The organism is Oscillatoria sp. CS-180, from assembly GCF_028330965.1.
Lineage (GTDB): Bacteria > Cyanobacteriota > Cyanobacteriia > Phormidesmidales > Phormidesmidaceae > Halomicronema.
In genome coordinates this window covers 1-57,671 of record NZ_JAQMUB010000069.1, presented here as the reverse complement: position 1 = coordinate 57,671, position 57,671 = coordinate 1, and the positions used below count along the sequence as shown (strand labels likewise).

Genomic DNA, 57,671 nt, shown 5'->3' with positions numbered 1-57,671 from the left:
GTGCATTGTCGTTTTGTCAACACGGTTGTTATTAGCCTCTACGCCGAATCAATCGAGCAATATCGCAAAGCAGTTGAGTTCTTTAGTCCACTTCCACAACCCACTTACGTCCTCTGGGAGAACGGTACACGCATTACTAACTTGCTCATCAAGCTACAAGAGTTGGGCCTTGATCTGATGCAGCATCGGGGTAAAGGGAGAGCAGTCTGGTTAGGGTTGGGTATTGCTTCGTTGGAAGCGAAGGCGATCGCTTTTCATGACGCCGACATTGTGACTTACGACAAAACCTATCCCCTCAAACTTCTATTTCCATTGTTAGAGCGGGAGTTTGGGATTGCCTTCAGCAAAGCTTATTACGCCCGACTCAGTAGCCATCCTTGCAAAATGCATGGGCGAGTCACTCGTTTATTTGTGACGCCCCTGCTTACATCGTTGATGGAATTGTTTGGATATCGCGATTACCTGCGATATCTCAATTCATACCGCTATCCTCTATCGGGAGAATTTGCATTGACGAGCGATCTAGCCCTTAATACTCGCATTCCAGCTGATTGGGGCCTAGAAGTCGGTCTATTAGCCGAAGTCTATCGAAATGTCGCTCGAAAAAGAATTGCTCAAGTTGATTTGGGTATTTTTGAGCACAAGCATCAAGCCATCGGAAACGGCTCTGATCAAGGTTTGCAAAAGATGTGTCGCGACATTTTCAAGTCAGTCTTGCGAACGCTCACCGAGACAGAACAAGTCATCATTTCGAAAGATCACATCCGCGCGTTAGGGGTCAAATTTCGTCGTGAGGCTCAAAACCTAACGCGACAATATTTTGTTGACGCCCGCTTTAATGGAATTGAGTACGATCGCCATCAAGAGGAAGCGACTTTAGAAAGCTTCGAGAAAATCATTCTCCAGGCTGGAGAGGACTATCTCAGTGATGCTTCTGGAACTCAGATCCCCGACTGGACTAGAGCACTAGCCGTAATGCCTCACCTAAGAGAGCAATTGCGCGATGCCACCATAGCGGATATGGCTGATGCCAGAGAGCACAACGAACAGAGTGAGTCCAGCAAAACACCTTCTCTAACAGTCGTTCCGCAATAGAACAAGTCTCCTGACTTGAGGGATGGTCAATTTAGTTAGTCTTTTGTTTTCTATCTTTTGCTTTCTAAGATGGGATACACTCTGGGCTGAAGATAGTGCTTTACGAAGGATTTCGACAGGTTATGGATCGTAAAATCATTCAAACAGAGCAGGCTCCAGCCCCAGTAGGTCCTTACAATCAGGCGATTGTTGCCAGTGGATCACTGATGTTTGTGGCTGGGCAAATCCCGCTTGATCCAAAGACAGGTGAGCTAGTGGGTGGAGATGACGTGGGTGCTCAAACAGAGCAGGCGATCGCTAATCTCACGGCTATCCTCGAAGCGGGGGAAGCCACGTTAAGTAACGTCGTCAAAACATCCGTCTTTCTCAAAGACATGAAGGATTTTGCCGCAATGAACGCTGTATACGCCAAGTTCTTTGGTGAAGAGAGCGCTCCAGCACGAGCCTGTGTCGAGGTCGCTCGCCTGCCCAAAGACGTACGGGTTGAAATTGAATGTATTGCAGTTGTCTAGGCAGTGTTGCCGTTGGGAACTTTCAAGCGTCTTCTCAAGGGATCTATCTGACGTTTGTTGTTCCTGATGTAGACGACTGCCATGCTAAAGCACAGGCTATGAACGTTAAGATCTTGCAGCCACCCACTGACGAATTTTATGGGCAGCGACGCATGCTTCTCGTCGATCCGAACGGTGTCTTGATCGACATCTCGGCTCTCATTGCGTCTTAAGATTCGGTGGATGACGACATCACAGACTTGGTGCATCAGCCGCAGCGTCTTCTTTCGCCTGACAGCTGGGGCAAAGACCGAAAAACTCTAGCGTATGGTAATAGATTCGAAACTTGTGATGACTCTGTAGCTCATCTTCTAAATCATGAACCGGGCATTCGGTAATCAAAATGCTATTACCACAGCGCAAACAAGTCAGGTGGTGACGATCTTCCTGAGGCAGGCTATAGAGAGACTCGCCACTCGGCAACGTACGTACTTGCACCAAACCATCCACTTTGAGTGCGTCGAGGGAACGATACACCGTTGCCAAACCAATGGTGTATTCATGGTTGCGTAACTGGATATAGAGGTCCTGGGCCGACGTCGGCTGCATCAGTCCCTTCATCACCTTGAGAATGCGTTCTTGGTTCCGAGTTCTACGTTCGCCCATAACAGATACAACTACTGCTTTTCCTAGCTTAGTGCAGAGCAGGATAGGGTAGGATGAGAGGGTTTTCAAAGCGCGATCGCCATGCCCACCTACCAAGCTCAAATATACGTCACGCTACGGCCTTCTGTGCTGGACCCGGCAGGTACAGCAGTCCGCTCTGGACTTCACCACATGGGGTTTGAAACGGTAGATCAAGTCCGCATTGGCAAATACATTGAGTTGACCGTCGCGGCTGATAGCAAGGATCAGGCACATCAGCAATTGGACCAAATGTGCGACCAGCTTCTAACCAATCCTGTCATTGAAAACTATCGATTTGATCTTCAGACCCAGACTTCAGCACAAGTGCCTGTTTAGAGTCATGCACTATCTTTGAGAACCACATTGGGAAAAAGAGACTCATGAATGTCAGCGTCATTGTGTTTCCAGGAGCCAACTGCGATCGCGACGCCGCCTACGTCACTCGCGATCTATTGAGTCAACCGACCCAGATGGTTTGGCATGAGGACAGCGATTTACAAAACCCTGATCTTGTAATTGTGCCAGGGGGATTCAGTTACGGTGATTATTTGCGCTGTGGCGCGATCGCTCGTTTTTCACCCGCACTGCAATCCACCCTTGATCACGCTAACCGAGGGGGTCTGGTTTTGGGCATCTGCAATGGCTTTCAAATTTTGACCGAAGCCGGATTATTACCCGGAGCATTGGTTCGCAATCGAGACCTGCATTTTGTGTGCGATCGCGTTCCTCTGCGGGTTGAACGCACTGATTTAGTGTGGACACACCACTACACCCCCGATCAGATTATCACCTTGCCAATTGCCCATGGTGAAGGCTGTTATTACGCCGACAGAGACACCTTGAAATCCTTAGACGATAATCAACAAATTGTCTTCCGCTACAGCAACACAGCGGGTGAGATAACTAACATTGATAATCCCAACGGTTCTCTCAACGGCATTGCCGGTCTCTGTAATCGACAGGGCAACGTGTTAGGCATGATGCCCCACCCCGAACGAGCGTCTGATCCTTTATTAGGAAACACAGATGGACTCGCACTCTTCAAAAGCGTTCTCACTCAGCAGCTACAGATGGCCTAAGGATCAGATTATCCCTTGGGCCATGGTGTCTTTATAGAACCTCATGATCTAACCCGTTCATCAAGAGCAGCCCGAAGCTGGATTCACCCTGCCATCGTCATTTAGCCGGACTGTGATACCAGGCCACTAGCACAAGGGGGACGAATCCTTATTTCCCCCAAGGTGATAGTATTTGATTAATTAAGAATTTATTAAACGACAGGAAAGGTTTGGAAAACAGCCCTCGTCGCTTTAAAGTCTTACCCCCTATTATGGGGACTGAGGTTACCCTTAAAGCCGAGCTTTGAGTAGCCCGAATTTTGCATGCTGTTCCAGAAAATACTAGTCTTACTCGGAGCCGTCATTCAAGATGAATTTGCGATCGCCCTCTCCAGCAGCCAGCCAGCTACCGCTCACTGCTGAGGCTCCTCGCCCTGATAAACCCGAAGAAGCCTGCGGCGTTTTTGGGATTTATGCGCCCGAAGAAGACGTGGCAACACTCTCGTATTTTGGTCTCTTTGCCCTCCAGCATCGCGGTCAAGAATCTGCCGGAATTGCTTCTTTCGATCAGGGCAAGCTTCATGTGTATAAGCACATGGGGTTAGTCTCACAAGTTTTTGATGATTCGATATTAAGTCAATTACCGGGCCAGTATGCAGTAGGTCATACTCGCTACTCCACCACAGGTTCCAGCCACTTAGCTAATGCCCAGCCAGCGATCGCCCCTACTCACCTAGGGCAAATTGCTTTGGCGCATAACGGCAATGTTGTCAATGCAGCTGAATTAAAGGCAGAGCTTAATGCTAGCGGCCATAACTTTCTCAGTACGGCTGATACCGAGCTGATTGCCTGTGCTATGGCCGAGGCCGTAGACGAAGGTCATGGTTGGATCAATGGAGCAATTTCGGCTTTCAAGCGCTGTGAAGGAGCCTTCAGCCTCGTCATTGGAACGCCTGCTGGCATTATCGGTGCCCGCGATCCTCACGGTATTCGCCCGCTAGTACTGGGTGTTATTGGCGATCTGCCAGATCAACCGGATGGTCCTGCCAATTATGTGCTTTCTTCTGAAACCTGTGGTCTTGACATCATCGGTGCTCACTACATCAGAGATATTCAGCCCGGCGAACTGGTTTGGATTACTGATTCTGGATTAACGTCCATTCAATGGGACAACCAAGCTGAGCGCAAGCTGTGTGTCTTTGAGATGATTTATTTCTCGCGGCCCGATAGTGTTGTCAACGAAGAGACTTTGTATAGCTATCGTCTACGGCTGGGGAAAGAATTAGCCCAAGAGGCACCAGCCGATGTGGATCTAATTATGGCCGTGCCGGACTCGGGCGTACCTGCGGCGATCGGATTTTCTCAGGCATCGCATATTCCTTATGCCGAGGGCTTGATTAAGAATCGCTATGTTGGGCGAACGTTCATTCAACCGACTCAGTCCATGCGGGAAGTCGGTATTCGCATGAAACTGAACCCCCTCAAAGATGTGTTGGAAGGTAAGCGAGTGCTGATTGTGGATGACTCGATTGTTCGAGGCACAACCAGCTACAAAATTGTGAAGGCGTTGCGTGAGGCAGGGGCAACAGAGGTTCACATGCGGATCTCCTCCCCTCCTGTGACACATCCTTGTTTTTTCGGCATTGATACAGACGATCAGGATCAGCTGATTGCTGCCAACATGTCGGTGGCGGAAATTTCTAAGAAAATCGGCGTTGACTCTTTGGCTTATCTCAGTTGGGAAGGCATGCTTAAGGCAACTGAACAAGACCCGAATTCTTTCTGTTCTGCCTGCTTTACGGGAGATTATCCTTTGGAAATTCCTGATCCGTACAAGCGATCAAAGCTGAAATTTGAGGATCCGAAGCCTACGGCAGCTCCGGTTTAAGCGTTTTTGGTGCCAAGGTGCATACTGTACCTTGGCAAAGCATGAGAGGTGCATTGCCGCCAATCATCTTGTTGATAAGCAATGCCGACCTTTCAACATGCCCTTTAACTCACGGGACAAAAGGGTGATAGGTGTTCAGGTTCGGCGGGGTATAGAGCACCGCCAAAGGTGTTGTTTGCTAATACGGTATCGGTAACGGCGATCGCCCCTTCAGCCGAGGCCAAATAAGCAATGGAATTGTCATACACTTGGCAGTCTTGCATCTGTATGCCAGCGCTTTCCCACACGTAGAACAGGTAGTGTGGAATGGCATAGTCCAAAAAGTCACTGGAATTGTCATGAACTAGACAGTTAGAGAAGGCAACCTGACTGCATTCATTTAGGTTAATCATTGACAAGCCAGCATTGTCGAACAGCTGACAGTTCTCAAATGCTAGGTTTTGCCCTTGATTGATGCATACCATGCCATAGGTGCAGTCACGAATAATGGTCTCCCGACAGGTGAGGTTAATCAATCTAGCGGCTTCAATACCATAAGTGCCGCTGCCATACAGAACGCAGCGATTGACCGCAACGTCTGTACAATCACTGAAACTCAGGACCGCTCCTTGGCAGTAACCTAAATCCTTCGTGTGAGCGAGTTCCAGGTTCTCTAAGGTGAGATTGCGACAGTTCTTAAATTTGAGGACATCTGCATAGCGAGGTCGCGTGAGGACTCGTGACAGCGTGTTGTCTTTGCCAACAATGGTCAGGTTGTCGACGCCGGAAATGACCAGTTCGTATCCGTCATAGGCTTCTTGAACAACGGCATAGGAATTCTGGCGTCCCAGGCTCAGTTCAGACAGCACTAAACTTCCAGGCGCAACTTCAAGCGTCCGATTCGGTCCAATCGCACCAACAAATTCGGCTGTTGTATTCACTTGAATCAAGGCTTCCGCCCGAACTTGCTGCTGGATTTTCAACGCCAAAGCAGTGCCTGCTGTGGTGACCAAACCCGCCTGTATAAACCATCTTCGCGATCGCGTCATTGTTCTTGAACTCCCTATTGCTTTCAGTAACCCCTGAATTAGCCCATCAAAATTAACACTTCGGCAAAAACAACCGCTTTAATCACTAAGAAAATGAAAGATGAAGTGAGACAAGTGAGCCACAGTGTGAGTCAGCATATCGTGTCATATCGCTTACGATTAGCATGGTGATTTAACGATGCCAATGTCTCCATTAACACTCTCGGCTACGACCCTTATTCCAGGCCCCACCACACAACACTTCATGTTTGGAGAACGGGCTTTACTGCTGATGTTTCGAGGAGGTGGGGGATTACTGGGTTCACTGTTAGGGTCTGACGAATCCGGCGTTGATGTACTGAACACCCGTCTACAAATGGCTTTCCCAGACTATTACTGGACAAGTCAGGTGTTTGACTCGTTTGAAGGCAACATCTTTGATTTCAACGAAATCGGTAGCACTCAAGGCAATGCTTTCATCGATCAATCGGGTAAATTCGGAGCCCTGGGACTCATCGGTTACAGCGCGGGCGGGTTGTCATCCATTCGTATTGCTAATGCTCAAGCGCCCCAAACCGTAGATTTGCTAGTGCAAATTGATTCCTATGATCCGCTGACGGGCAAGAGTCCAGAAGATGAGGTGCTGCCAGATAACGTTGAGAAAGGCATTAACTACTATCAAAACGCGAACAACTTCAATTTCTTTCGTCCAGACTTCGAGCTATTTGATTTGCAAGGTGCCAAAACTGTGGAGGGGTCCGAAAATATCAACGCTGAAGAGTTTTTAGATGATCCTTCAATCACCCACCTAAACATCGATGTGAATGCTGAACTGCAGACCGAAATTCTGTCCAACATTGAAGAATTTGTCCTGCAAGACCTGACTTTTGATGCCGCCAATCAATTGGTGCTCGAAGGCGGTGCTCAGTTCGTCAACAATATTCTATCTCTGTCATCGGGAACTGCTTCTGCACCTGGACGATCGCTCATTGCTCAACCGCTAACTGTCACACCTGACTTCTCATTCAACAGTCAATTTGAATTTCGCTTAGACCCGACAACAGCGATTCTGCCTGGCTTCTCCTTCGTGATTCACCCTGACGATGCGGAGCAGTCCGGTTCTCCCTTAGAAATTGCCTTGAGTCCGTCATCCTCTACAGATTCTTTGTTAGACGACAATACGATCGCAATCCTCACCCCCAACACAGCCCCAGCACTCGTCGATCAAGCGATCGCCCCCTTCGATTTGGACAGCAACCTCCCACTCACCGCCTGGGTAGATTATGACGGACTCACCGACCAGCTCTCGGTCTTTCTTAGCGATACCCTCATACAACCCAATAGTCCTGTATTAGCAACTGAGCTGGACCTGTTTGAACTGGTTGGGTCGGAGGCGCAGTTCGGCTTTCAGGCAACCGTGAGTGACGATGATCGACAAGCTGACATCCTCACCTGGCAGCTTCAGACCACCGAAAATGACCTCCCTGCTCCCAATGTGGTCCCAGACACCTATCTCAACTTAGGTCTGACTCAGCGGACGGCGAGTCAGTGGTTAGGATTTGATCTCCCCTTCTTCGCCTTCGAGGTAGGTGGACTTGACTTTTCAACCTTGTTTGATGAAGCCTTCTATTTACAATTCAACCCAGATGTTTTGACCAGTCTGACGACTGGCAATTTCCTTTCCGGCTACGATCACTTCACTCAAATCGGCTGGCTAGAAGGACGCGCCCCTAGCAGCCTTTATGACGAAGCCTTTTACTTAGCGGCTAATCCTGACGTTGAACAAGCCATTGATGACGGCTTACTTGCAAGTGGATTCGAGCATTTTGTTCAGTCAGGGCACCTGGAAGAACGGAATCCCAGTGCGCTGTTTAATCAAGGCGTTTACTCGTCTGAAAATGCTGATGTCATGGAGGCGATCGCCCAAGGAGACATCCTTAGTGCTTTTGAACATTACATTGAACACGGAGCCGCCGAAGGTCGCAATCCCCAGCAATTGCTTTTTCAGGAAGATTACTATCTCACTCAATATCCTGATGTTGCCACTGCTGTCATAGAGGGAGCCTTCGCGGACGGCTTTGACCACTACTTATCAGTGGGTTGTCGAGAAGGCCGCAACCCCAGCTCATTCTTTGACGAGGCCCAATATCTCTCGCTAAATTCTGATGTTGCTACGGCTGTAGACATGGATGCTTTCGTCTGTGGGTGGCAACATTATCTGCTTCACGGACGATTCGAAGGGCGATCGCGTTAACCGGGTCACGAAAATAACTTTGGCCATCCCATGCAGCAACAGCCATAGCCGTCCTAAATCTATAGCAATGTACAAGTGCGACCAATACCCCTATAGTCCCTGTCACCTACTCCCTCGACTTTCTACACCGATCACCTATTCCTTCTTTAGACTGCTTATACCCGTCTGCCCTAGCTACATGAGTAAGACTGTATACTCCACCATTGGTACCAATTTTTATGTTTTGAATCATACCGACATCCCAGAGGTGCTTCAGTTAACTTAAATATGTCGGCAAAAAAAAAACCGATAGGACTCCCGTGTCCCCATCGGTTTCTGTGTGTTCCCTGTAGATGACTCGGCTAGAGTTGAGTCTCTATCAGTATCTTCAACGAATCGGTTTTTGCTTAGGATACCTGTCACGCTACTCGGTGAGAATGATCACCTAAATTGCCTGCGTATATTAGTGTCTGGTGCAGCTAACTATGCCATGTCACTTAGGAATGAATGAATTTTAAGTTCTCACTTTTCAGTTTTGAATGATTGAGCCATCGGCGAATCCAAAGCTCAAAGTTGATACTTAAATAAGTTTCCGTTCCTTAGCTATGGAGTCTCTGCGATCGCTCCGGCCCCATAGACAGTGTCCCAAGCCATGACGGTTACCTGACCAATTTCGCTATCAATTATTTCGCCGCTTTCACTGACCAGTCGAATTCTGACATCATCATCCGGCGCTGTTTGCAAGGCAGCCGCCAAGTTTTCATCCACAGCAAAGGTACTGCCCTCGCCCGAAACCTGAAAGACCTCATCCTCAATTTTGATAAACAGCTGAGTAATGTTTCTAGCATTGCTGAATTCTGAGCAGCCACGACCCACAGCGACCCCAGACGGTTGACTCAAGCAGTCTTGATCGCGAACGATGGATAATACTCGAATAAAATCCTTAGTCCAAAGACTTTGCACCTCAATCCGAACATCAGTATTGAGAAAGCGCTCATGAAAAGAGTGTCGATCAAAGACTCCAATAAAACTCCCTTCAAACGGGCCGTCAATTTGAACAGCTTCGGACCACGGCAAGTCTGGGTTAGTCCCTAACGCAGCAGACTCAACAATCTTCATATCAGAGTCCGTATCAGTGGCAGCGATCGCAAATGGGGTGCTAGCCGATATCCAAAGGACCGTACCTAAACAGAGCATCAGCTGCCTTAACATGGCTTACCTCAACTTTCGGACTGAGCTGTTACTGGGGGCATCATTTCGACAATAACATAACGATCAAGAGCCCATGCTTGAACACTCCATAGCTTCAGTAGTGTTGCTTGTTCTCAAGCGCCCCACTCATAACTTAGATTCGGACCTAGATTGAGATATCCAACTGACTTAAGTGCTAATAGCATTGGTAAACGTTAACCGATTGCCGAAAGGATCACTGAGGGACATATCCCGACTCCCCCAAGGGGTGTCTTCAATACCGGGTCGAGCATACTGATAGTCTCTCGCAAGGAGTTCTGCATGAAAGCTCTCAAGCTCATCCGTCTCAATTCGCATCGCTGAGCCTGGGCTACAGTCTCCATGATGCTCCGACAAATGAAGTCGACAGTCGCCTCTTGAAACTTGCAAGTACAGCGGCATATTTGGACCAAACCGATGTTCCCAATCAACTGCGAAGCCCAAAAAATCAACGTAAAACTCTCTCGCCTTAACCTCATCAAAAATCCGCAGAATGGGTGTCGTTTTGGCAAACCCCATGTCAGCAACCCTCTTCTTTCAAACTACGGCAACGATCGTACTTACATAGAGTAGTACTAATAGACTACAGGAGCAATCCCACTAATCTGTTGTTAGAGTGCGCTAGCAAATGACCCATCTGGACGAATCGTTAACGTGAGTGAACCAATGGCGACGGGGTAGCGACAATCCGCTGCCATCACAGTTTTGATGCTGACAGGCATAACACTGTGTGGTGGAAACGCCCACCATTCACCATTGCGACAGAAGGGATCGCTATAGCCGTAAGCTTCGCACCACTGTTGACAAACGCTCCGAGTCGCGGCGGCCAGATTGGGATATTGGGGAATCGTCATAGGTCGTTAGAACGGCGATCGCTCGGGTCGAAAATCTGCCGCGATTGCCTGCACAATCGCAACCCTGCCATAGCGGGGGTCAATCTCAAGTCCCAAGACTCGGACTTGATGCTGTATACCGCCCGATTTCTGGACGGTATACAGCGCGGTATCTCCCGCTGCCAGAGACAAACTCATGTCAAAAATGGGCTTGCGCTGCTCTTGAGGCAGGAACTCGTCTTCCCCTAGAGCCAGCACCGCTTGATTTTGAAAAGACAATTGTCCGTCGTGGGTCAGAATTGCCGTTGGCGTTGCATCATGGTCACACCAGCTTACCGCCAAGAACCACCGAGCATCAGCAATGCGGTCAAACACTCGTTCGGGCCGAGGATGTTGCAGCACACGATAGCCTCCCTCTGTTGAGAGAATCGTTCCACCTAGAAATCCACAGGCAACCGTGATGGGTGAGGACATGACTGAACCAATAGGGTAAGAGGTAAGCGGTGAGATATCACATGGATTAGATAGTCGCTTTGAAGGCGATCGCCATGGCCGTTGTCATAAAGCCAATCATGGCAAAACGACCGCTCCAAAGCTCAGCCTTACGCGACAAACTAAGAGGCCGGACTTCAGCCTCTTCTATTACAGCGTTTTCTGTTGAAATTGAAGTTTCTTCTACAGTCTTGTTAGAAAGCATTTCCATTCCTGAGTCTCCAAATTGTCTACACCTAAAAATTGGGTTAGTGAGGCGAAGCCACCAAAACTAACGTCGCAACGAGTAATGCTGCCGCTGCTGTTGGCACCAGCAATAGCACTCTGCGATAGACCGCAGCGCTACGATCAATGACACCGTTATCAAACCTTCTGAGTTGGCCAGATTGATAAAGTTGACCGAGATGATTGGCATCGTAGCGAGCCATTCGAGCAAAAGGCATTTCTCCAGAATCTCGTTGAGGCAAAATTCGTCGCCGTTGATAGGGGACGGTATTCTCACCAAAGAATCTGATGTACTCTTCAGTGGCTAACAACTCATCGACAAAACCCTGAAGTCCTTTCGTCGCCAATACAATCGACCAGGCTAGCTTCTCCTGTTGGTTATAAACAGGTCGCCCCAGGACTCGCTGAATACACAATTCAACAAATCGGTAATTGCTATTCGTCTCATAATTCAAGCGCCGAAACGAATCGGATAACAACAGCTTGCGAATGAAATCCCGCATCGTGATTTGTCCATTTCGCAACTGAGATTCCAGCGTAACCTGACGATGGGCTGCAATCTGCTGCTGCTCATTGAAAATCTGTCGATAGGCCGCCCGGATAATGTCATCCATCTCCATTTCTGTCGGCAAGTCATCCAGCGTGTATTGTCGAGGCTGCTCATCTCCGGGCATCTCAAAGCCGTCAACGCGCTGATTTTGACTTGAAAGAGGGTAGTTGAGTAAAGGAATAGCCATGTTTTTCTTAAATGCAGCAATTAGCTAAACGAAGAAACAAACCAAGAAAGATAGAGCCTTGGCCATCTAGTACACGACGGCTGAGATAGGCTCACTATTCAAAACATTGGGAAAGCTTATCCGCTCTAGTTTTGAATTCTGTAGAGCTTTGCTCTTCTCGTTCGCCTTGGCGTTCTCGAAGAGACAAGTATTTCGCATTTTGAATTCCGCGTAGCGGTACTAGACTCGTGTCCCGTAGCATCCGGGTGCTTGGTTGATAGGCAGATGGTTCGCCGTCTTGTCCTTATGGAACTAGCAACAGCGATAAAAACAGGACTGACGCAGGCGAAACTGGCTTTTGGCCCGCTTAATCCCCAAATGCAAGAAAGTCGAATTCAACGTCCTTAGAGTTAGGGGAGGCAACAGAGCCATGCATCAGTCCTATCAAAGAATTAAGCGAGCGCTGCCACCCAATTTTCTCCACATACCGATATAGCACCGGACGTATTGGGCTTAGACAATACCTGCCCGTCCAATTTCAAACAGAATGAAGCAGGCAAAAATGACGCCGCCCAGACCACCCACCAGGAAGCCCGAGGTAAATAGGCTCCAATCACGGTAGGTTTGAATGTTCTCAGGTAAATCACCTCTAGGTTTAGTCCGGCCTTGGAAAACCGCTCCGCCATAGATAAAAAGGCAAACGCTGAGAATGACGACTAATCCAGATGCACTACCCACTCCGGCAAGGAGAGCTTGGTCTGTATTTCTGAGGGGCCCCAGTTTTAGGAAGGGTCCCAACAATAAATAGCCGTGGGCCATCCCAATTTCTAGACCCCGAGTTGCGGGAGAAAGCCCGTCTCGATAGATGGGCAGGTTTTTGATCCAGGTCCGAGACAGGGGACTGGTTGCGATCGGGGTTGCCAGCATACCAATTTGCGGATCGCTCTTGGGCGGTTGAATAATGCCAGTGAACAACGGCTGGTTGTTGAACTGACTATCGCCGTAGATAGCACCAGGGTTGAACTTCATTTGGCTGAAGTTGTAGCCGGCGGCGATCGCCCGCGATCTCAATCCATGCCAAAAGTGCCCCGCTAATAGCAGACTGGCGAAAACAGCCTGAACCAGCATGAGCCAAGTGCGCGGCGTGATGATGCCGTTGACTCGGGTAGTCGCTACAGGACCGTAAAATACTTCTGGATATACGGTTCCGTTGACCCAAACAAAGAAAGCCGCGAAGAACCCCATATAGGCCAACGCCGCCTGACTGTAAGACAGGTATGCTTCCCCTGAATAGACAAATAGTCCCTTGGCCCAACGGGTTGGCTCAGTCTGAATGTGCCAAATGCCGCCCAGAACCAAGATGGCACCGATCCACAGGTGCCCCCCGACAACATCTTCCAAACTGTTGACCGCCGCCATACCTTTTAGGGTCCACCCTTCCGGGGTAATGCCGACTAAGTAGCCGAAGATTGTCAGCGGATTCAAAGTGGGTTGGGAGACTAGACGAACATCAGCGATCGCCGGATCAAACAGACCGCTAGCGTAGACGGCCTTAATAACCAGCAACAGCGCACCGATACCCAGCAAAACCAGGTGAATCCCCAGAATGGTGGTCATCTTGCGACCGTCGGCCCAGTCGTAACCAAAGCCTTTCTTGTCGAGCTTTTCGGGACCTAGAACGGCGTGATAAATGCCCCCGGCTCCCAAAACAGCGGAACTCACTAAGTGAACAGCACCGATCGCAAAATAGGGATACGTGTCAACCACGACACCATCAGCACCAACACCAATGCCTAAGGAAGCGAGATGAGGCAGTAAAATCAACCCCTGCTCATACATTGGGAGGCTAGGGTTAAAGCGAGACAATTCAAACAGTGTCATCGCTCCAGCCCAGAGTACGATCAGCCCTGCATGAGCAATGTGAGCACCGAGCAACTTGCCAGAGAGATCGACAAAGCGGAAATTACCGGCCCACCAAGAATAAGGATCGAGCGATTGGGAAACGTAGGTATTGGGATCCGCAGTATCGGTTGTAAAGCCTAGTGGCTTTAGCGGATTGGATTGAGTTACCGTCATGATAGGCTAGCCTCCCCCCGGGTTGATTCAGTCACCCGACCTTCGGTAAAGCTATAACCCGCTGCCCGTAGCGCATGAAAAATATGACCTTGCAAGAAAAAGAAACCCAACCAGAAATGAGCATTGGCTAACCACACGCGGTTAGTGGCAACGCCGTCTGGACTGAAGAAAACGGGAAAACGATTGAATTCAAGTCCTAGCGCTGGACCGAAAAACTCAGGAGGAAAGACGAGGGAGTTAACCGATACAAATAGGGTCGCCACAAATGCCATGAGGCTAACTGCACCAATGCTGTAAGACAGATATGCCTCACCCGACCAAACGAAAAGGTTCTTAGTCCACGCTAGAGGGCGAGTAGCCATATGCCAGATCCCCCCTAGGATTAAGACAACGCCGACCCAGATGTGTCCACCCACGACGTCTTCTAAATTATCCACACCCGCTATCCAAAAACGGCCTTCGGTGCCAAACAGATAGCCAAAAATGGTGGCTGGATTAAGGGTTGGGTTCGTGATCACTCGTACATCCTGAACCGTCGGATCATACAGGCCACCAAAGAACATAGCTTTTGCGACTAGCAGAAACGCACCAATCCCCAAAAGGGTTAGATGAATACCCAGAATGGTGGTCATTTTGTTGGTGTCATCCCAGCGATAGCCAAAGAACGGAAACTTGCTCTCTAGCTTTGCCGGACCTTTGAGGGAGTGAAAAATTCCTCCTGCCCCTAAAAAGGCAGAGCTAATGAGGTGCACCGCTCCGACAACAAAGTAAGGATAGGTGTCAACAATCTCTCCTCCAGGCCCGACTCCAAGTCCTAAGCGAGCCAAGTTAGGTAACAAAATTAGTCCCTGCTCATACATCGGCAGAGATGGATCGAATCGATCTAGTTCAAATAGAGTAATGGCTCCGGCCCAGAGCACAATTAGTCCCGCGTGGGCAACGTGCGCCCCTAGCAGCCTACCGGATAAGTCCGTCAACCGAGCGTTTCCCGCCCGGAAAGGAATATTGGTATTAACGTTATCAACCGCACTGGTCATTCAATCTCCTCCTTAATTTTGAACATTCGGATAGGAGCAAAGCATTCTTGAATCTGCTGTCAGACTTGTCTAAAACGCCAAGCCTGAAGACCTATACTGAGCATTTCGATACTCTCTATCAGCAGTAGCCGGCGGGTAGTAACCGATCTACCTGTAGAAATTTTGGTGTTGCTGAATGTGGGAATGAATTAATCGGATAGCTAACTTGGCATAGCCGCCTCAATCCGTCATTCTGAAGGACTTCAAGCAATCGCTCCCGGTGAGGGAGACACCATCATCCCGCTGATGAACAACGCCGAAATTCTGAGTCAGTCTTAAAAACAAAATGCCTCGCATCCGCGATCGCCCCACTAGCCTTCAGCGACTACATCCGGCTTGCGATTCGCCATGAAATCGAAGAAGGTCCCTTGAGTACTGCCGAGGGACACGCTCAAAGAGCGATAGGCATGCCAAAGATGTCCCAGCAGCGCCAGAAAACCTAGGGTGGCATGCACGCTAGCAAGAGCTGCCCGGATAGATTGCTCAGTCCCTCCAACGGGTCCATAAAAAACGCTAGGATAAGCAACCTCGTTTACAGAAACGAATACGGCGACGCTGAAACCCGCGATCGCCAACGCTCCTAAGCTGTAGGACAAATAGGCCTCTCCAGACCAAACTAGCCGCTGCTTCGCCCAGGTGAAAGGCTGCGTCAGGATGTGAAAGATGCCACCCCCAATACAGAGCAGCCCAACCCAGACGTGTCCACCAATGATGTCCTCTAGGTTATCGACACTCGCCATGCCCGTAATCGTCCAGCCGTTAGGACTAAAACCAAACAGGTAACCAAAAATACGTCCCGGATCAAGGTTGGGCTGCACGAGCCGTACTTGCTCAACTATTGGGTCGTAAACGCCACCGAAGCGAGTGGCTTTTAAAACCAACAAAAGCGCACCAACTCCTAGGAGAACAAGATGGATGCCGAGGATCGTGGTCATCTTTCTGCCATCTTCCCAGTCATAGCCGAAGCCTTTCGGGTTAAGCCTTTCAGGTCCGATGACTGCATGAAAAATACCACCAGCTCCCAGCACAGCAGAGCTGACAAGATGTACCATCGCGATCGCATAGTAGGGATAGGTATCCACGACCATGCCACCATCGGCAACACCAATACCGAGGGTTGCCAAATGGGGCAGCAAAATTAGATTCTGCTCATACATCGGCAGGCTGGGGTTAAACCGTGACAGCTCGAAGAGCGTCATTGCCCCAGCCCATAACACAATCAGCCCAGCATGGGCTACGTGGGCACCGAGTAAGCGCCCGGAGAGATCCTTGAAGCGGATATTCCCCGCTAGCAAGGGAGCGCCTACATCGGAAGTGGATTTAAGAGACCACCCCAGCGATCGCGTCAGGGGGGTCCAAAAAACTCCGTTCGTCATATCAACTCCTTTAGTCGAGTTGCAGAAATTAAGAGAACCACTGCAAAGTCAAGCGCTGAAGCCACCAAGGCACAACTCTTGCTCAAGCTTTATTGAATTGAATTCTCATTAATTAAAATCCACCATACATCAGAACATTTCTCAATAAGCAGATCATGAACTTATGTTGAGTTAGAAGAAGGCGACAAAGAGGGCTGTTAGCTACTATCGCAAGGCTTATTTTGAAGAGCGATCGCCAACCAATAGAGTTCCTCAAAGAACCCTTTGGAGGTGCTTATGCAAATTCTTGGGCTAAGTACAAGGGTTACATTTTGGAGTAATGTCTGCGGCAGAAATCAAAATAAATCCACAGCTCTAAACCCGTTGGCAAAACAGTTTTGGAAGAAACAGATGCAAACAAATCTCAGTTACTAGGGACTTAATGATATAGAATCTCAACTAATGCTTGCATTGATCTCAGGTGACTTAGTTACTGTTGCTATTGCTGCAATTGCTTAATCTAGCTTTTCGTTTTGTCGATATTGTTTCACCGCTAATTACCATGACTTACGTTCCTGATGCCCTGTGGATTGGCGTCAACCCTAGCTTGAGTCGATTCGACCAGCGCTTGTTTCGATTGCTCAACCGTCAGATCGAGATGCACTATTGGGGGTATTGTCAAACTGCGGATGAGCCTTGCTGCATGGAAACCGCTCTATCGCTCCTCCATGAGTATATGCAGCAGCACTCACAACCTATTCATTTGGTCGGTCATGGACTCAGCGGTGCGCTGGGATTAGTCTATGCTCGCTTGTATCCAACCCGTGTAAAGTCTTTAACTCTGCTGTCAGTCGGTGTCAATCCCACCGTTGGATGGCAGGCTCACTACTATGCGCTGAGAAATCTTCTACCGTGCGATCGCTACGTGATACTCCTACAGATGGTCGGCATGTTGTTTGGTCCTCACAGTGTTGCGAAGGCTAATGGACTCGTCAAACTGCTAGAAAAGGTTTTGGATACTGAGTTGTCTCCCCATTCTCTTGCAGACTGTGATGGCTTTTCTCAAGGCGGTATCCATTCGCCTCTGCTGATCTGTCATGGTGCCCATGATGCGGTTGTCGATCCGAAAGCACATTCTCGCTGGCAGCAATGGCTCCAGCCCGGCGATCGCCTTTGGACATGTCCCCAGGGCCGCCATTTTTTCCACGACACCCATGCGAAAAAAGTTAGCCCCATTGTTTTAGATTTTTGGCACCAAGCAGCATCCCCTCAAGTTCGGTTGCCCCTCATCGAACTCCTGTCCTAACCGTCTTAACCGCCTTAGCAACCCCTGTACTGTTCTAAGTTAAGCCCAAGATCTCACTACACGCTTGCTTTTAATTCGTTTTTGAATGCTGATTGGAGAACTACGTCGTGGATACTTTTGAATTTGATGTTGTGGTTATTGGTGGGGGACCCGCTGGGTGTACCTGTGCTCTCTACACATCACGAGCAGATCTCAAAACAGTCATTCTCGACAAAAATCCAGCAGTCGGGGCACTCGCGATTACCCATAAAATTGCCAATTATCCTGGTGTTCCGGGTGATGTGAGTGGTGAAGCGCTGCTAACAACGATGCGAGAGCAAGCGATCGCATTTGGCACAGACTATCGACGAGCCCAGGTTTTTGGTATCGAAGCATCTGGACCGCTCAAAACGGTTTACACCCCCGATGGCACCTTTACAGGACGAGCCTTAGTCCTGGCTACTGGGGCGATGGGTCGCACAGCGTCTTTCAAAGGGGAAGCCGAATTTTTGGGACGAGGCGTCAGCTACTGCGCGACGTGTGACGGTGCGTTCTATCGCGATCGCGAAGTCGCGGTGATTGGCTCTAACCCAGAGGCGATCGAAGAAGCCCATGTACTGACCAAGTTTGCGGCAAAAGTCCATTGGGTCACATTCAAGGATCCTGAGCCAGGAGATTACCCTGCCCAAGCTTTAGCAACAGCCCCTAACATCAAGCACTGGCAGCGATCGCGCCTCTTATCAATCCAAGGCAACGGCATGGGCGTTACTCATGTACAAATCAAAACTAAAGTAGACAAAGACCCAGTAGAGTTACCGGTGGAAGGCGTTTTTGTCTATCAAAATGGCTCAAAGCCGATTACAGATTTTCTGGGCGATCAGATTGCGCTTAACTCGACAGGTGGCGTTGTGGTTGATGAATTAATGGCAACCAACGTTGACGGCGTTTGGGCGGTCGGAGACATTCGTAATACTCCCTTTAAACAAGCTGTCGTAGCCGCAGGAGACGGCTGTATTGCAGCTATGGCGATTGATCGCTTCCTCAACAGCCGCAAGGGATTCCGCCCCGACTGGGACCATTCATAACGCCATTAACTGTGTTAGGTTCAAGTCTCTACGATTCAGCACTGTGAATTTGCCAATACCCTAAACACGAAGAGGCAAGCCTAATGAATACGATGTTGTGGTCTGGAGTAATCGGTTTTACTATTGCAATTTCATTGAATACGATTACGCTTGCCGCTTTTGACTCATCAACTGCTGAGTTCTTCTCTCCGAACTGGTGGAGCGCTTGGTTTCCCGCCTATGCAGTTTGGATTGTATTGGCGATAACCGGATTGGGCTTGAAGCTATCGAGATAGATTTCTTTGCCCTAACGATGGAAAGCACTGAACGTTTCATAACGGGTTACTAGCACCGCTACGCGGAATTCAAAATTTAGAATACTCTGCAAGAAGAGCAAAGCTCTACAAAACTAAGGCGGATAAGCTTCCCAGTGTTTTGATGGTGAGCCTATTTCTGCCGTGGAGTATTAGTACCGCTACGCGGAATTCAAAATTCAAAATTCAGAACTCAAAACTAAGGCAGATGCGCTTTCCCAGCATTATGAATAGTGAGAATATTTCTGCCGTGGAGTACTAGGTACATTAGCCTAAGCGGCTGAAGCTATAAAGGCGATCGCCCATTACCTTTGGCGATAGGAAAGCCGGCAGCTGAATACCGTAACCCAAGCATTCAACTGCCAGCCTAAATCTAGACTTTCGGAGGAGGCCTAGAAGCATGAAGGGTTGCTGCTAATGAGTGTGGCAATCATCATGACGCCACCAGCCACCGCTAAAGACTCATTTCCGACTTAATTTGGCCGCACCAAGTTTGAATGCGCTCTTCCGTTTTCTCAGACTCGTTGTCATCATCCAATGCCAGCCCACAGAATTTACCATCCCGTATCGCTTTAGAGTCGCTGTGTTCATAGCCATCGGCAGACCAGTAGCCCACTGTCTTACCCCCTAAGCCAACAATTTTCTCTTCCAAAATACCCATGGCATCCTGAAAGTTGTCGGCATAGCCGATCTGATCTCCGGTGCCGAAATAAGCAACCGTTTTGCCATTGAAGTCAACATCATCCAAATCATCAATAATGGCGTCCCAGTCGTCTTGGACCTCGCCAATATTCCACGTAGGACAGCCAATGATGAGGTAGTCGTATTCAGCTAAGTCCTCAGCACTCTTCTCACTAATATCGTGAAGATCAACAACTGAGTCCCCACCCAATGCTGCCTGAACCTGCTCAGCAGCATCTGCTGTTTTTCCAGTGGTGGAGCCGTAGAACAATCCAACTTTTGCCATGATAGTTAGCCGTTAAAACATTTCAAGTGTGCTGACAGTGCCTAGACACTGATGATGAAGCGGATATTGACTGCCTGCCGTAAACATAGCTTTAGCCACCGAGGCTAGAGCACCCAGCATTATCCGGGTGCTTAGCACATCACCAGATGGCTTGCCGTCTTGTCCTAACAGAACCTGCGACGGCTGTAACTAGTCGGGCTGATGAGTTCCTCGTGACCAACCATAGAATGAACAAATCTACAAACTTACAGATAAAATTCTTTCTCAATAAATTTGCAGAAAATTCCATCAATTGCTTGAGAAACCATCACAGAGAGCGAAAAAGTAGTGAGAGCCGCCTCAAATACATCCGCAGCTATTGAGGGTACTTCTCAATAGCTTTGATCAATATATCCTATCTGCTTCCTAATGAAAACCATTCCTGTTTATTAATTTTCCTTTTTTATTAGAACGAATAAAAAAACTCCTGAGAACGAGCCATTCTCAGGAGAGGTCTGCACTAAAAGGGATACCCAATCTTTTGGAGGAGACGGGGTTAGGCGATCGCCATTGCTTTCTCCATATCACTGGAGTACTCGCCAACACTCGCCGCACTATTGTATTGAGCGCGCGTCAGCAAACGCTTTTGAGCCTCATCAACCCGGCTTGCATCGCCAGCCCAATGGTCTAGCGCGGGCTGCTGAATAGCGCGAGCATAGGAGAACGTAACGGGCCAGGGACACTGCGAACCGAACAGTGAATTCATAGCGCTGAGGTGAGCAGAGGACTGTTCCATAGACTGTCCTCCAGAGAGGAAAGCAATCCCTGCAACACTAGCAGGAACGTTTTTCAATAAGCAGCTTATGGTTGCTTCTGCAACTGCCCCTACACTGGCTTGCTGAGCACAGGCTTTACCTGGAATCACCATACTGGGTTTCAGGATCATCTGGTCGTAGGCAACATTCTGGGTGTGGAGTTGGTTGAACACTTCATGGAGCGCCGCATCCGTTACGTGCCAACAGTGCTCCAAAGTATGATCGCCATCAATCAAAACTTCTGGCTCAACAATCGGCACTAGCCCGCCTTCCTGGCACAGGGCTGCATACCGCGCCAAAGCATGAGCATTGGCTTCAATACAGGCGCGACTTGGAATGGTGCTGCCGATGGTAATGACGGCCCGCCATTTTGCAAACCGAGCACCCATTTGGTAGTACTCCGCGATGCGATCGCGCAGCCCATCCAAACCTTCGGTCACTTTTTCGCCTGCATGACCGGCAAGATCTTTGGCACCAGTATCAACTTTGATCCCCGGAATCATGCCTGCATCTGCAATCACCTTTAAGAAAGGCACACCCTCCTGAGTATTCTGGCGGATCGTTTCGTCATACAGGATTGGACCACTGATGTATTCCGATAAACCAGGCGTTGTCAAAATAAGCTGCCGATAAGCTTGACGATATTCCTGAGTCGCTGGAATTCCCAACTTCTCGAACCGTTTGTTGCAAGTACCATTGCTCTCGTCCATCGCCAAAATACCCTTCCCTTTGGCAACCATGGCTTGAGCAGTGCCTTTCAGTTCTTGCACGTATGCACTCATGCAAACCTCCTAAAAATTTAGATTGCGTCATTTTACTTGCTTGTTGATATATACTCTCATTAAAGAGCCTTGTCAAATGGATGGTGCGTCATAAAAAAACGTCTCCATGAATAAACCGGTTAAAAACACGAGGCTCTTTTCCTTTGAATTTTTCCTTTAATTTCAAGACTTCTTGCTCTTTCTCTTTGGAAGAAATCTCAATTCTCAGAGAGCAGCATAGGACTCAAGCAATCGAAACATCTTTGATTTATTGAGAATTAGTTCAAACAATCCAATGGAGTTTTCATGAACGCAGCCAGTCAAGCCGTTACAGTCGAATTAACCAGTAAGATTGCTCATCTAGCTGTTCTCTTTCAAGCGGAATTTGCTAATGCGCGGGTCGATTTAAGTCCATGGCTAACCGACTCCGCAACCCAGCGCTACCTTGATCCTCGGTCGATTGATCTCAGCTTTTACTTTCCCAATCGGTATGTCGGATTAGAGTGTCGCTGTGTGCTGCTACAGGTTCATTTTTCTGAGGAACTCCTGGACCCCACGTGTCAGGTAACGTCAGTTGAGGCACACGGCTATGATCACAGTGAATCACAGTGGGCATTTTCAACCCATAGCGGAGAGTTTACGGGTCACTGCATCCCAGGGCAGGAACACCGGACCCGGCTCCGAGACGTCATCAATGAGATTTCTCGGTTATTCGAACACCCGCATCAGATTAAAACACGCTCGGATTACGAATTTTATTGAGTGGTAGCGCAGATCTATGAAATCGACCCATTCTGGCATTGGGGTAACGGCACTCGCTTAATCCGGCTGATGCTGAGGCAACTGCTGCCAATCATTTATCCACAAACTTTCATGCCAGAGGAAAACAACGCAAACAGACCTCAAGAACCACGCTAGCAACCATTGTGAGATCGCCTTGGCTTACACTATCGAGAGGTACGCAAACGGCTCGATAGGTGGCGTTGAGTACTCATGATTATCTCCAGCAGCAGACAAAGTAGCCATTGCAGAATCAGCTGTATTAGCCGCCTGTAAAGGAGTACAAAAAATTCAGGGAGTCAATGTCGATGAAGCGATCGCGATTGTTGAAGGCATTACAATTTTTGGGCTTGCTGCTGGGGGTTGCCCTACTGGTTTGGCTGATAAACCACTACGGCATTGCTCAGTTGCGATCGCAAGTCGAACAGCTAGGACCCTGGGCACCGATAGGTATCTTTCTGCTGCGATTCACCAGCGTCGTGATTCCTGCTCTACCCGGCACAGCGTATTCTGTCTTAGCCGGAGGACTGTTAGGGTTTTCGCAAGGATTAGCCGTCATTTGTGTAGCAGATTTGCTCTCCTGCTCATTGAGCTTTTTTCTAGCGCGGCAATATGGACGAGGGCTAGTGCAGCGCTTCGTTGGCAAAAATTTTATGCATCGCATCGACACCTTGAGTCAGCGCCACTTAGAGCGAAATTTTTTCCTGATGACGGGTTGCTTGATGACGGGCTTCTTTGACTTTGTTTGCTACGGTGTTGGACTAACAAAAGCACCGCTGGTTAAATTCGCGCCGGCACTGATCATCAGCATTGCGGTCTCCAATCCACCGATTGTGGCTTTAGGGGCAGGATTGCTTGAAGGGGGCAAGCTGCTGTTGGGCTTTGCCCTTCTAGGCATCTTTGGATTAGCCATTGCGACGGGGTTAGTACAGCGTCACCAAGACCTTAAACCATGAAATACTTCATTCTGAGAATTTTGGTGCCTTCTGATGTAATCTGTGCATTTTTGCAAACGGCCAAGGGAGAATTCTCGCCGTCTTCATCCGCTTTAACGAGACTGCCTTTCAAGTAGCCACCATCGATTACATATTGCAAGTGTTGCTGAACCACAGCCTGATCAATCATCTTACCCTCAAAATCCGCATCATAAAATGCGACGTCCTCAGCTTCCTCTCCTGTATGCTTCACTTTATTGAGCAGGATATAGATAACGTCATCACGACGATCTTGATTGGGAAAAGACATGCTACATCTCCTAATGAAACGCTTAACGATTAATTGCAACTAATGAGAACAAATTTCATTAAGCCCATCTTATTTAGATCAAGCTGAAAAAATATCCATCTGGAGAAGCAATTTATTCCAAGTACCAATGACGGTTAAAGTCTCTATTGCCTAGGATGTGTCGATAAACTCTCTCTAGAAAGAGAACAATTAATTAACAGAGTTGTTGCCTGAGGTGAACATATTGTGAAAACTGGGTTAGTCATCTATGCGATCGCGCTTCAGCCAATGGTCGATTTTTATACCCAGGTGTTTGGCTTTAACACTCACACCTCAGATGATAGCGATGCGGTTTTGTATTCGGATGAGTTGGAGTTAGTTTTGCTGCAAGCACCTGTAGAAATTGCCAACTCGGTAACCCTGACAAACCCACCCCAGCCAAGAGAATCAACGCCCATCAAACCTGTATTTTTCATAGACGAAAGCACCTCTAAAATTAGAGACAAGATCCACCTGGCCGGAGGTCATTTCAACCCCAAGACTAAGGAATGGACTTTCCAAGGCAGAACGGTTTGCGACGGCTGGGATTTAGAAGGAAATATCTTTCAAGTACGGAGCTCGAATAAGTAATCGGTGTGGCTCAATTTGGGGATGAACTGCAAAGGATCGTTTCATTGTGCTGCTCTTTGCTCTGTTTTTTTGCGCGATCGCAGCTATCGCTATACCGGTGGTGGCAAACGGGCAGGCAGGACCGTCAGACACGCTAGTGCGGTGTAGCTCAGAGCAAAGTAAGTTTCAAAGCGAGCAATATACTCGAAGCGACAGTTACAGTACCAGTCTCGTTGCCCAATAATGACGACCAACTTCAACACCGCGATCGCAAAGGTCAATGCGGTCAGTGGCAACAACCAGCCCATACCATAGAGTAAGGAAATGAGGGCGATCGCACTGCCGTGATAGACCAAGCTACCCTGTAAAGAACTCGTTTTGATCTTACGTAGTTTGATGGTGAAGACGGCACTGGAGAAAAAGAGCGTATTCAAGATCCAAAAACCTACAGCGCTGGTGGTGAGGCCATCAGCAGTCGTACCGTAGGCAAATAAGGTTGATAGGCAAATTGCCGAGAACATCGAGATTTCAGTCGCGATGACTTTTTGCTGACGTCGCAGAACTGCCCATACATTGACGCCTAACGCGATCGCCCCACCGCCACAAACCCAAATCAAACAAGGATGTTGCAGCGTGAGCCAGCCTGCAATCGCGATCGCCCCAGCCCCATAGATTGCTGTCCACAGTAAGTAACGTGGCTTTAAACTGCGGCGCTGCTTGATCTGTACCGTTAGCGGATGTTCTGCCTGCAAACCTAAAAACGCACCCAAAAAGGCTAGAGAAGTTTGCCAAGTCCAGGCTTGCGCCAAGGAGGCACCAGTCAACACAGCCCCAAACAGAACCAATAGAACTCCATGCTCTGGAGAAAAAGTGGGTCGATACCATGGCTTGCTACCGCTCCACTCAATGGGCAAGCCAAGACTAGCTTCAGAGATTGCAATCATCGATGACATAGTTCTTATTTAAAAAGATGCAACATCAGGAGCAGCATTACGGTCTCTGCTAGACCTTCTCACAGTGAGACAGGACTACACATCACCCCTGCATGTCCTAATTCTGAGGAGAGTAAATCCGGCTTCCCAAAAATTAGGATGTAGGCAAAAGCTGAATTCAACTGTGTCCGGCCTGTGATGAATATCTTTGGCATTAACAGACCCCTATAAAAGAACGTAAATGGGACTTATCAGTTCTCAGGATAAGGAATTCAGCACTACTAGCCTAGCCTCTTAAATGAGAAACAGTTTCAACAGACTATCATTCAGAATCCATAGAAGACAGAATTTTATTGAAAATTTATGTCAACAAACGGCTAGGTCATCCCGGCTAATTCTGCTGAAACAGGTCTTTTGCTTCTAAGCTGCCAACATCCGTAAACTTTTATCCCCTAACGACTATGGAACTCTCTCGTCGTTTTGCCAGATCTGAGGATATTGAGCTTTTATTCACACTGAATCGTGTAGCCCTCAAGGACCACGTCATCCAAAATTTTGGCGTTTGGGATGAAGACTTTCAGCGCACTTCTTTTTGGAACAGTACTGATCCTAATTGCCATGAGCTTTTCTACGATGGCGCACAGCCTGTGGGCTTCTGGTGTGTCACACGAACCACTGAACCGATCTATCTAGAAAGATTTTCTCTCATACCGACTTACCAAAACCGGGGAATAGGTACGCACCTTATCGGCCAACTTATTGAGGAGGCGCGGGCAGCGGATTATATGCTCGTCTTGGCTGGCGACTTGTAGACCAACTCGTTCACAGGGGTCAGGATACGTTGGTGATGAGAAAGCGACTGCCGATTTGGCCGAGAGGCGATCGCTGAGACGCCATTCGTTCACAGGAATCACGATGACTCGCGCTAGAAGCTGTCATCGTTTAGCGCTCAAATCTGTACTAGAGCAGATGACAGCCCCTAGCTGACACATTGAGGAAGGGCACAGCAATGCTTGTGCCCCAAGGCTTCTGGAAATCAATTGATGACGCGCTCTAGGGTCCGCCAAAATCCATCCAGGAAGACCCTAATACCGCTACGCGGAATTCAAAATGCAAAATTCAGAATTAAAAACTAAGGCGGATAAGCTTCCCGATATTTTGAATGGTGAGCCTATTTCTGCCGTAGTGTACTAGCGCATAGCTATTATCCCTCTACTGCATCCGAAAAACGGTTTGCTCAGGCGAGTCCTCTTCAGCGAAGGGAATACCCAAATTCGTCATGATGCCCAGGCAGTCACTGTCCTCAGGAGAAGACATACAGCCAGGAGGCGTATCGGGGTCGTTCTCCGTCAAATCGTTATCTGCTAGTAGCGCCGCCAGATCGGTAATCACAACATTTTCTGCCACATCAAAATTACTCATGACGACTTCGGCGCGATTGGGATTATTGCAGGCGGTGGGCTGCTGCTCGCCCATTGGGACCTGACAGCCCGTACTGCCTATGTGAACCGCAATACCGGGTACTATTGCCGACTCACCGTGTTCTGAATGTCCATCGGAATGATCGCCGTGGCCCTGACCAGTATGGTTTTGCTCGGTGCCATGAGTCTCAGAGCTATCAGAGCCATGATGTGAAGGGTGATGGCCCTCACCTTTGGTCTCTATCTGAGTCGCCTCTGATGTCATCGTGTGATTCTCAAAGTCGGCTCGTAGGAATTTGTATCCCCCTTGCCAGTTCCACCACATGGCCGTGAGATTCAAAGGTGAGGCCGCGAGGGTAGCGTCGGCATGGTTCAGGTCAAACGGCACCCCCAACGTGAAGCGCACTCCTTCATACTCGCCCTCGGGAACAGTACCCACCACTTCCGTGCGGGTCTCTGCTGTGCCATTGGCACAAGTACCCGTGCCATCTTCAAAATCGAGTAGCGCAACGTTTTCATACTGCCACTGCCCGTCCTGCTCAAGCTCGACCATAACGGCGTTGCCATCGGTATCAATTAGAGCTACTTCAGAGACGTAAAGGCGAAAATCAGTGGGCATCATCATCGTTTCTGTGGTACCCAGCATGTAGCTTTCTTCGCAGCTAAAAGCCTGATCACCAACCATACCCGCAAATTGAATAGATACGGTTTGCTGGGGTGTTGCTTGCGCCTGCGCGACGATGGGAGTGAGTCCTACAGCAAGGGACGCTAGCGTGAGGTAATAAGCCGATTTAATTGGATTTAACAGCATGGTAATCAAATCAAGGCATTCATTCGGTGGACATTCTTTGAAAAATTCGAGCAAGATTTTGCTCATTCTTCTTACTTATTTCAGAGCGCAATTCGACGATCGCTTGTAGAACAGATTAGCTCAAGTGGCGACACAAATTACCCCTACAGGAGATTTGACAAACCATTGATTTTTTGGCGATTAGTCGCTGTCAATCCCCATCACTACGCCAGCTCGATGAGGGCAAGTGACAGGGCTCAGTCAGTGCTGTTCTGTTAGGGAACGTGTCAAGCCGAAGCTCCCTTCAACGGCCTCTATGTATAGCTTTAGTCATCTAGGCTCGTGCATCCATACCATCCAGATCCTTAGCCCACAGCCAGATGGCTCTCCGTCTTGTCTTAACCGAACTTGGAGACGGCTATAGCGCCCTACATCAGCCTAGAGGCACGATTACTGTATATTCCGTGCAAACCCAATCCAACTCGACTGTAGGACAGATAGAATAGGGAGTTCTCGTTAGAATGGCAACTCATCTAGTACAGGTCAGCGCAGACATTCCGGGTTAATACGATTGCTGAAGGAGTCGATGTGGAAAAAAACTTCTGGCTTCAGAGGTGGGAAGAGGGCAGGATCGCGTTTCACAGAAGTGAAGTCAATCCTGTCCTAGTCGAATATTTCAAAGGGCTTTCTTTGGAGAAGGGCGATCGCATCTTCGTGCCACTCTGCGGTAAAACGCTTGACATTGCTTGGCTGCTTGCCCAAGGCTATCGGGTTGCGGGCGCTGAACTCATCGAAATGGCGGTTGAGCAGCTGTTTACGGAGCTTGGAGTAACGCCCAAAGTAGTAGTCACTGGCGAAATCAAACACTACAGCGCAGAGAACATTGATATTTTTGTGGGCAACGTTTTTGACGTATCCGATAAGACGCTGGGTCCCGTCGATGCCATTTATGACAGAGCAGCTTTGGTTGCCTTGCCCAAAGCAATGCGCGATCGCTACGCCCCCCATTTAGTGAGCATGACCCACCAAGCACCCCAGTTACTCATCACCTATGAATATGACCAAAATTTGATGGCAGGCCCTCCCTTTTCAATTAGTCCGGAGGAGGTGAGTCACCATTACAGTGATCGCTACAACATCTCGCTTCTAAAAAGTACCGAAGTTCCAGGTGGACTGAAAGGACAATGCGTTGCGGAAGAGAGCGTTTGGCTCCTTGAAAAAAGCTGACTAGCATCAACCCATTTGCGTCTTGGCAGACCGACAAGGCAACTGAAATTTGGATTTTGCCTAGCTCTAGCTCCGCTTTGCATCAGCATTACCATCCGATAAAAGACGGACCATCGTTTTACCGTCTCGTTCTCGCACTTCGAACAGCGACGGAAATTTTTTGTAGTAGCTGGCCCAACGGTTGACGTTGTAAGCTGCTTTAACGATTTTTCGCTGGCTCAAATAGGCTCCAATAGATTTAACATCGGCCCACCCTGTAGCCTGCTGATTCTGTTCAACGGCCTTGATAAAATGAGCTGCTGGCATTTCTATCGTCGCCGGGGACGTTTCTGCTAGCGTCAACGCATTAGCATCAGCCCGTCCATTCGCTTGGGAGGAGGGCGAGTTGAGCTTGCCATTGCCGGGAGTCATCCGATTGGACGGAGTCATCTTGTTGGCAACACCTTCCAGGGAAATGAATTCGGTGCAGGCTTCTCGAAAAGCAATGGAAGCCGTCTTGACCTGTCCGAAGCCAAACACCTGAGATCCCGAAGCAATGAGCCGGACTACGAGGGGAGTATAGTCACTATCTCCAGCAACAATCCCAAATACCTCTGGCCGCATTGTCTGTAACAGGTCCATCGCATCGATCGCCAGCGCAATGTCTGTAGCGTTTTTACCCGTGACGTAGTCGAATTGCTGGATCGGGACGATCGCATGTTTGTGCAAAATCTTGGCCCAGCCCTGCAAATGGTCTTTCTTCCAATTGCCGTAGGCTCGTCGTACTCGAATCGTACCTAGATAGCTCAATCGACTGAATACCAAGTCGATTTTGGAAGCAGGGGCATTATCGGCATCAATCAAGAGGGCAATGCGGGGCGTTGAAGCGTCCATCTCAAAGGTATAAAGCGAGTTGCTCCCCCAATTTACCTATCATCCTGAGAATGGTCATCCGATCAGCCCTTTAAAAGGAAAAAAGGAGAGCCGCGAACAGCTCTCCCTACCATCAGGGTGCATCTACATAACATAGTATTGCACACAGGGGATGAGGGGTGAAACCCCCACAGGCATATTTTACATTTCTTAACTATTCAATTTCTTACTTAGAATTTGGTTAGTCAACTTAGGATCGACGCGACCACTGGTGCGTTTCATGACTTGGCCGACAAAGAAGCCCTGCAATTTCTTCTTGCCAGCGCGATATTTTTCCAGCTCATCTGGATGAGCCGTCAGCACTTCATCAATAATGGCCTCGATTTGCTTAGGATCGGAAATCTGACTGAGGCCACGCTTCTCAACAATAGCCTTTGGCGAGCCTCCCTGCGTCAGCAGATCTGGCAGAATATCTTTTGCAATTTTGGTGCTGATTGTTCCATCCGTAATCAGCTTGACCATTTCAGCTAGCATCTCGGGCTTAAAGGCAATCTCGTCAATAGACAGCTTCTCAGCGTTGAGATAGGCCGCAATATCCTGAGTGATCCAGTTGGCCGCCAATTTTGGATCGGCTTCGGCCTTCACAGCCGTTTCGAAGTATTCAGCAACAGCCCGTTCATCCGTTAGCACCCGAGCATCATAGGCCGAAAGTCCCATCCCCTCTTCATAGCGCGATCGCTTCTGAGCAGGCAATTCTGGCAATTCAGCTTGCCAATCTTCAAGCTGCTTAGGAGCAACCTCAATCGGTGGCAAATCCGGCTCAGGAAAATACCGATAGTCGCTGGAGCCTTCCTTAGAACGCATGCTGATTGTCCGCTGGCTGCCCTCTTCCCACAGCCGCGTTTCCTGCATAATCGGTTCACCGGCTTCAACTGCTGCAATTTGCCGATCAATTTCGTATTCAATGGCTTTCTGAATAGCACTGAAGGAGTTCATATTCTTGATTTCTACCTTCGTGCCAAATTTGTCCTGCCCGACAGGACGGACTGAGATGTTGACATCGCAGCGCAGAGAACCTTCCTGCATGTTGCCATCGCTGACACCGAGATAACGCATGATGCGTCTCAGCTCTTGGGCGTACTCAGCTGCTTCCTGGCCGCTCCGCAAGTCTGGCTCCGAAACAATTTCGACGAGCGGCACACCTGCCCGATTGAAATCAACCAGGGAATAAGTAGATCCTGCCAGGCGATCGCTCCCCGCATGAACCAGCTTGCCCGCATCTTCTTCCATGTGTAGGCGAGTAATACCAATACGCTTGCGAGTGACGTCTTTAGACTTTTTATCGACAAGCTCAATCTCCAGCCAGCCGTGCTCAGCAATAGGCAGGTCGTATTGGGAGATTTGGTAGTTTTTAGGAAGATCGGGGTAGAAGTATTGCTTGCGATCGAACTTACTATAAGGCGCAATCTGACAATTGAGTGCTAATCCTGCTTTAACGGCATACTCCAATACTTTTTGATTCAGCACGGGAAGCACACCGGGCATTCCTAGAACAATCGGATCAATGTGAGTATTAGGGTCGGCTCCAAACGCGGTCGAGCTAGGGGAAAAGATTTTAGTCTCTGTGCTCAGTTGACAATGCGTTTCAAGACCAATGACAGCTTCGTACTGAGTTTTAGTAGGAGCAGCAGTCGTCATAGCAAACCAGAATCAGTGAATATACCGCTATTTTAGCGTCTAGCAGATTCTGCAAAGCTAGAGACATGACGGCTAAAGCTATATTCAGATGATTCTTCGAGGGGAAGAAGGCTTTTTGAATCGGTTTTTCCTTGAAAAATCTCATTCAAAATCCAAGTAGGACCGCTATATCAAGCAAAGCCTTTGTTGAAAAACTAGGGTAGGCCCTCCACGTCCTATACATACAGATCATCTATGTTTATTCACCAGAAGTAGCCTGCCTCATGTTGGACAAGATGTCCTCTTCAATCCAATTTGTGCATTTCTAAAGATGAACCTTTTGATGACAATCTTCTTCAGAGTCAGGAACATTTTTGAGGATGTCCGTCTGGAAAGATACGAAGGAAGAATGAATCACAAAATGAAGCTGTGGTAATATCTGTGTGATTTTGTAACTCTTCAGGCTTGGGAATCGGCGGTTACAGAATTTCAGGGAGAGGAGACGCAGGCTTAAACAATGAATCTATCTAGTAACGGATCGAACGCCCAACAACGAACATTGGCTACCCCTATTCGAGTAGGCGTGATTGGTGTAGGGAATATGGGTCAACATCATACAAGAGTGCTCAGTCGCTTAAAAGATGTCGATTTAGTTGGGGTCTCCGACATTAACGTAGAACTCGGACTTGATACCGCTAGTAAGTATCGAGTCCGTTTTTTTGAGGACTACCATAGCCTGCTTGAGCATGTCGATGCGGTTTGCGTCGCGGTTCCCACTCGGCTACACCATCCCGTTGGCATGAAGTGCTTACAGTCCGGCATTCATGTGCTGATCGAAAAGCCGATCGCAGCTAGCATTGCTGAAGCTGAGTCTCTAGTTAATGCTGCTGCCGCCTCCAACTGCATTCTCCAAGTCGGACACATTGAGCGCTTCAACCCTGCTTTCAAAGAACTTCACAATGTTCTCAGAACCGAAGAAGTGTTGGCTCTAGAAGCCCGCCGCATGAGCCCCTATTCTGATCGCGCCAACGACGTCTCCGTGGTGCTTGATCTCATGATCCACGACATTGACTTGTTGCTAGAGCTTGCCGGATCAGCTGTGGTGAAGCTGTCTGCCAGCGGTAGCCGTTCGGCCAATTCCGGCTATCTGGACTATGTCACTGCTACTTTAGGGTTTGCCAATGGCGTCGTGGCAACGTTAACCGCAAGCAAGGTGACCCACCGCAAGATTCGCACCATTGCAGCCCACTGCCGTGACTCGTTGACTGAAGCAGACTTCCTCAATAATGAGATTCTGATCAACCGTCAAACAACTGCTAATACGATGACGAACTACGGTCAAGTGTTGTATCGACAGGACGGTCTTATTGAGAAGGTCTACACTAGCAATATTGAGCCACTGCATGCTGAACTAGAGCACTTTGTGAATTGCGTGCGGGGCGGAGAAAAGCCTTCTGTTGGTGGGGAACAGGCTCTCAAAGCTCTGCGTTTAGCCAGCCTCATTGAGCAGATGGCCCTAGACGGCAAAGCTTGGCAAGGCGATGATCTGACTGGCTCTGGATTGGCAACTGCTGACATTGAAGCACCCGCGATCGCAGTCTGAGGAATGAATGAATTTTAAGTTCTCAGTTTTGAGTTTTGAATGATTGAGTCATCGGCGAATCCAAAGCTCAAAGTTGATACTTAAATCAGTTCCCGTTTTTCAACACCCACCTACTTCAACCATCTGCCCTTCTCGTTTAATTCGCTGTTTGGATTGTTTCCACGGTAGCGATCGCCGGATCGTTCCACTGCGTCAGCTTTCCTAAAAAGATATCAGCTAGGGCTGCGCGGGTGAGTTTGAGACCACTTTCAACCTCCGGCAGATTGTAGGCGATCGCGAGGGCAAAGGTAGCGATCGCTCCCACTAAATATGACAGCCAGTGAAATTGACGCCCCATGACAACGCTTCTCCTAATCTGCGACTGCAATCCCACATGTGAGCACAGCCCGTATTGTGTAGCCTGGTTCGCAGGCTATTGATCAACCAAACGCCTGGCTCTTTAGTAATCCGTCGCCCCCAAAGAGTAAAGCATTTGCCGCTCTGAATCGGTAAGGCCCAAACAGCCTCCAATTTGCATTCCTTCGTAGGGTCGATCAATCCGCAATTGCCCTTGTTGCTCACGAGAATTGAGCGACCAGATATCAATCGTGCCATTTTGCCCAGCACAGACAATCGCTTGACCATCTGGACTCGTACTGATGTGCCAAATCGTCCCCTCATGGGGATCTAATGTCGCGCGGCGTTTGTTCTCAGTAATATCCCAAATTTCCACCGTCTCGGTGTCACATACGATCGCGACTGGCTCGTTATGGTCATCCAGCGTCACCCAGTAAATATAAGCCTCGTCTCTCTGCCACGTCCGTATACATTTTTGCTGACTGATATTCCAACAGCGAATGGTGCCGTCATAGCTGCCGCTGTACAAGGTATTGCCATCCGCAGACAAACACAGGGTATGCACCCGGCGGCGATGCCCCGACAGGGTAAACAGTTCATCGCCACGATTATCCCAAGTTTTGATGGTGCGATCGCGGCTGCCACTAAATAGCCGCTCACTATCTGGTGTAAACGTGAGTGACATAACACGATCCGCGTGGGCCTGCTTCTTCTGCCAGCACAGCATCCGTTCTGGCAAATTCCAAACGGTCACCGTACCCACGGCATCACCCACCGCTAGAAAGACCTCATCGTCACTAAAAGCCAGTGCCGTAATGCTGTTGGGTAAGCGAATAAAGCCCGTCAGCCAAGACTGCTGCGTGCGGTTCCAGATATGGGCCCGACCCGCCTCGGTTCCTACCGCCCAATACTGCCCCTGAATACTCGTGATCAGCGCACTCGTCATACTGGTATCAGGAATTTGCAGCCGTTCCTGAGGCAGCCAACATTGCCGTGCTTGAGAAAATTGCCAGCAGCGCAGCGTTTGATCGTCATGGCTACTCAAAAGCTGTAGCGGACGAGACGCCAGAGCTAGCTTATTAGATGGATGGCGATCGCTGCGCCAGATCCGCAAGCATTCCCCTGATTTCACCTGCCAACGCTGAACGGTGTAGTCACATCCGGTAATCAGCTCTCGACCATCTGGGCTAAACACGAGCGACTCAATCGGCGCACTGGATTCCGAGATCTGATGGAGGCGCGATCGCGAATTGACTTCCCAAATCGAGACTGTGTTGCTGACGTCACTAGCCGCCAAATATCGTCCGTCAGGACTCAACGCCAAAGCCATGAAGAAGTCACAGGGTTCATTCATCACCCGCAGGGGACGAGCCGACGGAATATCCCAAATGACCAGCTGTCCCTCATCTCGACCAATGACCACAGCCTGTGCACCCGACTCGGTGGCGGCAGGCACATAGGCCACCGTCCCCAAAAGATTCGTCAGCCGCCCTTGAAAGCGATGCAGCCTTTCCCCGGTCTGAGCATCCCACTCGACCGCTGCACAGTCTTGCCCACAGGTGATGATGCGCCGACTACAGGGACTAAATGTAATCGCCGTGATGCTGGCTTCGTGGGCCTGAAGGCGATAAATCTCTTCACCAGAATCCAAACGCCAAACATATAGATTGCCAGTGTCATCCCCACCCACCAGTATTTGCTTATTGGGACTGAACAGTAGCACCGTCAAAACCGTTTCGATCTCGGTAGCAAACAGCTCTGGACCATACTCAGAACGCAAGTCCCATAGGCGGATTTGACCGTCTTCGCGGCCCTCTGCCAGAGTAAAACCGTCATAGCTGAACGCGATCGCTCGAATCCCCCCAGATACCGTCAGCATAGGCCGCTGGAGCCGACCATCATGACTATTCCACAACAGAAGACGGCCATCGCGATCGCCCACAGCCAGCTGCGGCTGCGATGGATTCACCGCAATGACGGGCGACTCGCCCATCGGTTTTGCCAGTAGCGTGTGCGACAGATCTGCACCGGCAAAAGAAACGCCTTGGAACAGATCTGACTGTAAATCCGCTTCACGCAGTTGCAATCCCTCGAAATCTGCATTCACCAAAGACACTTGCCAATGCTTTGCGATATTCATCAGGTTGCCAGCGCTGTACCCCGCTGACTCACTCATAGAAATCTCCTGGCTCGCCTGAATTGCTTTTTGGAGAAAGAGCTGCTGTTCTGCAAAATTGGGAAGCATTTCTCCCAATAAGGTGGCAACCGCCTCCAGCAGTGTCTTTTGTTGCCACTGCCGCACAACTTCAGGCGCATAGACCTGGACTAAAGGATAGTGGTGCAGCAATTCAATGCGCTCAGCGTCTCGCGCCGTGCGAAATTTTGCCAGAAAGCGATCGCACAGATAAGGAATCAGCAGCTCTGGCAGCTCCAATTCCCAGCACGGCGCATCCGTCGTCATCACAGAACGGCACACACCGCGATCACACAACGATTCAACAGCCTCCAAGGGCATTGCCAGTCCTAGATAGTCGCTTAGATCAGCCAATGACAGCGGTCGATGACTAATCATGAGCCAGGTCAACGTTTGCCATTCGACCTCGGACAAAGATGATAGCCAGCCATCAACATAATTTTTAACAAAGCGATTATCCCGCTGAAGAGCCGTCAGGCAACCTTTTAGACTATTGCCGAAAGAAGAAAGACGAGGCACAACCTCAGACAGAATGAGCGCTGGCAAACCGCCAAAGTGACGACCTAAGTCCTGCCAGTCAAGGTCCGTGGCTTTCACCTCCACCGGCCAGGAGACTAGAGCAGGCAATTCCTCTCTAGTCAGTCCCGGCAGGGTATAGAAGCGGCAGCTTGACCCGGCCATCGGTGCAACCGTGCGAGGCACCTCTCGACCAACCCAGAACACACAGCTTTGATGATCATGACTGACTAAAGCCTCTAAAAACTGGCGATAGTCTTCAAAAGGAGGTTCGTAGGTGCCCGCCAGCGTTTTAGGGCAGCAGAAAACTTCAGTCGCATCTAGAACGATGAGCGTCTCTTGCTGCGTGAGCGATTTAATTAACAAATTCATGCATTCCCGCAGCGTAGCCTCCGGCTTAGGCGTCACTTTAAGGCGGTGCAGCAATAGAGACATTAAATCGAGCGGCACCGGGCGATCGCTCAAGTCCTGAAAGATAAACCGTCGAAAATGAGGCTGCACCTGCTCAGCCAGTTTCACAGCAAACCACGTTTTACCCACTCGGGGAATGCCGGACAAACACAGGAGACGACCACGATCTTGAACAATCCAATCCGATAACTCAATCAGCGCTTCTCTTCGGCCTCGAAAATCCGCAATATCAAAGGGCAGCGGATCCCTTTCCTCGATTTCGAAAACCTCAGCTGCCTCTGTCTGTGGTTCTCGACTATGACCGTTTAACTCAGGGACAACAACCGCCAGTTCCCGAACAATGTCATGAGATTTTGACCAACGCTCAATAGCAGTCCGAAAATTAGTTTTTTTGACCTGCATGCCTAGGGCATCAGACAGCACAGTCCACAGCGCAGGACCAACATCCCGACTCAGATACCCTTCGGTATACCCTGCGTCGGTTGCAATTTCTTGATAAGTCTGTCGATTCCAGGATCCTTGCAAGACAACCCGTTCGATATCTCGCAGTCCATCTTCACGAACTGCTCGAACGGCTGAGTCTGCTGCCTGAAAAGCCTCGTCAAAACCCATAGACCCAGACATTAACTGTAAGTACCCCGATGACAATTCGAGTTTATCGTGTTCGTCCTGAATTTTTCTGAGTTTTACTGAGTTTTTAAATTCACCCCAATTACAGTAGTCATGTCGTTCTTTTAGATGTTTAAGCCATGTTAAGGAAGAAGCTTAAAAGTTCACAGATTGCTTAGCTACTGCGACCACTGTAATAGCCTCTTCAAAATTCCTCAACTGGGGTACAGCAAGAATTCTGATCCACCCGATATGCTTAGAGAAACGTCCTGTTGACCCATGAACGAACAGCTCAACGTCTTAACTTTGGAAGATCCTCGCCTACGGCAGCGAGCCAAGCCTGTAGACAAGATTGATGACGTGCTTCAAACGCTAATCGACGATTTGATTTGGACAGCTGAGCGAACTAACGGCGTCGGCATCTCAGCGCCTCAAGTTGGTAGCGCTCAGCGGCTCTTCATCGTGGCGTCTCGCCCCAACTTGCGCTATCCCCATGCCCCTCAAATGGCACCTACTGCGATGATCAATCCTCGCATCGTAGCCCATTCAGAAGAGCAGGTCAGCGGTTGGGAAGGCTGCCTGAGTGTCCCCGACCAGAGGGGTAAGGTCGATCGCTGGCGAGACATTGAAGTTGAGTATTGCGATCGCAACGGCAATCTTCGACGACCAATTTTGACGGGCTTTGTGGCTCGCATCTTTCAACACGAACTAGATCATCTAGAGGGCACTGTCTTTCTTGATCGTGTTGCTGACCCGGCAACCCTACTAACGGAAGCAGAATACTTTGCTCAGATAGACACGGTTCCGGTCTCTCAGACATAACAGAGTCGACAGTTGTTCCCCTCTCTGGCCTACTGTATTCTGAGTAAGCATTTTGGAAAGGGGCAGTACCTATGGCATGGCAGCGTCCAGACGGTCGGCGAGTCAATGAACTTCGGCCCGTTTCATTCGAGTTGGATTTCACGCGATTTGCTGCCGGATCGGTTTTAGCGAAATGCGGCAACACCCAAGTACTTTGTACGGTTTCAATCGAAGCAGGCGTGCCGCCATTTTTGCGCGATTCAGGCCGTGGCTGGCTCACAGCCGAATATCGTATGCTGCCGGGGGCTACTCCCGAACGCCAGCGTCGCGAATTCATGAAGCTGTCAGGACGAACCCAAGAAATTCAGCGCTTGATTGGCCGCAGCCTCCGCTCCACGCTCGACTTTGAGGCTTTGGGCGAACACACCATCACCGTTGATGCTGATGTGCTCCAGGCTGATGCCGGAACGCGCACAACCTCGATTACAGGTGGCTTTGTTGCTCTACAGCATGCTCTAAACAAGCTGGTTGAAAATGGCGTCTTGTCGCAGTCACCCCTCGCCGGCCAAGTAGCCGCTATCTCTGTTGGCTTGGTGGAAGGCGAAGCGCTCTTAGACCTGAAGTATGAAGAAGATGTAGCCGCCTCCGTAGACTTCAATGTGGTGCTCAATGGCAAACTGGACATCATCGAGGTGCAGGGCACGGCTGAAGCAGGCAGCTTTTCGCGATCGCAGATGAATCAGCTCATGGATCTTGCAGAATCAGGCATTCAAGAACTGCTCACCCTCCAGCAAAAACCCTTCCTCTAAAACGTGAAATTAAGACTCAAGGCAGCGGAACAAAAAAGCTGCTGACGTCTGACATCTGAATTCTGACTTCTCCAAACATCTTCTCAAAACAGCAGATATGCCATCTTAGAAAGAATTCTGGCAGATTGCTTCCATGGCTCGACTCAACAAATTCCTGAAACTTTGGCTTGAAACACATTGGGTCGCTCCGGCCTATGCAGGAGGGTTGTTGATCGGACTAGCGATCGCTTTCTTTGGAGCCGCCGTCAACAGTATGGCCGGATGGCTGTATGCCATTAGTGGCATTATGATGGCGATCGCCTGCGTCAATATCTGGCTCTCTCCTCGCAGTCTTAGAGGGCTGCAAACCCATCGGCATCCCATTCGTCCCGTCAGCGTGGGCGAAGCCCTCTCGATTGAAGTTCTGCTCGACAATACCGCCGCTCGTCCTAAAGTTCTACTAGAGGTGCATGACAATCTGCCAATGCAGCTTTGTGACAGCCCTAAAACTGCGATTGCGGTCATTCCGCCCCGAAAACAACACCACTGGGCCTATACCTGCACGCCCACACGCCGGGGCGTCTATCACTGGGAAACCGTCTCCTTAAGAACAGCAGCGCCCTTTGGACTCTTTTGGTGTCAGCGTGCTTATTCAGCGCCCGCACACGCGATCGTCTATCCCCAAATTCTGCCCCTCACCCGCTGTCCTCTGATTGATCAAATAGGCGTCTCCTCAGGCATCCGTTGGCAAACTTCTCGTCAATCTCAACAGGCCAACGAAGGGTTAACCCGCGCTGTTCGGCCCTACCGCTGGGGCGATCCAACTCGCCTCATTCATTGGCGGACCAGTGCTCGCTACGGTGAGCTGCGAGTGCGAGAGCTGGAAGAACTCACTGCCGACAATCAGGTTTTGATTGGCTTAGACACGAGCGATCGCTGGTCAGCAGCTGCCTTTGAATCCGCAGTCACCACAGCGGCCAGCCTTTACGTCTACAGCTTGCAACATCAGCTCAATGCAACACTTTGGCTCCCCCATCTGGGTATTCTGCAAAACAAACACACGCTGCTCACAGCCCTTGCAGAGGTCATGCCCGGCCAGGCGAATCAACAGAGTCGATTTCCCTCCCAACCGATGATTTGGCTCAGTTCCAGTCGCCATTCCCCTCAATCCTTACCTCAAGGCAGCCTATGGGTCCGTTGGTTAGAAGAAAACGCTACTGCAGCACCTAGCACGACCAGCACACGACCAGCCTTATCCGTTTCCTCAGAACAGCCGCTTACCGATCAATTGCAGGCTGAAATCGCGATCGCACCCCTAATGCAATAAACCCTTCCGTCATCTCACACTCACCGTCTTGTCATCCCTATTCCTCATATGTCCGTATCATGAACAAGGTCAAGATTGTCGGAGCAAGCGCTTTATTCCTGCTCGGTTTTTGGTGTCTGGGTCGAGCTGTTGAAACTAGCCTAGACCGCAACCCCAACCGCTTAGGTCAACGCGAGACCATCACAGCAGGCATCTTGCTAGGAGTTCCGGCAACCGGTGGAGGGGGATGGCTACTCTGGGACAGCCGACGACAGCATCAACTCCAGGAAGAAGAACGCCTCAAAAATACCTTCTTTCAATTAGTCAAAGCGGGTCGAGGCAAAATTACTCCCCTGCGCTTTTCCATGGAAGCTCAAATTGACGGTAGTCAAGCCAAAGCCTATCTCAGCGATCGCAGCATGGAATATGACGCGACTTATCAAGTCGATGTAGAGGGCAACATCACCTACTGCTTCCATCTCGGCAATCTCAATAGTCAGCTACTGCGGCCCAATCGCCAGCCCACTCTTGACCCCATCAAAGAAAAGCAACTCAGAGACACCTTTTTCCGTTTAGTCAAAGCCGGTCGAGGCAAGATTACCCCGCTGCGGTTTTCCATAGAAGCTCAAATTGATGGTGATGCGGCCAAAGCCTATCTCAGCGATCGCAGCGCCGAATATGATGCCACCACTCAAGTCGATTTAGATGGCAACATGACCTACTGTTTTCATTTAGGAGAGGTGGACAGTCAACTCTTACGCTCAATGAAAGAAACCACATTCGATGTCATTCTTGAAGCGGTGCCTTCAGTTAAACAGCGAGAAATTGTCAAAACCGTACGCGATCTCACCGGACTCGACTGGAAAGAGGTCAAAGCACTCGTTCGTAACGTTCCTCAACCAATCCAGCAAGGGGCTTCGCGGCAAACAGCGGAAGAATTCCGAGCGGCCTTGGAACACGTTGGTGCACAGGTCGCCCTTGTCCTGAACGATCGCACCTAACGAAGCCTAACCAAACCTGTTTACAATCGACGAGACAATAACAAATACTCTTGAGGCGTTATGCAGGTTTTTCTAGCGATCGCGGCTATTCTAGGCGGCCTCTCCGTAGCTGGAGGAGCTTTTGCTAGTCATGCTTTACAGAACCAACTGCCAGCAAGGGCGATCGAAGTCTTCGGCACAGGCATTCGCTACCAGATGTATCATGCCCTGGCTCTGCTCGCCGTTGCTATCTTGCTAAGCATCATTAAAGAAGCTACACCTTGGTTCATGGCCGCAGGCTGGCTATTTATTGCAGGAGTTGTCCTCTTTTCCGGCAGCCTGTACCTCATCAGTTTGGCAGGCATCAAAGCCGTGGGTCCCATCACCCCTCTGGGCGGAGTAGCATTCCTGGCGGGTTGGGCCTGTCTAGCGATCGCAGCTCTCCGCATCTCCTAAACTGCCGCAAACGCAAACGCCTTAACTCCAATACCGCCACTCCACTCAATCCCTAATAGGCAGGCGCAGCCAAACAAGACACTGCTAACCCTAATACCGATCCCACAATCACCTGTACAGGGGTATGTCCTAGCAGTTCTTTCAAGCGGTCCTCATTAAACTCGGGCTGCTCACGGAACAGCTCATCAATAATCTGATTCAAAATCTTAGCCTGCTTACCGGCCGCCTGTCGCACGCCAGCAGCGTCATACATCACAATTACAGCAAACACCGTCGTCACTGCAAATGCCGGACTCGCCCACCCCAGTGTTTGACCAATCCCGCAAGCCAGCGAAGTCACCAACGCCGAATGAGAACTGGGCATACCACCCGTTTCAACCAAGACCCGCAAATTGATCTTGCGGTGACGAATCAGCTCAAACACCAGCTTCAAAAATTGAGCCAAAAGACAAGCTATCAACGCTACGATGAGCACTCGATTTTGCAAAATATCACCGATGTCTTGCATATTTCCTAGATAGGTCATCAATGGGTACGGTTAACAATAAAATCTGCTAAGGCAACTAGCGAACGGGCCTTGTTCCCGAAACAATTAAGTACATCAGCTTTTGCTTCTTCAACAAGATGCTGAGCTTGCCTCTTGGATTCGTCAATCCCCCAAAAACTAGGATAAGTCGCTTTTTGTGCCGCCAAATCCTTACCCGCCGATTTACCTAACTCCTCAGAGGTTGCCGTAATGTCCAAAACATCATCCACAATCTGAAACGCTAGACCAATGCGATCAGCATATTGAGACAAGACATTCACCTGAGCATCATCCGCTCCGGCCAAAACAGCACCCGACGTCACCGAAACTTTGAGGAGTGCGCCTGTTTTGTGAGTATGAATGTAATTCAGGGTCTCCAAGGTCACGTCCGCGTTGCCCTCAGAAGCCAAGTCGACAATTTGCCCTCCGACTAACCCAGCCGCACCAACAGCTTGACCCAAATCTCCAATAACTCTTAAAATCCGCTCCGGAGCAACTTCCTGCGTTTGTGTCGCCACATACTCAAAAGCATAAGCCAGTAGACCATCACCTGCGAGAATGGCAACATCTTCGCCGTAGACCTTGTGGTTGGTCAATTTGCCGCGACGATAGTCGTCATTATCCATCGCAGGCAAATCGTCGTGGATCAGCGACATCGTGTGAATCATCTCTAGGGAACAAGCAGTCGGCATCGCTTGCACCTCAGTCCCCTCTAATAGCTCACATGTTGCCAAACAAAGAATAGGCCGTAGACGCTTTCCTCCCGCCATTAGCGAATAGCGCATTGCCTCATAGATTGTCTCAGGATAGCCCGCTTCGATTGAGGCATCCAAAGCTACCTCAACCCGTTGTTTTTGGTTGCGCAAATACGTCTTGAGGTCAAAAGTTGTATCGGTTAGAGGAGTCATCACATTCAATTGCGACTATCAGGACAAAAGGGAAACATCACTCGGCAAAGCAGCTACACGGTTGCAGTAGCTCAATACAGTGTTGTGCAACAGCATCGTCACCGTCATCGGGCCAACTCCCCCGGGCACTGGGGTAATTGCAGCAGCAATTGAGCTAACCGCTTCATAGTCTACATCTCCAACCAGTCGATACTGATCATTGTTTGTTTCAACACGATTGATACCAACATCAATCACAACTGCGTTGGGTTTCACATAGTCTGCTGTCAAGAAGTTGGGTTTCCCGATCGCACTCACAACAATATCGGCTTCCCGAGTCTGAGCAGCCAAATCATGCGTACGAGAATGAGCGATCGTCACTGTCGCGTTCGCTTCCAGCAGCAGCATCGCCATTGGCTTACCCACCAAAATGCTTCTGCCCACAACGATCGCCCGTTTCCCCGCCACAGTAATGTCATTGGCCTTGAATAGCTGCATCACCCCCAAGGGTGTACAGCTCCGGAATCCGGGTTCTCCCCGCAGCAGTCGCCCCATATTGACTGGATGTAGTCCATCCACATCTTTATCGGGATTGATCGCATTCAGTAATGCAACATCATCTAAATGATCTGGCACAGGCAGTTGCAGCAAAATACCATCGACTAGATCATTGGCATTCAATTCGGTGATCAGCTGCTCAAGAGTCTCCTGAGTTGTTTCTGTAGGCAAGTGACGCCCAAATGAGGTAATGCCGACGCGATCGCAAGCCCGCTCCTTGTTTCTGACATAGGCCGCACTAGCTGGATTATTCCCCACCATCACAACGGCTAATCCGGGTGCGCGACCAACCTGAGACGTCCAATCTCTGACCTTTTCAACTAAAAGAGCTTGGGTCGTTTTTGCCAGTGCCTTGCCATCCAGAACTTGAACCATTGGAATCCTGAGTTACGCTGTTGACTGAAGGAGCTGAGCAACCAAACACCATAAGTCACTGTGCTAAACAACGATGCTGTCTACCAGAACTTGAGGTCTCTCAGCGCACATTCACGAACACTAGTGTCTCAGATTTAGAGGCTTCTTATCCTAACTATCGGGATGATGCAACATATCAACTGGCGAAGAACGCTAAGCGGAATAGCTGTGGCAACCGTGCTGTTGGGCTGTAGTCAGCCTAATGCTACAGCTCCCAAGGAAGAGTCAACCGGCATCCATATTCCGTCTTCTCTCGCTCAACTAACGCAGTCAACAGTTACTATTGAAAATCTATCGTCTGACCAAGTCAGTCAAACGATTCAGGTCGAAGGAACTGTGCTGAAGCAAGCACCCCTCTTAGAAGGGGTGCTTTATCAAATAGAAGATGCGACCGGACAGCTGTGGATACTCAGCTCAGAATCGCTTCCCGACGTTGGTGCGTCACTCAGGGTACGAGGCGTTCTGCAATATGAACCTATCGTCATCAGTGGCGCCGATATTGGCGAATATTACCTGCAGGAACAATCTCGGTCAGTCTTGAACCCCACCGAAACAGACGCCGCCAATTAGATTTAACAAACGGCAAGCACTGCATTATTCAGTTGATCGGAACCTATTCTGCCAACGATACGTCCCTTCTAAAGGACTTAAACGGTTATCCCAACGTTGCGACAGCTAACGACTCATGAAAGTATGCGTTTGCTTCATCAATGGGATGGGCGATCGCCTGCTCCACGCCGTTAGCTTTCAAATAATCGTGAAGCGCTGCCAATGCAGTCGATATTGACGTGAACTGATAGCGCAAACGGAATTGATAGCTAGCAGCATCATCCGGAGAGGGTTTCGGTTCCCAAAGTTCAAGGGAAATGCCTTCATCAATAGGTACGAAACGGTAGTAAACAACAGAGCAGTTAGGTTTTGACATCCCAGGATTCAACATGACCCTCCTTTGAGCTATGTCATTTAGCCGATATTACTCCTTCAACAGAAGCTTTCCTGATTCCGCACGTTTTAATAGAACCCTCCAGCCCTTACAGATCGATCATCGCTTTCAGAGCCTTTACATTCGTCCCCACAGAACAGTCCAGATTTCTGTCACACAAGCTATAGTTTTCCCTATTGAGCAGCTTCGTGTTCTGCGCCAGACTATAGGAATATGGCTTTTCTGTGTTTTCCCGTCTGTATCTTTGCCAACCCTGTTCAAAACAATGACTATAGTTGCATCTGCTCTACCGCCAACTATCCCGTGTTCTCTGAATCCTATGACTTCCATTGCGGCCTCAGGCAGCGATCGCCAGACCATTTTTGTGGTTGAGGATCACCCCACAACTTTAGAGGGAATCCACAGCATTTTGAAGCGCTTTGGCGACAAAATCATTCTCGAAACCCTGACAACTATTGAAGAAGCTAGAGAGGCTATTGACCGACTTAGGCCCAATTTACTCGTACTGGATTTACAGCTGCCTGAAAGCGCCGGAGAAAATGCCTCAACTGAAGTTGGCATCCAGTTCCTCAAAGATTTGATGAATGATTACGAACACCTTAACATCGCGGTTCACACGTCATACCCCGATGCTTTAGTCAGAATCATTCCCGACATCGACAATCATCGAGGCGGCTTTACTGTCACGAGTAAAGACAGCGCGACTGAGAAGGCATTCGAACGATTTAGAGCAGCCCTCCACGGCTACACTCATACCCGGGATATCAGAAGCCTCAAAGCGGGCCTAGAGTTAAAGCCAGAGTGGTTAGAGACACTAGATTTAGCGTGTAAAGAAGGATATCAGGATAGGGCGATCGCCAAGCACCTCCACGTCTCAGAAAGCATGGTGCGAAACTACTGGAGCAAGATCTACGACGTTTTGGGCATCTATCCAGAAGACGAAAAAGAGGAAGGCCGCAATCTCCGCATCGTCACCTGTCTAAAGGCACGCGAAGAAGGTTTAGTCGATTAGCACTTATCCCCATGCTGCCAATCGTCAACTACACCCTCAAAGAACTTAAAGCCGTTTTCGACAAATCTTGGGAATGGCGCATCGGCTATTTCTTGATCGGTGGATTTATCCTAGCTCGCTGGCTGGGCCTCTTCTCCAGCCTCGAACTCATCACCCTAGATTTCTTCCTCCGCCACCGCCCCCCAGAACCCCAAGACGAACACGTCGTTATTGTTCTAATAGAGACCGATATTCTGCAGAACAGCGAAAACATATCTGATGGGCAAATTGCCGATCTGCTAGAACGCATTCTTTCTGCAGATCCCGCAGTTGTGGGTCTCAACATCTTTCGTGGACAACCAAACAACCAAGTAGACCGTCTCCGACTCGTAGAGCTTTTCGAAACTCATGAAAACCTGATTGGTGCAGAAAAAGCTTTCCCACCTGATCCAATACTTCCCATGGAAGAAGTTTCTAAAGAAGTTGTTCAAGAGCAATTTGGCATCAATGATCATTTCTTTGATCAGGACGGCAGAATTAGAAGAGTTGTCGTTGGAGCATATCTGGCTGACAACAATAAAGATAAGTCCGATAATGAACTCAAATTTTCTTTTTCCCTTAGAGTCGCAGAAAAATACTTAGAGAAACATCAGTTCATCCTGGACAATCACGCAGATGACCCTGAAATTCCTATTTTCAAAAATTCCAAAACTGATCAATACATAAAGCTTCCAAAGTTGAACCAAACCTTTGGTGGATATATTAGAAACCAAGACATTGCTCCTTTACAAATACTATTAAACTTTCGAGTAGGAAAAAACAATTTTGAAGTAATCAGGTCTTCAGATTTACAAAACGAAGACTTCAAGATAGAAAACCTTACTGATAAAGCTATCATCGTAGGCGGTGACGAAGCACCATTTCCACAGTTTTTACCAGTAGCCGCCTCTTCGAATTTGATAGAGACTAGTGAAGATTCAAACCTTGTTTTAAGGCGTTTTGGAATCACTGGCACAGAGCTTGAAGCACACGCAGCAAGTCAAATCATCAACAAGACCTTACATGGCAGACCTTTAATTGAGTCAATTCACCTTTTAACAGAAGACTTACTAGTTATTTTAACTGGGCTTGGAGGCATACTGATTGGTAGTGTATATCGCAAAAAAAGGACTACCTTGTGGAATATTGTCCTTTTAGTACTGGCAATCATACTTTTGCTAATTGCTAGCTATTTATTGCTTTACTACTTCGGCATTTGGTTACCTATTTTACCCGCATCGTCTTTACTTGCGGTTACTGGAATAGCTTATATCGCGTTTTATCAAAGCGAGAGACTAGCTCTAGAAAAGGCTCGAAAGCTCGAAGAAGAAGCTCACAAATTATTGGAAGAGCGTCGTAAAGTCACGGATCGAATCTTCAACTCGATTCATGCAGGGCCACTTCAAACTTTAGCGGGCGTTTTGCGCAGCGTCAAAGATGGAAAGCTTAATCAGACAAATTTAATCACAGACTTAAAAGCCCTTAATAAAGAAATCAGAAATATTGGAGAGAATTTAAGACAAGAGGCTATCGAAGATGTGTATCTGGCCGATTCTCGGCGGGATATCCGTCTGGAACTGACTCATCCAATGCATGAGGTGTTTTATGAAATTTATAATCTTTGCTTACAGCGAGAGCTGCCTGGTTTTCAAAAGATCAGAGTGCGTTCTGCCGTATTTGAACCCTTCGATTGCCAATCATTGAAGCTAGAAGACAAACGAGAACTTTGTTGGTTTCTTCAGGAATCTCTCGAAAATGTCGGCAAACATGCAACGGGAACCACTCGCCTCCTTGTCACAGGTAAGGTCCGCGAAGACTGTTACACCCTGCGAATCGAAGATAACGGTCCAGGGCTAACCTCTCCACATATGGGTGAGGGCACTAAATTCTTTTATCGCTTAGAAGATACCCTCAAAGGTCGCTTTTCACGAATTTCTAAGCCTGAAGGGGGGACTATCTGTAAATTGACATGGTCTTTAAGTAACAAACGTAGTGCTTTATTCTGATTACATATAAAAACGATGTAATAGGAGATACAAACTGGAATCTGTAACAAGGGGTGATCTTCTAACAAGGAGCAAATTTACTCAAGAAACTCAACCATCAGTAGTAATGAAAACTAAGACTATCTCATCAGTTTCTCTATCTAAGCTAGGTATTCTCTGTAGTGCCACTTTATGTTGGCTGTTAGCATCTACATTAACAAGTTATGCAGATTATAAACCTCAGGGCGGAGACCCACCTCGTGGAGGAAGCACCACCTCTGGTATGCGATTCTAAATACCTTCAGTCTTTCGTGTATAGGTCAATACAAATGAATCAATGGGTGTTTCAATGGCGTGGCTCTATCGGCTGCGTCATTCGCATTTTAAGCAATCAATACTCTTGGTTTCTATAGAGAAGTACAACTAAAACGCATTGCTGGATATCCGAGCAACTAACTAGCCTTGAGTTAGTTCCGTAAGGGGGATTACTGATGAACTTACTGAAAGCGTTATTTAGTTCAGATTTGGAGGAAGCTGATTTCTTCGAGACTACTTATCCCTTGACGAACAACTTCTTTAATGGAGATCAAGACGAATGGTACGCACAATTTGAAGCGTTAGCAGTTGTCAAGGATGACATTCAACCAGGTCAGCTAGGTCGGGTGAAGTTTCAAGGAGTGCGCTGGCGGGCGTGTTGCGATCGCCCCCTCTCCATCTCCATCGAAAGCAAAGTCCGCGTGCTAGGACGGAGAGCCAATATCCTAGTTGTTGAACCGATGGATGTCTGTGCTGTTTGTTAAGTCCTTGCTAAGCCGCTTTAGGCTTAACGTTCAGTCAACTTAAACACCTAGTCAAGCCTCGGCAATGCTGTTGCTGGGGCTTTAGTTCACTCTCACCAGTCGAATTTCAGTGCGCTGCTGGCGTGGATCAGCAGGATCAATCCCCGACAGTGGCAGATAGAAGCCTTTGCCTTCAGCCACAACGTTGTGTTGGATTCCTTGTCCACGTAAGTAGTCAACTACGACCTGAGCACGCTCTTGACTGAGCCGCTGGTTCAGATCCGCCGATCCTGTCCTTGAGGTGTGACCAATTACTCGAACAGCGACCGTCTCAGGGTTAAACTCGCGAATTTCTTGAGCTAGCGTCTGTAACGTCTGCTGGCCTTCCGGGGTGAGTTGAGCGGCCCCTGTGTCAAACTCGACTTTGCCCTGCACATTCAAGTTGCCGATGTCAGGTGCAGCCTGAACTTCTGCAGCTGTCACCTCAGGAACAACCAACGTCTGCTCTGTTTCTCCCATCAGTCGCTCAGCCAATTCTGGATTGTCCGCTCGCACCAGTTCAATCAGAGTTTGAGTGTTTTGAGCCGCCTCGCGCAAATACTCATCGGTAAATAGCGTCTCGGGATTGGCGGGAATATCGTTGAGCCGACCTGACAGTACAAGGACCGCCGCGATCGCCTCAATCCGCTGTTTAAGAGTGCCATCGGTCATCCAAGATTGGGCCTCTGCCGCTGTAAAGAAGTCAATACCCTTCAGCACGGCTCCTGCGTCTGCTGCAGTCAAATCACCATCCTCTGCAATTTGAGTTTGGAATTGCGAGGCATCCCGCACATTGGAATCAATACGACGATAGTACTTCTCTAGCAATGCAGAAATGGCAGCTGGATTCGACTGCAACACTCTATCTGAAGCCACAATCACATCCACAATTGAGTTGGGCGCATCTTGGCTAGACAGCACTACGGTATAGCCCTGCTGCTGTGCCTGAGTTACAAATGGCTCCCAGAGAACCGCGATCGCAACGTTCTCATTAGGATCTTGCATCAGCGCCCAAGCCTCAGATGCATCGGCAACCCGGACAATCTCAAAATCCGAAAGGTTCAACGCATCGAATTTTGTATCTAGAACTAGCGCTAGATATTCGCTAGGGGTATCCCCAGCAAAGGCAATCTTCAAAGACTGTCCCTGACTCTGCGCCTGCTGCAAAAGCGGTGCCAATTCAAGCAGAGAAGTCAACGAAGTATATTTTTGAGTATTGAGAACAACCGCATCTGCTCCCACAGTGCGATCAATTAATCCAACGATAGTTCCCTGAGGCTGCTGCTGCAAATACTGGTCAAGAGTGGTCACAATGACATCCGCATTGCCTTGAGCCAAAGCCGCTGCCCGAGCAGCTTGATCAAACTCATCAGCGTAATTGAGCGTCAGGCCAGCCTCTGTCAATACTGTTTGAAAGGCTTCGTTACGGAATGTACTGTATCCGCTGAATGTATCTCCTAAAAGAGATAGCTCCGTTTTGCCACGAGGAGTGACCGCCCCTTGATCATTGGAAGGGGTAACAACGCCTAATAGGCCAGGAGCAGTCTTATTGAGATACCAAACCGCTCCGCCTAAAAGTCCAGCCGTAATTACAAAAGTTCCTACCAGGGCGGAATAATTGGTTTTTGTCATTGACAGGCGGTTTCCTTTAAACCCTGGAACCAACTATACCTTTTGTACCCAATGATCCTGAATTTATCGACTTTGAGTTGCTTAAAATTCACAGGGAAAGCTGATAATTGCAACCATCACCTGGTGCCATAGGCCCTTTGACAATACCTGAATTATTCCTTGCAGAACTTCTGAAAAGCAAGTCTTGCTGCACCCGCAACTCCTGCTTGATTTCCTAATTTTGCGATTAGAATTTGTAGGTCTTCCCGAGAACTAGGCAAAACCCGTTGCTCAATCTCTTGCCAAACAGCAGGTAGAAATAAATCTGCTCCAGCACTAATTCCTCCACCTAGAATAATCGCCTCTGGCGTCAGAACATAAATTAAGCTAGCCAGCCCAGCGCCTAAATAGCGACCGTATTGCTGCCAATAGGCGATCGCGGTTTCATCGCCCATTAAGGCTCGTGCTGCTAATTTGCCCGGCTCACATTTCATCTCTCGCTGCACCGCTTGAACCGAGCAATGCTGCTCCAGCGATCCTCGATTACCGCTGTTACAAGGAGGTCCCTCAGGGTTTAGCGTAATCAAACCCAATTCACCAGCAGCCCCCGTCCGTCCCGTAAACAAGTTGCCATTCAGAATAATGGCACCGCCGACTCCGGTGCCCAGCGTCAAAACAACAAGGTCTGTGAGGCCATGACCTGCCCCCAACCACGCTTCACCCAAACCAGCACAATTCGCATCATTCGCTAAAACAGTGGGGACACCAGTTCGTGCTTCTACCCAGTCCGCCAGCGGCACATCGCTCCACTCAGATAGATTGATGGCGACTCGTGCAATGCGTCCTTCTGCATCGGCAGGACCTGGCGTGCCAATGCCAATAGCTCGAATAATCCGATCAGGATCAAGCTGATCGATCGCAGCCACCATTCCTGACAAAACGACTTCCGGAGTAGCTGGCTGAGGGGTTGAAATCGTGAGTGTCTCTATACAGGTTCCATCTTGTCTATACCGTCCCAGTTTGATAGCCGTCCCGCCAACATCAATACCAATAACCTCAGGCAATCTCACCACAGTCCTGCGCTGTCCTCCATCCTTGAGTGCATTCTCTCAGATCTAGCCGCGATTATTGCGGGAGTTCCGTCTTTTCCTATACGGCCCACGGTATTCAGAACACCCTCAACAGCCTATAGTGGCCTAGGAAAATTCGCTCACTCGCCCATCGTGGAGATACAGGTATGACATCTTTTGCTTTTAAGCCCTCAAATTGGCTTCGAATGGCGATCGCCCTCTCGGCTACCGTTTTTACCACCAGCCTTTCCGCCCTTGATGCTAAGGGAGCGATCAACTCAGAAACAGCTCCTCAAACCGAAACCACTCTTGTCAATTCAGCTGTTAGCCAGATTTTTGATACTCGCTTTTGTCCCAGCGATTTGGACAGAACTATTAATAGCATCATCAATCGCCCCGAGTTCGGCACAGCAAACTGGGGCATTTTGGTCTATCCCCTGGATGAGGAGCGCGTCATCTATGCCCATAATGCAAACAACCTGCTGATTCCAGCCTCAAACATCAAGCTGCTGACCACTGCTGCTGCTATCCAAATATTTGCAGCCCACGATCCTCAAATGGTGTTTGCCTTCAGAGACGAGCTTTACACCATTAACCGCGACAGCAATAACGCTCGTGCTGATGACTTATTAAGAAACATTGGAGGACAGCATCGAGTCCAAGCAGCACTGGAACCGCTGGGTGTCAGAGCCGATAGCTTTATCCAAGCAGATGGGTCAGGTCTCTCACGCAGTAACAAAGTCAAGCCGTCAGCCTTAGTCACCTTACTCAAAGGCATGTACGAAACAGACAACACTGGGTTGTTTTATGAGTCGCTACCGACCGGCGGCATCAACGGAACCCTCCGCAATCGCTTTAAGGAAACCCGCGCCCAAGGTAAGGTCCATGCCAAAACAGGTACGCTCAGAGGCGTACGAGCATTGTCTGGCTACTTGGAAACAGACAGTTATGGCACCGTTATTTTTAGCATTGTCATCAATCAGTCAGGCCAATCTGGTGGGGTCATGCTAGATGCGATCGATGAAATGGTTCTCCACATGTCCCAGCTTCAGGACTGCAATTAGCCGTGATCGGGATAGCCCCAGAGACCCGGATACCCGTAGGACTGACGCAGTTGACTCCGACTTTATCTCCTCAATCTCTTAAATCCAGAGAAGTCGTTCAGTCTCCCATGTTTGCTCCCGTATTTGAGGGAATGCAAAGGAGCTACGCATAAGTCCTGAGCAATGAAGGCGCAAAACTAAACAAGGGCAAAACCGATGACGGTTTTGCCCTTGCGGAGTCGTTCAAAATAGTAAGCAGAACACTACGCTATCAAGCATGGCTGACTCAAGGTAGCGATCGCTTATCTAAACCGGCCTAAATTGTTTCGACACGGTTGGGTAGTATCCAACAAAGGATTGGTGAAACAACAATTGTCATTACGCTGACAATGAAAACAATTTCCAAGCCTTGTGAGAGTGAAGTGGTCAACATAAAATCGCCTCCGAGATTCTGAAAGTAAATGGGGGCGCGTTCCTTCGGGACTTTCCCTACTTCCGCCATCGTCATTACTGCTTCAGCGTTTCAATAAATCAACTGGAATAACAGACGAGGGTGAACGAACAAATTTAAGTAGCATCTACTTATATCTATTATTGCTATTTGAAATACAAAATGGTCAATGCTTGACTAAAATTAACAATCAAGCATCAATCTTCTCTTTCTCTCAGAAAATTCTGAGGCACATAAAAATATAGTGCATACCTGACTGGTCATTAAATCCAGAACAAGGTATGCACTACTCATACTGCGTCAAGCCGAAGACAAAGGCAGCGTTAGAAAATTAAACACTTATGCGCGTTTGCGATCGTCTTTCCCAGCCGCAGCATTGGAAGCTTTCTTCAAGATAGGAGCCGCTGTCGGCTTTCCTCCCCGCTTAGATCGAGAGGGACGTCGGCTGTAACCATCTGACCGTCTAGCATTGCCGTTGCGAGCCTGATAACGGCCACCACCACGACGTTGCTTATTGCCAGGCCGCTTTGCTCCCGGAATCGGTTCAGGAGCGATAGACGGATCAGGTTCATAGCCAGGAATCACAGACTGCGGAATATCACGCTTTAACAAGCGCTCAATATTGCGCAGTAAATAATGCTCATCAACGCAAACTAAGGAAATTGCGTCGCCTTCATTACCTGCACGCCCTGTCCGACCAATGCGGTGAACATAATCTTCGGCAACGTTCGGCAAATCGAAATTAACAACATGAGGCAGTTCGTCAATGTCCAAACCACGAGCTGCAACATCTGTAGCAACCAGTACACGGACCTTGCCGCGCTTAAAGGCATCAAGCGCACGCGCACGTGCACCTTGGCTCTTATTGCCATGAATGGTGTCGGAGGACAAACCATCGCTTTGCAACTGCTCGGCAAGGCGATTTGCACCATGCTTGGTACGGGTAAAAACAAGCACCCGTTGCCAGTTCCGAGAACCAATCATGTGAGAAAGCAGCTCTCGCTTGCGGTGACGATCAACTGGGTGCACAACTTGAGTAACGTTCTCAGCAACCGTGTTAGTCCGAGCCACCTCAATAACCTTTGGAGACCGTAAGAGGTCATCAGCCAGTCTCTTAATCTGGCGAGAAAAGGTCGCAGAGAACAGGAGCGTCTGTCGTTCAGCCGAAGAATGCTCAATAATCTTGCGAATATCGTGGATGAAGCCCATATCTAACATACGGTCAGCTTCATCCAGGACCAATACATCGAGAAAGGAAAGATCGACAGTTCCTTGACTGATGTGGTCCAACAAGCGACCCGGTGTCGCGACCAAAACATCAACACCACGTCGGAGGCGACCAATTTGAGGGCCCATCCTCACGCCACCATAAACGGAGGCGACTCTCAACGGCATGTATTTCCCGTACGTCTTGATGCTGTCTTCGACCTGAGCTGCAAGCTCGCGAGTAGGCGTTAGAACAAGCGCACGGACCTTGCGACCTTTACCAGGCTGAGAGGTCGTACTCAACAAGTGCAATATCGGCAGTGTGAAACTTGCTGTTTTACCAGTCCCGGTCTGGGCACTCGCTAAAACGTCGTGCTGCTCTAGAACGGCAGGAATGGCTTCGGCTTGAATCGGTGTTGGTGTGTCGTATCCTTGATCGGCGATCGCACGCAACAGCTTATCCGACAAGCCAAGGTTTTCAAAAGACATAGAAATGTTTCATTCCAGTAAGCGCCTACCCCAAGCAAAACGTTGGGACCAGTCTAGACGGGTATTGCAAAACCCTAGCAACGCAGGGCTGGGTGCAGACCAGCATGCACCTAATGTGTTCTATATTAACGTAATGTAACAAACTGTCGAGTGCCTACGCTAACCCATTCAAACTTTGATGTCCAAAAAAGAGCAGTCTTAGGTGAAAATCTCAAACCCAGAGCAGGCGTCACATCTCTTCAGAACATCCAAGATCCGACTCAACAGTGTTATCTAGATTAGCATCAACTCCGAGCACTCAGGAATTCCACGGGTCTATTAATCCTCGTCTGTCACTAAACCGTGCTCCAGAGCGTAGCGCACAAGCTCAGTTCGGCTGTTCGTACCCGTTTTGCTGAAAAGACGACTGACATATTTCTCAACATTCCGCACACTCGTATCGAGCCGACTGGCAATCTCTTTATTCATGAGTCCCTCAGCGACCCGATTGAGGACATCCTGCTCACGTGGAGTAAAGTCAATGCGAATTGGGGATGGCGTTTTTGCAATGCTCCCTTTCTGAGTCAGCAAGGCTTTGATTTCTTCAATCTGCTTCGCCATAGCGGCAATGTCAGGCAGTTCGCCTCCTTCAGGGATTCGGGCCGTTTGGCGTTCGATCAAGTTGGTCACAATTGCCACTAATTCTTCAGGATCGAACGGCTTAGGCAGATAGGCATCAACACCAGCGCTGTAACCTTGGATGCGATCGCTAGTCATGCCTCTAGCCGTAAGGAAAACGACTGGTAGAGACTTATAGCGGGGATCAGTACGCACCTGCTCCAAAAATTGATATCCATCAACCTGGGGCATCATAATGTCAGAAATTAAAACATCAGGCGTTGACAGCTGAAGCTTCTCCCAACCCTCGGTTGCGTTACTTGCTACCTCCACGGATAAACCGCTGTCTTCTAAGTAAGCTTGTACAGCCTCCCGAAGCCCTGCTTCATCATCGACAAGCAGTACTTTACCAGTGGTTTCTTCACTCATAACCCGATCTCACATGCCAGATTTGCTTCAATTACTGTAACGTCAAGTGACCGTCAATCCTTCGCTTCTCAGTAAATACAGACCAAAACCTGGTGCCAAAGGGCGTCCTATAGCGAAGATGACGACAAGTCGTTGTGCAAACTCCCTAAATAAGCAGCCTGGACCTCAGGGTGTTGACGAATAGACTCCATCGTTCCTTGGGCCAAAACCGCTCCTTGCGACATCACGATAACGCGATCACACAAACTGGCAACTAGCTCCAGATTGTGTTCAATCAGGCAGATAGTGCAGCCTCGTTCAGTGTTCAGCCGCTGAATAGTTTCCGTCAAATCTTTCAGCAGTGTGCGGTTGACCCCTGCTCCAGGCTCATCTAACAAGATCACCTTGGGATCAACCATGAGCGATCGTCCCAATTCCAACAGCTTCTTTTGGCCACCTGACAAATTCTTGGCGAGTTCATCTCGCACAGACCAAAGATTCAAAATATTCAGCACATCCTCAGCTTTACGGAGAATGTCTTTCTCCTGCTGCATGACTTGGTGCCAAAGCAACCAAGCCTTAATCAAGTTCTCACCCAGTTGACGCGGCGGCACAAGCATTAAGTTTTCTAGTACAGTCATCTTGCCAAACTCACGGGGAATTTGAAAAGTACGGACTAATCCATGGCGAAACAGCTCGTGAGCAGATAAACCCGTAACATCATGACCATCTAAGTGTATTTGCCCCGAAGTCGGCTTCAGAAAACCAGCAACGATGTTGAACAGAGTCGATTTACCAGCCCCATTAGGACCGACGATTCCCGTAACTGTTCGTTGTGGAATGTCCAAAGAACAGTCATTGACAGCCATCAAGCCCGAAAACGATTTTGATACATTTTTTATTGCTAACATGACTAATCTAAAGCGATGTGTACGCGGGAGCCTATCAGGGCGGCATATAAATTTAACAATAGAACTACCTCACCGTAGTTCCCCCTACAATGCAGAACATAAGAATGCTGCTCACGCAATGGGAGGTATTTCATGGTTTGCCTTAATGCTTTGAGGAACCGCTGGATTTTAGCCGGATTAGTAGCCACGTCTCTTGCTGCTTGCACCGGACAAACTGAACTCACCACAGATGAAAGCGACGTCGACTCAGAGAGCGCATCCGCATCTAGTAGTGATGTCATTAAAATTGGTGCCCTTATGCCCATGACGGGTGATCTCCAAGCATTTGGTGAAACTAGTCTCAACGGTGTCAATCTTGCCTTAGATGAGATCAATGCTAATGGCGGCGTCATGGGTCAACCCCTTGAGGTCTCTGTAGGCGATACACAAACCGCAGCTCAACCTTCAATAGACGCAGCTCAGAAACTTGTCTCCATTGAAGGGGCGATCGCCATTCTAGGGGCGCTCTCTAGTGGTAATACCATTCCTGTCGCAGAAAGCATCACTAAGGACAACAGTATTCCTCAGATTTCTCCAGCTTCAACGTCCCCTGTCATTTCTACTTTGGCTGACGAAGACTTTCTATTTAGAACTGTGCCTTCGGATGCCTTTCAAGGCATTGCTCTGGCGGAAGTTGCTCGTGAACAGGGACTAGAAAATGTTGCCATCATCTACGTCAACAATGATTATGGCCAAGGATTAGCAGAAAGCTTTCAAGCCGCCTTTGAAGGAAAAGCAGGCACGGTATCAGGCTCTGTCCCTTATGAAAAAGGACAAGCTTCCTATCGGGGCGAGCTACAGCAATTAGCCAATGAAGGAGCTGAAGCATTACTTCTGATTGGCTATCCCGAAAACGGCATTACCATTCTTAAACAATCATTAGAGGAAGGCTTTTTTGACCGCTTCATCTTCACGGACGGGATGAAAGCTCCTGAAGTTATTGACGCAATTGGAGCAGATATTCTTGAGGGCGCATTCGGCACAGTAGCGCAATCTGATGTTGAAAGCGAAGCCTATGCAACGTTTAATAATGCCTACGAAGAGAAATATGGAGAACTGCCGCCTAAGCCCTACATCGATACCTCCTATGACGCAATGATGATTTTGGCTTTAGCGATCGAACACTCTGGAAGTACGGATGGGGGAGCGATTCAACAAGCTATTCGGGAAGTTGCCAACGCTCCGGGTGTGGAAATCAAGCCAGGAGAATGGGGCAAAGCTGTTGAGGCGATCGCTAATGGAGAAGATATTGACTACACCGGAGCTTCAGGCTCATTAGAGTTTGACGACAATGGCGATGTCGCAGGCGCATTTGCTCACTGGGCTATTCAAAACGGAGAAATCATCACAGTCGAAGTATTTGAGCCAGAGAGGTGAGTGGAGTGGGGGGAGATAGGCCAGAGGAAAATAGAGTAACAGCGCTGCCTCTGATAGTAGAGACAACGCTGTGGGTGGAGTATAAACCTGGCACCGAGCTATTTTGCCGTGGGGTGGCCCCCAAAGTATCTTCGCCGCAGGCCCGTTTC

General features: G+C 49.0%; 55 protein-coding genes and 1 riboswitch (1 of these 56 running past the window's edge). Of the genes, 26 read left to right on the top strand and 29 right to left on the bottom strand.

All coding sequences use genetic code 11. From position 1 onward, the window contains the following. The 3 genes from PN498_RS16725 to PN498_RS16715 all read left to right on the top strand — a co-directional run. Positions 1–1,095, top strand: partial view of a glucosyl-3-phosphoglycerate synthase gene (locus PN498_RS16725; protein WP_272064092.1) — the 3' portion only. The gene continues 171 nt to the left of window position 1, outside the view; 1,095 of the gene's 1,266 nt are visible here — the last part of the coding sequence; the start codon falls outside the window, past its left edge; the stop codon is at positions 1,093–1,095. A 122-nt stretch (positions 1,096–1,217) separates the two neighbouring features. Then, positions 1,218–1,607 (top strand): RidA family protein, encoded by a 390-nt coding sequence (locus PN498_RS16720; RefSeq protein WP_272064091.1) that lies wholly within the window; start codon positions 1,218–1,220, stop codon positions 1,605–1,607. After that, entirely contained in the window at positions 1,589–1,819 is a 231-nt protein-coding gene (locus PN498_RS16715) for a VOC family protein (protein WP_272064090.1), read from the top strand. Before PN498_RS16720 ends, PN498_RS16715 begins: the two co-directional genes overlap by 19 nt. A gap of 19 nt (positions 1,820–1,838) precedes the next feature. On the opposite strand, the gene PN498_RS16710 is transcribed toward PN498_RS16715, so the two are convergent. After that, on the bottom strand, positions 1,839–2,252 hold the full coding sequence (locus tag PN498_RS16710) for a Fur family transcriptional regulator (protein ID WP_272064089.1): 414 nt from the start codon (positions 2,250–2,252) through the stop codon (positions 1,839–1,841). Between the two features lie 81 nt (positions 2,253–2,333). Between PN498_RS16710 and purS the strand changes: the two genes are divergently transcribed. The 3 genes from purS to purF all read left to right on the top strand — a co-directional run bounded on the left by purS (position 2,334) and on the right by purF (position 5,219). Next, on the top strand, positions 2,334–2,609 hold the full coding sequence (gene purS / locus PN498_RS16705; protein ID WP_272064088.1) for a phosphoribosylformylglycinamidine synthase subunit PurS: 276 nt from the start codon (positions 2,334–2,336) through the stop codon (positions 2,607–2,609). Between the two features lie 44 nt (positions 2,610–2,653). Then, positions 2,654–3,352: a phosphoribosylformylglycinamidine synthase subunit PurQ gene (gene purQ / locus PN498_RS16700; RefSeq protein ID WP_272064087.1), complete on the top strand. Its 699-nt coding sequence runs from the start codon at positions 2,654–2,656 to the stop codon at positions 3,350–3,352. Positions 3,353–3,701: 349 nt separating this feature from the next. Then, positions 3,702–5,219 (top strand): amidophosphoribosyltransferase, encoded by a 1,518-nt coding sequence (gene purF, locus PN498_RS16695; RefSeq protein ID WP_272064086.1) that lies wholly within the window; start codon positions 3,702–3,704, stop codon positions 5,217–5,219. Positions 5,220–5,323: 104 nt separating this feature from the next. Here purF and PN498_RS16690 read toward each other — a convergent pair whose 3' ends face one another. Continuing rightward, a complete protein-coding gene (locus tag PN498_RS16690) occupies positions 5,324–6,247 on the bottom strand; it encodes a right-handed parallel beta-helix repeat-containing protein (protein ID WP_272064085.1) in 924 nt (307 codons plus the stop codon). A gap of 178 nt (positions 6,248–6,425) precedes the next feature. Between PN498_RS16690 and PN498_RS16685 the strand changes: the two genes are divergently transcribed. Continuing rightward, a complete protein-coding gene (locus PN498_RS16685; RefSeq protein ID WP_272064084.1) occupies positions 6,426–8,480 on the top strand; it encodes a hypothetical protein in 2,055 nt (684 codons plus the stop codon). 582 nt (positions 8,481–9,062) lie between these two features. Here the strand turns inward: PN498_RS16685 and PN498_RS16680 are convergent. From PN498_RS16680 to PN498_RS16640, 9 genes are all read right to left on the bottom strand, one after another. Further along, positions 9,063–9,671, bottom strand: coding sequence for a hypothetical protein (locus PN498_RS16680; RefSeq protein ID WP_272064083.1), 609 nt, complete (start codon positions 9,669–9,671; stop codon positions 9,063–9,065). 168 nt (positions 9,672–9,839) lie between these two features. Further along, positions 9,840–10,208: a glyoxalase superfamily protein gene (locus PN498_RS16675; protein WP_272064081.1), complete on the bottom strand. Its 369-nt coding sequence runs from the start codon at positions 10,206–10,208 to the stop codon at positions 9,840–9,842. Between the two features lie 92 nt (positions 10,209–10,300). Then, positions 10,301–10,543 carry a hypothetical protein gene (locus PN498_RS16670; RefSeq protein WP_272064080.1) on the bottom strand — a complete coding sequence of 81 codons (243 nt, stop codon included), beginning with the start codon at positions 10,541–10,543 and terminating at the stop codon, positions 10,301–10,303. 6 nt (positions 10,544–10,549) lie between these two features. Further along, complete coding sequence (locus tag PN498_RS16665) at positions 10,550–10,996, bottom strand: hypothetical protein (protein WP_272064079.1); 447 nt, start codon at positions 10,994–10,996, stop codon at positions 10,550–10,552. A gap of 46 nt (positions 10,997–11,042) precedes the next feature. After that, positions 11,043–11,225: a hypothetical protein gene (locus tag PN498_RS16660; RefSeq protein ID WP_272064078.1), complete on the bottom strand. Its 183-nt coding sequence runs from the start codon at positions 11,223–11,225 to the stop codon at positions 11,043–11,045. Positions 11,226–11,262: 37 nt separating this feature from the next. Further along, on the bottom strand, positions 11,263–11,976 hold the full coding sequence (locus tag PN498_RS16655) for a phycobilisome rod-core linker polypeptide (RefSeq protein WP_272064076.1): 714 nt from the start codon (positions 11,974–11,976) through the stop codon (positions 11,263–11,265). Positions 11,977–12,468: 492 nt separating this feature from the next. Continuing rightward, the gene (locus tag PN498_RS16650; protein ID WP_272064074.1) at positions 12,469–14,031 is read right to left on the bottom strand and encodes a chlorophyll a/b binding light-harvesting protein; all 1,563 of its coding nucleotides are present in this window, start codon (positions 14,029–14,031) and stop codon (positions 12,469–12,471) included. Next, on the bottom strand, positions 14,028–15,068 hold the full coding sequence (locus tag PN498_RS16645) for a chlorophyll a/b binding light-harvesting protein (RefSeq protein WP_272064072.1): 1,041 nt from the start codon (positions 15,066–15,068) through the stop codon (positions 14,028–14,030). The genes PN498_RS16650 and PN498_RS16645 overlap by 4 nt, the downstream gene beginning before the upstream one ends. Positions 15,069–15,418: 350 nt before the next feature. Next, positions 15,419–16,483, bottom strand: a complete 1,065-nt coding sequence (locus PN498_RS16640; protein WP_272064071.1) for a chlorophyll a/b binding light-harvesting protein — start codon at positions 16,481–16,483, stop codon at positions 15,419–15,421. A gap of 541 nt (positions 16,484–17,024) precedes the next feature. Here PN498_RS16640 and PN498_RS16635 point away from each other — a divergent pair. Together PN498_RS16635 and PN498_RS16630 are read left to right on the top strand one after the other, a co-directional pair. Continuing rightward, positions 17,025–17,768 (top strand): alpha/beta fold hydrolase, encoded by a 744-nt coding sequence (locus PN498_RS16635; protein ID WP_272064070.1) that lies wholly within the window; start codon positions 17,025–17,027, stop codon positions 17,766–17,768. A 107-nt stretch (positions 17,769–17,875) separates the two neighbouring features. Next, positions 17,876–18,832, top strand: coding sequence for an NAD(P)/FAD-dependent oxidoreductase (locus PN498_RS16630; RefSeq protein WP_272064069.1), 957 nt, complete (start codon positions 17,876–17,878; stop codon positions 18,830–18,832). Between the two features lie 747 nt (positions 18,833–19,579). Here the strand turns inward: PN498_RS16630 and fldA are convergent. Both fldA and PN498_RS16620 read right to left on the bottom strand, forming a co-directional pair. Then, on the bottom strand, positions 19,580–20,092 hold the full coding sequence (fldA, locus tag PN498_RS16625; protein WP_272064068.1) for a flavodoxin FldA: 513 nt from the start codon (positions 20,090–20,092) through the stop codon (positions 19,580–19,582). A gap of 535 nt (positions 20,093–20,627) precedes the next feature. Next, positions 20,628–21,668 (bottom strand): class I fructose-bisphosphate aldolase, encoded by a 1,041-nt coding sequence (locus PN498_RS16620; RefSeq protein ID WP_272064067.1) that lies wholly within the window; start codon positions 21,666–21,668, stop codon positions 20,628–20,630. A 285-nt stretch (positions 21,669–21,953) separates the two neighbouring features. Between PN498_RS16620 and PN498_RS16615 the strand changes: the two genes are divergently transcribed. Further along, a complete protein-coding gene (locus PN498_RS16615) occupies positions 21,954–22,409 on the top strand; it encodes a hypothetical protein (protein WP_272064066.1) in 456 nt (151 codons plus the stop codon). 326 nt (positions 22,410–22,735) lie between these two features. Continuing rightward, the gene (locus PN498_RS16610; RefSeq protein WP_272064065.1) at positions 22,736–23,383 is read left to right on the top strand and encodes a TVP38/TMEM64 family protein; all 648 of its coding nucleotides are present in this window, start codon (positions 22,736–22,738) and stop codon (positions 23,381–23,383) included. Here PN498_RS16610 and PN498_RS16605 read toward each other — a convergent pair. Then, entirely contained in the window at positions 23,373–23,672 is a 300-nt protein-coding gene (locus PN498_RS16605) for a hypothetical protein (protein WP_272064064.1), read from the bottom strand. The genes PN498_RS16610 and PN498_RS16605 overlap by 11 nt on opposite strands. A 225-nt stretch (positions 23,673–23,897) precedes the next feature. Between PN498_RS16605 and PN498_RS16600 the strand changes: the two genes are divergently transcribed. Then, positions 23,898–24,281, top strand: a complete 384-nt coding sequence (locus PN498_RS16600) for a hypothetical protein (protein WP_272064063.1) — start codon at positions 23,898–23,900, stop codon at positions 24,279–24,281. 89 nt (positions 24,282–24,370) lie between these two features. On the opposite strand, the gene PN498_RS16595 is transcribed toward PN498_RS16600, so the two are convergent. Next, positions 24,371–25,213: a YwiC-like family protein gene (locus PN498_RS16595; RefSeq protein ID WP_272064062.1), complete on the bottom strand. Its 843-nt coding sequence runs from the start codon at positions 25,211–25,213 to the stop codon at positions 24,371–24,373. Positions 25,214–25,653: 440 nt separating this feature from the next. Here PN498_RS16595 and PN498_RS16590 point away from each other — a divergent pair, with 440 nt between their 5' ends. Beyond that, on the top strand, positions 25,654–26,004 hold the full coding sequence (locus PN498_RS16590) for a GNAT family N-acetyltransferase (RefSeq protein ID WP_272064061.1): 351 nt from the start codon (positions 25,654–25,656) through the stop codon (positions 26,002–26,004). 400 nt (positions 26,005–26,404) lie between these two features. Here PN498_RS16590 and PN498_RS16585 read toward each other — a convergent pair whose 3' ends face one another. Then, positions 26,405–27,424 carry an MbnP family copper-binding protein gene (locus PN498_RS16585; RefSeq protein WP_272064060.1) on the bottom strand — a complete coding sequence of 340 codons (1,020 nt, stop codon included), beginning with the start codon at positions 27,422–27,424 and terminating at the stop codon, positions 26,405–26,407. A 567-nt stretch (positions 27,425–27,991) separates the two neighbouring features. On the opposite strand from PN498_RS16585, the gene tmpT reads away from it, so the two are divergent. Then, the gene (tmpT, locus tag PN498_RS16580; protein WP_272064058.1) at positions 27,992–28,630 is read left to right on the top strand and encodes a thiopurine S-methyltransferase; all 639 of its coding nucleotides are present in this window, start codon (positions 27,992–27,994) and stop codon (positions 28,628–28,630) included. A gap of 66 nt (positions 28,631–28,696) precedes the next feature. Here tmpT and PN498_RS16575 read toward each other — a convergent pair whose 3' ends face one another. Together PN498_RS16575 and gatB are read right to left on the bottom strand one after the other, a co-directional pair. Then, on the bottom strand, positions 28,697–29,503 hold the full coding sequence (locus tag PN498_RS16575) for an NYN domain-containing protein (RefSeq protein WP_272064056.1): 807 nt from the start codon (positions 29,501–29,503) through the stop codon (positions 28,697–28,699). A 189-nt stretch (positions 29,504–29,692) separates the two neighbouring features. After that, positions 29,693–31,180: an Asp-tRNA(Asn)/Glu-tRNA(Gln) amidotransferase subunit GatB gene (gene gatB, locus PN498_RS16570; RefSeq protein ID WP_272064054.1), complete on the bottom strand. Its 1,488-nt coding sequence runs from the start codon at positions 31,178–31,180 to the stop codon at positions 29,693–29,695. A 496-nt stretch (positions 31,181–31,676) separates the two neighbouring features. Between gatB and PN498_RS16565 the strand changes: the two genes are divergently transcribed. Then, complete coding sequence (locus tag PN498_RS16565; protein WP_272064052.1) at positions 31,677–32,762, top strand: Gfo/Idh/MocA family protein; 1,086 nt, start codon at positions 31,677–31,679, stop codon at positions 32,760–32,762. Positions 32,763–32,898: 136 nt separating this feature from the next. Here the strand turns inward: PN498_RS16565 and PN498_RS16560 are convergent, their stop codons facing one another. Together PN498_RS16560 and PN498_RS16555 are read right to left on the bottom strand one after the other, a co-directional pair. Next, positions 32,899–33,099: a substrate-binding domain-containing protein gene (locus PN498_RS16560; RefSeq protein ID WP_272064050.1), complete on the bottom strand. Its 201-nt coding sequence runs from the start codon at positions 33,097–33,099 to the stop codon at positions 32,899–32,901. Between the two features lie 102 nt (positions 33,100–33,201). Further along, on the bottom strand, positions 33,202–36,843 hold the full coding sequence (locus tag PN498_RS16555) for a WD40 repeat domain-containing protein (RefSeq protein WP_272064049.1): 3,642 nt from the start codon (positions 36,841–36,843) through the stop codon (positions 33,202–33,204). A 264-nt stretch (positions 36,844–37,107) separates the two neighbouring features. Between PN498_RS16555 and def the strand changes: the two genes are divergently transcribed. From def to PN498_RS16530, 5 genes are all read left to right on the top strand, one after another. Then, positions 37,108–37,650 (top strand): peptide deformylase, encoded by a 543-nt coding sequence (def, locus tag PN498_RS16550; RefSeq protein WP_272064047.1) that lies wholly within the window; start codon positions 37,108–37,110, stop codon positions 37,648–37,650. A 71-nt stretch (positions 37,651–37,721) separates the two neighbouring features. Further along, on the top strand, positions 37,722–38,438 hold the full coding sequence (gene rph, locus PN498_RS16545; protein WP_272064046.1) for a ribonuclease PH: 717 nt from the start codon (positions 37,722–37,724) through the stop codon (positions 38,436–38,438). A 133-nt stretch (positions 38,439–38,571) separates the two neighbouring features. Then, positions 38,572–39,744, top strand: coding sequence for a DUF58 domain-containing protein (locus PN498_RS16540; protein ID WP_272064044.1), 1,173 nt, complete (start codon positions 38,572–38,574; stop codon positions 39,742–39,744). A 59-nt stretch (positions 39,745–39,803) separates the two neighbouring features. Then, positions 39,804–40,724: a ribosomal protein L7/L12 gene (locus tag PN498_RS16535; RefSeq protein ID WP_272064043.1), complete on the top strand. Its 921-nt coding sequence runs from the start codon at positions 39,804–39,806 to the stop codon at positions 40,722–40,724. A 60-nt stretch (positions 40,725–40,784) separates the two neighbouring features. Next, positions 40,785–41,159, top strand: coding sequence for a DUF423 domain-containing protein (locus tag PN498_RS16530; RefSeq protein WP_272064041.1), 375 nt, complete (start codon positions 40,785–40,787; stop codon positions 41,157–41,159). A gap of 52 nt (positions 41,160–41,211) precedes the next feature. On the opposite strand, the gene PN498_RS16525 is transcribed toward PN498_RS16530, so the two are convergent. Genes PN498_RS16525 through folD form a run of 3 tightly spaced genes read right to left on the bottom strand, consistent with a single transcriptional unit; the run spans position 41,212 to position 43,505 of the window. Next, entirely contained in the window at positions 41,212–41,667 is a 456-nt protein-coding gene (locus tag PN498_RS16525; protein ID WP_272064109.1) for a divergent PAP2 family protein, read from the bottom strand. Positions 41,668–41,684: 17 nt separating this feature from the next. Next, positions 41,685–42,593 carry a geranylgeranyl diphosphate synthase CrtE gene (gene crtE / locus PN498_RS16520; protein ID WP_272064039.1) on the bottom strand — a complete coding sequence of 303 codons (909 nt, stop codon included), beginning with the start codon at positions 42,591–42,593 and terminating at the stop codon, positions 41,685–41,687. Between the two features lie 18 nt (positions 42,594–42,611). Then, complete coding sequence (gene folD / locus PN498_RS16515; RefSeq protein WP_272064038.1) at positions 42,612–43,505, bottom strand: bifunctional methylenetetrahydrofolate dehydrogenase/methenyltetrahydrofolate cyclohydrolase FolD; 894 nt, start codon at positions 43,503–43,505, stop codon at positions 42,612–42,614. A 162-nt stretch (positions 43,506–43,667) separates the two neighbouring features. Here folD and PN498_RS16510 point away from each other — a divergent pair, with 162 nt between their 5' ends. Then, positions 43,668–44,114, top strand: coding sequence for a hypothetical protein (locus PN498_RS16510; protein ID WP_272064036.1), 447 nt, complete (start codon positions 43,668–43,670; stop codon positions 44,112–44,114). 85 nt (positions 44,115–44,199) lie between these two features. On the opposite strand, the gene PN498_RS16505 is transcribed toward PN498_RS16510, so the two are convergent. Beyond that, positions 44,200–44,484, bottom strand: a complete 285-nt coding sequence (locus tag PN498_RS16505) for a hypothetical protein (protein ID WP_272064034.1) — start codon at positions 44,482–44,484, stop codon at positions 44,200–44,202. Between the two features lie 322 nt (positions 44,485–44,806). Between PN498_RS16505 and PN498_RS16500 the strand changes: the two genes are divergently transcribed. From PN498_RS16500 to PN498_RS16490, 3 genes are all read left to right on the top strand, one after another. Then, entirely contained in the window at positions 44,807–45,499 is a 693-nt protein-coding gene (locus tag PN498_RS16500; protein ID WP_272064032.1) for a response regulator, read from the top strand. Positions 45,500–45,510: 11 nt separating this feature from the next. Continuing rightward, entirely contained in the window at positions 45,511–47,523 is a 2,013-nt protein-coding gene (locus PN498_RS16495) for a CHASE2 domain-containing protein (RefSeq protein ID WP_272064030.1), read from the top strand. 470 nt (positions 47,524–47,993) lie between these two features. After that, on the top strand, positions 47,994–48,302 hold the full coding sequence (locus PN498_RS16490; protein WP_272064029.1) for an NfeD family protein: 309 nt from the start codon (positions 47,994–47,996) through the stop codon (positions 48,300–48,302). Between the two features lie 81 nt (positions 48,303–48,383). Here the strand turns inward: PN498_RS16490 and PN498_RS16485 are convergent, their stop codons facing one another. Both PN498_RS16485 and PN498_RS16480 read right to left on the bottom strand, forming a co-directional pair. Continuing rightward, positions 48,384–49,952: a phosphate ABC transporter substrate-binding/OmpA family protein gene (locus PN498_RS16485; RefSeq protein ID WP_272064028.1), complete on the bottom strand. Its 1,569-nt coding sequence runs from the start codon at positions 49,950–49,952 to the stop codon at positions 48,384–48,386. A gap of 152 nt (positions 49,953–50,104) precedes the next feature. Then, the gene (locus tag PN498_RS16480; protein ID WP_272064108.1) at positions 50,105–50,995 is read right to left on the bottom strand and encodes an ROK family protein; all 891 of its coding nucleotides are present in this window, start codon (positions 50,993–50,995) and stop codon (positions 50,105–50,107) included. A gap of 173 nt (positions 50,996–51,168) precedes the next feature. Between PN498_RS16480 and PN498_RS16475 the strand changes: the two genes are divergently transcribed. Beyond that, the gene (locus tag PN498_RS16475; RefSeq protein WP_272064027.1) at positions 51,169–52,065 is read left to right on the top strand and encodes a D-alanyl-D-alanine carboxypeptidase; all 897 of its coding nucleotides are present in this window, start codon (positions 51,169–51,171) and stop codon (positions 52,063–52,065) included. A 445-nt stretch (positions 52,066–52,510) separates the two neighbouring features. Beyond that, positions 52,511–52,606: riboswitch (Glutamine riboswitch) on the bottom strand. A 228-nt stretch (positions 52,607–52,834) separates the two neighbouring features. On the opposite strand, the gene PN498_RS16470 is transcribed toward PN498_RS16475, so the two are convergent. From PN498_RS16470 to PN498_RS16460, 3 genes are all read right to left on the bottom strand, one after another. Further along, positions 52,835–54,190, bottom strand: a complete 1,356-nt coding sequence (locus PN498_RS16470; protein WP_272064026.1) for a DEAD/DEAH box helicase — start codon at positions 54,188–54,190, stop codon at positions 52,835–52,837. Between the two features lie 318 nt (positions 54,191–54,508). Beyond that, positions 54,509–55,216: a response regulator transcription factor gene (locus PN498_RS16465; protein WP_272064025.1), complete on the bottom strand. Its 708-nt coding sequence runs from the start codon at positions 55,214–55,216 to the stop codon at positions 54,509–54,511. Between the two features lie 107 nt (positions 55,217–55,323). After that, complete coding sequence (locus PN498_RS16460) at positions 55,324–56,064, bottom strand: ABC transporter ATP-binding protein (RefSeq protein WP_272064024.1); 741 nt, start codon at positions 56,062–56,064, stop codon at positions 55,324–55,326. Between the two features lie 174 nt (positions 56,065–56,238). Between PN498_RS16460 and PN498_RS16455 the strand changes: the two genes are divergently transcribed. Then, positions 56,239–57,522 carry an ABC transporter substrate-binding protein gene (locus tag PN498_RS16455; RefSeq protein WP_272064023.1) on the top strand — a complete coding sequence of 428 codons (1,284 nt, stop codon included), beginning with the start codon at positions 56,239–56,241 and terminating at the stop codon, positions 57,520–57,522. Positions 57,523–57,671 lie beyond the last annotated feature (149 nt).

Excerpts from the sequence above, each read along its gene's own strand:
- PN498_RS16720 (WP_272064091.1), top strand. The coding sequence starts at position 1,218 with ATGGATCGTAAAATCATTCAAACAGAGCAGGCTCCAGCCCCAGTAGGT.
- PN498_RS16715 (WP_272064090.1), top strand. The coding sequence starts at position 1,589 with ATGTATTGCAGTTGTCTAGGCAGTGTTGCCGTTGGGAACTTTCAAGCG.
- PN498_RS16710 (WP_272064089.1), bottom strand. The coding sequence starts at position 2,252 with ATGGGCGAACGTAGAACTCGGAACCAAGAACGCATTCTCAAGGTGATG.
- purS (WP_272064088.1), top strand. The coding sequence starts at position 2,334 with ATGCCCACCTACCAAGCTCAAATATACGTCACGCTACGGCCTTCTGTG.
- purQ (WP_272064087.1), top strand. The coding sequence starts at position 2,654 with ATGAATGTCAGCGTCATTGTGTTTCCAGGAGCCAACTGCGATCGCGAC.
- purF (WP_272064086.1), top strand. The coding sequence starts at position 3,702 with ATGAATTTGCGATCGCCCTCTCCAGCAGCCAGCCAGCTACCGCTCACT.
- PN498_RS16690 (WP_272064085.1), bottom strand. The coding sequence starts at position 6,247 with ATGACGCGATCGCGAAGATGGTTTATACAGGCGGGTTTGGTCACCACA.
- PN498_RS16685 (WP_272064084.1), top strand. The coding sequence starts at position 6,426 with ATGCCAATGTCTCCATTAACACTCTCGGCTACGACCCTTATTCCAGGC.
- PN498_RS16680 (WP_272064083.1), bottom strand. The coding sequence starts at position 9,671 with ATGTTAAGGCAGCTGATGCTCTGTTTAGGTACGGTCCTTTGGATATCG.
- PN498_RS16675 (WP_272064081.1), bottom strand. The coding sequence starts at position 10,208 with ATGGGGTTTGCCAAAACGACACCCATTCTGCGGATTTTTGATGAGGTT.
- PN498_RS16670 (WP_272064080.1), bottom strand. The coding sequence starts at position 10,543 with ATGACGATTCCCCAATATCCCAATCTGGCCGCCGCGACTCGGAGCGTT.
- PN498_RS16665 (WP_272064079.1), bottom strand. The coding sequence starts at position 10,996 with ATGTCCTCACCCATCACGGTTGCCTGTGGATTTCTAGGTGGAACGATT.
- PN498_RS16660 (WP_272064078.1), bottom strand. The coding sequence starts at position 11,225 with ATGGAAATGCTTTCTAACAAGACTGTAGAAGAAACTTCAATTTCAACA.
- PN498_RS16655 (WP_272064076.1), bottom strand. The coding sequence starts at position 11,976 with ATGGCTATTCCTTTACTCAACTACCCTCTTTCAAGTCAAAATCAGCGC.
- PN498_RS16650 (WP_272064074.1), bottom strand. The coding sequence starts at position 14,031 with ATGACGGTAACTCAATCCAATCCGCTAAAGCCACTAGGCTTTACAACC.
- PN498_RS16645 (WP_272064072.1), bottom strand. The coding sequence starts at position 15,068 with ATGACCAGTGCGGTTGATAACGTTAATACCAATATTCCTTTCCGGGCG.
- PN498_RS16640 (WP_272064071.1), bottom strand. The coding sequence starts at position 16,483 with ATGACGAACGGAGTTTTTTGGACCCCCCTGACGCGATCGCTGGGGTGG.
- PN498_RS16635 (WP_272064070.1), top strand. The coding sequence starts at position 17,025 with ATGACTTACGTTCCTGATGCCCTGTGGATTGGCGTCAACCCTAGCTTG.
- fldA (WP_272064068.1), bottom strand. The coding sequence starts at position 20,092 with ATGGCAAAAGTTGGATTGTTCTACGGCTCCACCACTGGAAAAACAGCA.
- PN498_RS16620 (WP_272064067.1), bottom strand. The coding sequence starts at position 21,668 with ATGAGTGCATACGTGCAAGAACTGAAAGGCACTGCTCAAGCCATGGTT.
- PN498_RS16615 (WP_272064066.1), top strand. The coding sequence starts at position 21,954 with ATGAACGCAGCCAGTCAAGCCGTTACAGTCGAATTAACCAGTAAGATT.
- PN498_RS16610 (WP_272064065.1), top strand. The coding sequence starts at position 22,736 with ATGAAGCGATCGCGATTGTTGAAGGCATTACAATTTTTGGGCTTGCTG.
- PN498_RS16605 (WP_272064064.1), bottom strand. The coding sequence starts at position 23,672 with ATGTCTTTTCCCAATCAAGATCGTCGTGATGACGTTATCTATATCCTG.
- PN498_RS16595 (WP_272064062.1), bottom strand. The coding sequence starts at position 25,213 with ATGTCATCGATGATTGCAATCTCTGAAGCTAGTCTTGGCTTGCCCATT.
- PN498_RS16590 (WP_272064061.1), top strand. The coding sequence starts at position 25,654 with ATGGAACTCTCTCGTCGTTTTGCCAGATCTGAGGATATTGAGCTTTTA.
- PN498_RS16585 (WP_272064060.1), bottom strand. The coding sequence starts at position 27,424 with ATGCTGTTAAATCCAATTAAATCGGCTTATTACCTCACGCTAGCGTCC.
- PN498_RS16575 (WP_272064056.1), bottom strand. The coding sequence starts at position 29,503 with ATGGACGCTTCAACGCCCCGCATTGCCCTCTTGATTGATGCCGATAAT.
- gatB (WP_272064054.1), bottom strand. The coding sequence starts at position 31,180 with ATGACGACTGCTGCTCCTACTAAAACTCAGTACGAAGCTGTCATTGGT.
- PN498_RS16565 (WP_272064052.1), top strand. The coding sequence starts at position 31,677 with ATGAATCTATCTAGTAACGGATCGAACGCCCAACAACGAACATTGGCT.
- PN498_RS16560 (WP_272064050.1), bottom strand. The coding sequence starts at position 33,099 with ATGGGGCGTCAATTTCACTGGCTGTCATATTTAGTGGGAGCGATCGCT.
- PN498_RS16555 (WP_272064049.1), bottom strand. The coding sequence starts at position 36,843 with ATGTCTGGGTCTATGGGTTTTGACGAGGCTTTTCAGGCAGCAGACTCA.
- def (WP_272064047.1), top strand. The coding sequence starts at position 37,108 with ATGAACGAACAGCTCAACGTCTTAACTTTGGAAGATCCTCGCCTACGG.
- rph (WP_272064046.1), top strand. The coding sequence starts at position 37,722 with ATGGCATGGCAGCGTCCAGACGGTCGGCGAGTCAATGAACTTCGGCCC.
- PN498_RS16540 (WP_272064044.1), top strand. The coding sequence starts at position 38,572 with ATGGCTCGACTCAACAAATTCCTGAAACTTTGGCTTGAAACACATTGG.
- PN498_RS16535 (WP_272064043.1), top strand. The coding sequence starts at position 39,804 with ATGAACAAGGTCAAGATTGTCGGAGCAAGCGCTTTATTCCTGCTCGGT.
- PN498_RS16530 (WP_272064041.1), top strand. The coding sequence starts at position 40,785 with ATGCAGGTTTTTCTAGCGATCGCGGCTATTCTAGGCGGCCTCTCCGTA.
- PN498_RS16525 (WP_272064109.1), bottom strand. The coding sequence starts at position 41,667 with ATGCAAGACATCGGTGATATTTTGCAAAATCGAGTGCTCATCGTAGCG.
- crtE (WP_272064039.1), bottom strand. The coding sequence starts at position 42,593 with ATGACTCCTCTAACCGATACAACTTTTGACCTCAAGACGTATTTGCGC.
- folD (WP_272064038.1), bottom strand. The coding sequence starts at position 43,505 with ATGGTTCAAGTTCTGGATGGCAAGGCACTGGCAAAAACGACCCAAGCT.
- PN498_RS16510 (WP_272064036.1), top strand. The coding sequence starts at position 43,668 with ATGATGCAACATATCAACTGGCGAAGAACGCTAAGCGGAATAGCTGTG.
- PN498_RS16505 (WP_272064034.1), bottom strand. The coding sequence starts at position 44,484 with ATGTTGAATCCTGGGATGTCAAAACCTAACTGCTCTGTTGTTTACTAC.
- PN498_RS16500 (WP_272064032.1), top strand. The coding sequence starts at position 44,807 with ATGACTTCCATTGCGGCCTCAGGCAGCGATCGCCAGACCATTTTTGTG.
- PN498_RS16495 (WP_272064030.1), top strand. The coding sequence starts at position 45,511 with ATGCTGCCAATCGTCAACTACACCCTCAAAGAACTTAAAGCCGTTTTC.
- PN498_RS16490 (WP_272064029.1), top strand. The coding sequence starts at position 47,994 with ATGAACTTACTGAAAGCGTTATTTAGTTCAGATTTGGAGGAAGCTGAT.
- PN498_RS16485 (WP_272064028.1), bottom strand. The coding sequence starts at position 49,952 with ATGACAAAAACCAATTATTCCGCCCTGGTAGGAACTTTTGTAATTACG.
- PN498_RS16475 (WP_272064027.1), top strand. The coding sequence starts at position 51,169 with ATGACATCTTTTGCTTTTAAGCCCTCAAATTGGCTTCGAATGGCGATC.
- PN498_RS16470 (WP_272064026.1), bottom strand. The coding sequence starts at position 54,190 with ATGTCTTTTGAAAACCTTGGCTTGTCGGATAAGCTGTTGCGTGCGATC.
- PN498_RS16465 (WP_272064025.1), bottom strand. The coding sequence starts at position 55,216 with ATGAGTGAAGAAACCACTGGTAAAGTACTGCTTGTCGATGATGAAGCA.
- PN498_RS16460 (WP_272064024.1), bottom strand. The coding sequence starts at position 56,064 with ATGGCTGTCAATGACTGTTCTTTGGACATTCCACAACGAACAGTTACG.
- PN498_RS16455 (WP_272064023.1), top strand. The coding sequence starts at position 56,239 with ATGGTTTGCCTTAATGCTTTGAGGAACCGCTGGATTTTAGCCGGATTA.